Origin of the sequence: Vibrio sp. 10N.222.52.B12 (assembly GCF_002875385.1) — a bacterium.
In the GTDB taxonomy this organism is placed as follows: domain Bacteria; phylum Pseudomonadota; class Gammaproteobacteria; order Enterobacterales; family Vibrionaceae; genus Vibrio; species Vibrio jasicida.
Genome location: NZ_MDAW01000156.1, coordinates 10,211 through 67,881 on the forward strand (window position 1 = coordinate 10,211; position 57,671 = coordinate 67,881).

The following is a 57,671-nucleotide window of genomic DNA, read 5'->3' on the forward strand; positions in this document are numbered from 1 at the left end:
TTTTTAAAATGAGGCTAGGAGGGGTTCTTTGTTCTTAGAGCTCCCCCCTCGAACTCGCCCTTGACAGGGGGAGGATTAATGCGGAGTTCATAACTTGCTCCTCACTTTTTTAAGATGAGGCTAGGAGTGGTAGTTTGTTTTCGGAGCAGCCCCTGACTCCTTCTTGGAAAGATGGATGGACTAAAGCGGGTTAAGAACTTGTTCCTCCCCTTTTTAAGGGGAGGCTAGGAGGGGTTCTTTACGCACTCGAAACGCGTTATAACTCAGTAATCGCTTTACCTTTACGTAGCTTTCTTACCCACATACGGCTAGGGTGCAACTCAGTCAGTACATCAACAGGCAATGGTAATGGGTCGCTACAGATTTGTGATGCCAACACTTCGGCCATTAGAGGCGCAGAACTCAAGCCACGAGAACCTAAACCAAGGAAACAGAATAGGTTAGGGAACTGGTGAATCGCTTCAACGTCTTGTTCTTGTTGATTTTGCAGATCCGCATATTGCGTTTTGATGGTTTCAAAGTCGCCTACGTTACCGACAAATGGCAGGTGGTCACGGCTAACACAGCGAATACCTTGGCGTGATAAATTACCAGAGGTATCTACTTCTTTCGTCCAAGCTTGATTCGGCAGGCACTTCACCAATTTATCTGCATTGTCTTTTTGTGCTTCTTCGTCAAACTCGTAATCTAGATGGCTGCGGTCGTAGCTTGCACCGATGCATAAGTGCTGATTATTCGGGTTAACAGGTGTCATGTAACCGTCGTAACACAGTACCGTTTTCAGCTTAGACAAGGTTTCTGTCGCTGGTACGTGGCTAACTTGACCTTTTACCTGACCCATTGGTAGATCCGCGGTGTGGCTTAGTGTTTGGAATTCACTGCCGTTAGCAACCACTACAGTGGAGTGTTCAAAGCTTTGACTGTTTGCTTTCAATGTCCATAGTTGGCGCGCTTCACCCCAAGTTAGTGACTCGACTTGATGCTCGAACTTCACTTCAAAAAGTTCTGTTTTCTCCAGTTGAGCAATCAAACCACGGGTCAGTTCTGCAGGGCATAACCAACCGCCAAGAGGGTAATGAACCGATGCCATATCGATCGGCAAGCCAATTTTTTCAGCCGTCTCTTCAGCAGATAGTTTATGAATTAACTCTGGCGTGAAATTACCAGCAAGCATTTTTTCCAACTTGTCTGCAGATTTGTCATCCCACATGAGTTGCGTGATGCCGCACCAATCGTGATCGAATTGGATATTTAGCGCAGCCTGGTCAACAAACTGACGGGCAAACAAAAAGCCCGGAGCAAACACACGAGAAACTCCTTTGTGGGGACCATTTAATAATGGGTACACTGCGCCTTGGCGGTTGCCTGATGCGCCTTCTGCGGGTTGAGCGTCTTTGCAGTAGAGTGTGACATTTTGACCGCGGCGAACCAGCGTTTTAGCCAAAGCCGCGCTAGCGATGCCGCCACCAATAATCGCGATGGAATCATGATTGGTCGACGCAGTGCGGTTAAACCAAGGTAGATGGTTTGAATGCGCTTCACGCTGCTCCATCGAGCCCGCGATCATTTCGCGTTTGGTGCCGAAGCCTTTGACTTTCTTCATTGCAAAGCCCGCTTCGTTTAAGCCGCGACGCACAAAGCCCGCTGCCGTGAAGGTTGCTACCGTACAATCCTGTTTCGCCAATTTTGCCATGCCGTTGAATAGGTTTTGGTTCCACATTTCTGGGTTTTTGCTTGGTGCAAACCCGTCTAAGAACCAAGCATCAATCAAGCCTTGCTCCCCATAAGGAACAAGCGGCATGCAATCTTTTATATCGCCAAACCAAAGGTCGAGCGTGATGGCGCCGTCTTCTAAAATAATGCGATGACATTCAGGCACTGCGGCTGGGTAGTGCTGTTGCAGCTTTTCGGCAAATTCTGCCAACTCTGGCCAAGATTGATGTGCTTTTTCTAGATCAGCTTTGCTGAGTGGGTACTTCTCAAAACTAACGAAATGCAATTCTTTTAACGCTGCCTCTGGATATTCGCGACGAAATTCGGTAAACCATTGCCACACGGCTAAGAAGTTCAACCCCGTGCCAAATCCGGTTTCGCCAATAACAAAGCGTCTTTGGTCAAATTCCTGCCATCTTTCTGGTAGATGATTTTGTTTGAGGAACACGTAACGCGTCTCTTCGAGACCGTTTACGTTGGAGAAATAAACATCATCAAATTGGTCAGAAACCGGTGTACCAGCTTCGTTCCAACCAAGTTCTGCGTTTTTAATCGAAGTCATAATGGTGCAAATATGTGATTTGGCGCGGTTAGAATTCGGCAATTGTACGAATTTCTGGGAAAGCTGACCACTTTTGTTGACTATCTTAGTTATTATCTAGCGGATTTTTGAATTATAGGAATGTCATAATGAAACGAGTCGTAATCACCGGTATGGGTATTGTTTCAAGTATCGGTAACAACGTCGAAGAAGTTCTAGCGTCTCTTAAAGCGGGCAAATCTGGCATCACTGCGTCTGAGCAGTTTAAAGAAAACGGTCTGCGTTCGCAGGTATGGGGTGATCTGAAAATCAACCCAGCAGAATTTATTGACCGTAAGCAGATGCGCTTTATGGGTGATGCGGCTGCTTATGCATACCTATCAATGCAGCAGGCGATTGAAGACGCTGGTCTATCTGAAGAACAAGTTTCAAACGATCGTACAGGTATCGTTGCTGGTTCTGGTGGTGCTTCTGCATTAAACCAAACAGTGGCAACTGATACGATGCGTGCAAAAGGCGTAAAACGCGTAGGTCCATACATGGTGCCGCGTACTATGTCTTCAACAGTATCAGCGTGTCTTGCAACACCATTTAAGATTCGTGGTGTGAACTACTCAATGAGCTCAGCTTGTGCAACATCTGCACACTGTATCGGTCACGCGATGGAGCTTATTCAACTTGGCAAACAAGACATCGTATTTGCAGGTGGTGGTGAAGAGCTAGATTGGTCTCAAACGATGATGTTTGATGCAATGGGCGCACTATCTACCAAGTACAACGAAACACCAGAAAAAGCATCTCGTACTTACGATGCTGATCGTGATGGTTTCGTTATTTCTGGTGGCGGCGGCATGCTAGTTATCGAAGAACTAGAGCACGCATTAGCTCGTGGCGCGAAAATCTACGGTGAGATCGTAGGTTACGGTGCGACTTCTGATGGCTACGACATGGTAGCACCATCAGGTGAAGGCGCAATCCGTTGTATGAAGATGGCAATGCAAGACGTTGATAGCATCGATTACATCAACACGCACGGTACTTCTACTCCTGTAGGTGACGTGAAAGAGCTAGGCGCTATCCAAGAGCTATTCGGCAACAACAGCCCAGCAATCTCTGCGACAAAAGCGATGACTGGCCACGCACTAGGTGCAGCTGGTGTTCACGAAGCAATTTACTCAACGCTAATGCTAGACAATGGCTTCATTGCTCCAAGTGTGAATATCTCTAACTTGGATGAAGCAGCACAAGGTCTAGACATCGTAATGGAAGCTCGTGACGCTGAACTGACGACAGTTATGTCAAACAGCTTTGGTTTTGGTGGTACAAACGCGACATTGGTAATCAAAAAGTACCAAGCATAAGCGACCCAAAGCTAACTGAATTTGTTGGGCTGTGATTCTCTTCGTGGAGTGAACCGACCAACAAACCAGTTTCCAGAGCTTGATCAGGTTAACTGATCGAACAGACGCAGACTTTATCCCAAGGAGAGCGGGATAGGATCCTTTTGTTCTGGAACTTTGCCCGGCTAATTTAGCCGGGCTTTTTCTTTTCTGAAACCTGCTTTTGAAAGTCACTTAGGTATAGTTGTTGAGATTTTTCAAGAAAAGGGCACAATCGCTTTAGCTTCGCATCTTGCGAATAAACGAACTCATACAAATGGATGTTAAACGCTGGCGCTATGAAAATTATTGTTGATGAAAATATGCCGTACGCTGAAGAGCTATTCAGCCAACTCGGTGAAGTGATTCTAAAACCCGGTCGTACACTGACAGCCGATGATTTAGTGGATGTAGATGCGCTAATGATTCGCTCAGTCACCAAAGTAAACGCAGAACTGATCAGCAAAGCAAATAAGCTGAAGTTCGTTGGCACGGCGACGGCGGGCATGGATCATGTTGACCAAGCGCTTCTAAAAGAGAAAGGTATTTTCTTCACCGCAGCACCAGGCTGTAACAAAGTCGGCGTTGCTGAGTATGCGTTCAGCGTCATGATGGTACTTTCCCAACAGCAAGGCTTCTCTGTTTTCGATAAAACTGTTGGCATCATCGGTGCGGGTCAAGTGGGTAGCTACCTTGAGAAATGTTTGAAAGGCATGGGCATTAACGTGCTCATCAACGACCCATTCAAGCAAGAGGAGGGAGATTCTCGCAGTTTTACTCCGCTAGCAGAGTTGATCGAACGTTCTGACGTCATCACGCTGCACACACCTATTACCAAAGATGGCCTACACCCAACGCATCATTTGATTGATGATAAGGTGTTAAATGGTCTTCGTTGCGATCAAATTCTTATCAATGCGGCACGCGGTCCTGTTGTGGACAACCAAGCATTGAAGCAACGTTTAATGAAAAACGATGGCTTCACGGCGGCATTAGATGTATTTGAATTTGAACCAGAGGTTGATATGGAGCTTCTGCCTCTGCTAGCATTCGCAACCCCTCACGTTGCAGGCTATGGTCTGGAGGGGAAAGCTCGCGGTACGACGATGATTTTCAACAGCTACTGTGAGTTCTTAAATAACGAATTACGTGCGCATGCCAGCGATTTACTGCCGACCGCGCCTGTTCCTACAATGGTATTGGACAGAGCATGGGATGAAGCAACGCTGCACAACATCACGCAGTTAATCTATGATGTGCGTAAAGATGACGCTCTTTTCCGCCGCGAAATCAGTAAGCCAGGCTCTTTTGACCTGATGCGTAAAAACTACTGGGATCGCCGCGAATACAGCGCTGTCACGCTAGTGGGTAATGAAACATGCAATCTTGCACCATTAGCAGAACTAGGTTTTCAGGTTGAGGTAAGTCAATGAGCCAGCAATACAATGTTGCCGTATTAGGTGCGACCGGCGCGGTCGGTGAAACAATTTTGGAAGTGCTTCAAGAGCGCAAATTCCCAGTAGGCGAAATCTTCCTGTTGGCAAGTGAACGCAGTGAAGGTAAGACTTACCGCTTCAACGGTAAAACAATTCGCGTTCAAAACGTAGAAGAGTTTGATTGGTCTCAAGCGCATATTGCGTTGTTTTCAGCTGGTGGCGAGTTGTCTGCTAAATGGGCACCAGTTGCCGCAGACGAAGGCGTTATCGTGATCGACAACACGTCTCATTTCCGCTACGAATACGACATTCCTTTGGTGGTGCCAGAAGTTAACCCAGAAGCAATTGCTGAGTTCCGTAACCGTAACATCATTGCGAACCCGAACTGTTCAACCATCCAGATGCTAGTGGCACTAAAGCCTATTCACGATGCTGTTGGTATTGAGCGTATCAACGTTTCAACTTACCAATCCGTGTCTGGTGCGGGTAAAGCTGGTATTGATGAGCTTGCAGGTCAGACTGCGAAACTACTGAATGGTCTTCCTGCGGACAAGAAAGAATTTTCTCAACAGATCGCGTTTAACTGTATTCCACAAATCGACCAGATGATGGAAAACGGCTACACCAAAGAAGAAATGAAAATGGTGTGGGAGACGCAAAAGATCTTTAACGACCCATCAATCACTGTAAACCCAACGTGTGTACGCGTTCCGGTATTTTACGGTCATGCAGAAGCATTACATGTTGAAACTCGTTCACCAATCGATGCACAAGAAGTGGTTAACCTGCTTGAGCAAACGGATGGCATCGAAGTGTTCCACGGTGAAGATTTCCCAACACAAGTGCGTGATGCAGGCGGCAAAGACCACGTAATGGTTGGTCGTATTCGCAATGATATTAGTCATCACAGTGGTGTAAACCTATGGGTAGTTGCTGATAACGTACGCAAAGGTGCAGCGACAAACGCCGTACAAATTGCTGAAGTTTTGATTCGCGATTACTACTAAGCCACGCTGACGAATGAATCCAAAGCCTCGCACACTGCGAGGCTTTTTTGTTCGAACGGCGTAAATTTGTGTGAGATTAGTACGAATATGGTGAGAGCCACACATTTTTTGCCCTCAAAGCTATAGTTTTGCGTGTGTTATCCGATATATTTAACCGATCACCATTTCAAATTGTTTCTAGCACCAAACTGAGCCTTCTATGCGTCAAAATTATAAGCGTTTGTTAGCAGCCCTTGTGTTGATGAGCGCGACTCAGACATCGTCAGTGGTTCAAGCCGAAGGAATTCGACTTGTAGGACCCTCTGGTGAAGTGCAAACGTCTCCTAGCTACGCTGAGGAGATTGAGCGAGCGTTACCTGCTCCGCCTGAAAATAACCAACCGTCGCGCTTTTATGGTCCGACGAATAAAAACGAGACTTTGTGGTCGATTGCTTCTCAATTGCGACCTTCTCGTAATGTTTCTGTTCAACAGACGCTTCTCGCCATTTACCGAATCAACCCTCAAGCGTTTGATAACCAGAATATTCATGAATTGATCCCGGGCAGCCGACTTCGCGTGCCTTCATTAGAGCAAGTTCAGAGTGCTACCACGCCTCAGGCGATTGCCGTGATGAATGCTCATGAAGTTCGATTAGCTCAACAAAAACCAGCAAAAACATCGCCTGTTAAGCCAAAACCGGAAACACCAAAGCCTACGGCTGAAGTTACGAAACCTCAACCTAAGCCAGAAGTTGCTCAAATTGAGCCGTCTAAACCGGAATTGGCAAAGCCAGAACCAATCAAGACGGTTGAGTCTACGACCCCCGTACCTGAAGTCGTGACTTCACCGGAAGGTGAGAAACAAGTAACAGCACTTAAAGATAAACTGCAAGGCTCACAAAGTGAGTTGGACTCTCTCGAAGAGAAGAACCATCGTTTACGTTTGATGCTGTCTGAAGTGCAGAGCGAGGTCGCAACGCTTAAAACTTCGCTCAACGATGAAGAACGAATTCGCTCTGAAGTTGAAAAACTACTAGCGGAAGAACGTCAGCGTCTTGCAGAGCAGCAACGAATGCAGCCAAGTACGATGGACAAGGTTCTGTCTAACGGTTGGCTAGTAGGCCTTGCAGCACTTATTCCAGGTGCATTGATTGCCATGTTAATCGTCATGTTGCTTGGTCGTCGCTCTAAAGAGAAAGAGGAAGAAGCTGCTGCGCAAGAACAGCAAAGTGTTGATCCACTTGCTGCGCCAATCGGATTGGCAGCGGCAGACGAGTTGGATGAAGAATTAAGTCTAGACGACGATTTGTTTGGTGACGATGACGACACGGAACAACTATTCGGCCAAGAAGAAGCGCAGCCAGAAGAAGAGGATGTCTTTGCTAATCTGGATGACGACGATCTCGATTTCAACCTCGAAGGGGATGATGGCGAAGACCCATTCGCGGGGATTGGGGATGATGGCGATCTCGACGTTGGCTTCGATGAATTTGACTCTTCAAGCAATGGCATAAAAGTAAACGGCGAAGAAAAAGCGCTCGGTCTTGAAGAGATGGAGCGTGCACTTGATGATGTCTCTCCAGAGCTTGAAGTTTTGGATGATGACGATGAAGTCGGTTTCGATCTTTCAGATGAAGATAACGCTGATGTGATGTCGGATGATGCATTTGCCGAGTTACTCTCTGCTGACGACCCATCTGAAGAGTTACAAAGTGACGCGGTTGATCAAGCCATGCTTGATGACTTATTTGCTGACCTTGATGGTGACGACCTCAATCTTGATGTTGAGGACGAGAAGCCATCTCAAGTGTCAGAGAGTGCTTTCTCTGCTGGTGAAGCAACCGACGATGACATCGATAAACTGCTTGCTCAGTATGAACAGCCAGTAAGTGCGGATGCCGATGACCCACTACTTGATGAACTAGAATCATTGTCTGGTCTGTCTGATTCAGACTTAGAGCAGGATGATGCATCAGCACTCCTCGATGAGTTGATGGGTGACGACGAAGGTGAATCAATCAATGAGCGAGATCCTCTTGACGATCTAGAAGACATTGCAGGCTTGAGTGAAGAACCTTCCATTGATGAAGACAGCACAGATTTGCTTGACGAGTTGATTGGTTTTGATGATGAGGATGCATCTGACGATGATTTTGATCCACTTGATGAACTAGAGAAACTGTCTGGTTTTGAGGGCGATGACGCATTAGAAGATCTTGATGAAAACAGCGTCGATTTGTTGGATGAGCTACTTGATGACAGCGGCGATGAAACAATAGACGAACAAGAGCCTACGGACGTTGACCCATTCGATGATTTGATTCGTGAAGATGATGAGCCAGAAATCGCGAGTGCGCAGCAGAGTGACGATGACTTATTGGCCTCGTTAGGTTTTGATGATCTTGAGCCAGAAGCGACTCAACCTGCTGAAACTCAACAACAGGTTAAATCTGCTTCTGAATTGGAAGACGAAAAGGCGCTTGGTCTGGATTCAGGCTTAGATATCGATGCATTATTGAACGAGAACCAACCAGAGGTTGAGCCGAAAGTAGATGCTTTGAGCCGCGAATCAGAGGCTGAATCAGCACTAGAACAAACCGTTGAAGATTTTGACAAAGAGGATTTCTTTGGTGATTTAGAAGATTCAATCCCAGAGCACGATCCTTTGATGTCGGAATTGGATGAGTTGTTTGAATCTAATGAAGACGATCTAAAACAAGCAGAGCAAGAGCGCGCCGATTTCGCTGCGGAACTGGATGCGCTTATTAGTGAGCAAGCGACAGAAGAAGATGAGTTAGATTTTGAACCTGAGTTGATTCAAGAACCTTCTATCGAATCAGAACCGCAAGATGCGATCTTAGAAAAAGCGGACTCAGACGTTGAAACATCACTCAGCAAAACAGAAGAAGAGCCCGCGTTCACTCCGACGCCAAACACCGTCGAAAATGAATTTGGTATTCCGCAAGAAGAAGACTGGCTTGTTGATGACATAGAGCCCGAGACGAAGACGGAACAAGAACCCGTAGCGGCAAGTTCAACTGAGACAGCTACCGAAGACGAAGAATTCAACGTCGATGAGCTAGACCTTCCGGAGTTCAACGAAGAAGATGCACTAACGTCAATGGTGCAAGAGCCAGAGTTAGCTGAATCTGAAACCGCTGAACCAGAAACTGCGGCGAATGAGCCGACGGCCGAAGACGAAGAATTCAACGTCGATGAGCTAGACCTTCCAGAGTTCAACGAAGAAGATGCACTAACGTCAATGGTGCAAGAGCCAGAGTTAGCTGAATCTGAAACCGCTGAACCAGAAACTGCGGCGATTGAGCCAACGGCTAGAGAGGAAGAGTTCAATTTTGATGATCTAGAGCTTCCTGAGTTCAGCGAAGAAGATGCACTAACGTCAATGGCGCAAGAGCCAGAGTTAGCTGAATCTGAAACTACTGACCCAGAAACAGCGGCGAATGAGCCAACGGCTAAAGAGGAAGAGTTCAATTTTGATGATCTAGAGCTTCCTGAGTTCAGCGAAGAAGATGCACTAACGTCAATGGCGCAAGAGCCAGAGTTAGCTGAATCTGAAACTACTGACCCAGAAACAGCGGCGAATGAGCCAGTGGCTGAAGATGAAGAGTTCGACTTCGATGATCTGGATCTTCCGGAGTTCAGCGAAGAAGATGCTCTTGCATCAATGGCTGACGAGCCAAGATTGTCAGAGGCAGAAACTTCACAGCCAGCCGCCGGCATGGCGAGCGATGAGGAGTTCAACTTTGATGATCTGGACTTGCCAGAGTTCAATGAAGAAGATGCATTGGCTTCAATGGGCGATGCAGAACTAGAAACGCCTGTAAAGCACCCTGAAGCGTCTCAAACTGTTATTCAATCAGACAATGACCATGATGCTTTGTTTGATGTATTCGCGCAGCCAGAGGCTTTCAGTGTCGAGCCTGATCCCGTTCCCGAAGCACAAGTAGACTTAGAGTCTGAACTCAATGATTTTGAAGAATCTGCAATGGCGAACCTGTTGTCAGAAAACGCAGACTCAGAAGTGTTTGATGGAAAATTGGACAGTGACACCATCGCAAGTGCGGGTATGGATTTCGAAACCATGCTGGATGTGGGCGATGACTGGGATGGTTTTAAACTGTCATCAGACAGCGCGGCGTCAACAACGGAAGTCCCAGAAGATCAAAGAGACGTTTGGAGCTCGACAGAAGCACTTGCGCAACCAGAAATCGCTCAGGAAAACTGGGGTGAGCAGGATGACCTTACCGACTTCGACCCGAAGAAAAATCAATTCATGACGATTGATGAGTTGATGGCTCAAGTGGATAAAAATGGCGGTGACTTCGAAGAGCAAGAATTAAAGCTTGATGTTGGTTTGAATGAGTTCCCTGATGTGATTGGTGACATCGGTGATGTGGATGTAGACACCAACGCAGAAGCCGCAGGTAAGCTTGATTTAGCAAAAATCTATCTAGAAATGAACGATCCTCAAGGGGCGATCAAATTGCTAGAAGAGGCCATCGTCTACGGTGAAGATGATATTCGCCGTGAAGCGAAAGGGCTTATCGACGCCATTAACGGTCGATAAAGAAAAATGGGTAGCAAATGCTGCCCATTTTTGTATCTGGAAGGACTTACGTATATACTTCCCGCCCCATTTTAGAGTTCGAAGGTTAAAATGAGAATCGCATTAGGTATCGAGTATAACGGTACAAATTACTTTGGTTGGCAACGCCAAAGAGAAGTGAAAAGTGTCCAAGAAGCGCTGGAAAAAGCACTTTCTGTAGTAGCAAATCACCCTGTAGAAGTTCAGTGCGCTGGTCGTACCGATGCAGGTGTACACGGCACAGGACAAGTTGTTCACTTCGACACCAATGTAAATCGAAAAATGGTTGCTTGGACAATGGGCGCAAATGCGAACATGCCAAGTGATATCGCTGTCCGCTGGGCGGTAGAAGTACCTGATGACTTCCATGCACGATTCTCAGCGACGGCGCGTCGATACCGCTACATCATCTTCAATCACGCATTGCGTCCTGGCATCTTAAATTCTGGAGTGAGCCATTATCACGGTGACTTGGATGAAAAGAAAATGCACGAAGCAGGACAATACTTGCTTGGTGAGAATGACTTCAGTTCATTTCGTGCAGCACACTGCCAATCGTTGAGCCCTTGTCGAAATATGATGCACTTGAACGTGACTCGACATGGTGACTACGTCATTATCGATATTAAAGCGAACGCTTTTGTTCACCACATGGTGCGTAACATTACAGGCAGTTTGATTAAAGTGGGTCGTGGCGAAGAAAAGCCTGAATGGATCAAGTCACTTTTAGAAGCAAAAGACCGCAAATTAGCGGGTGCAACGGCTAAGGCTGAAGGTTTGTATTTGGTTGATGTGGACTACCCAGAAGCGTTTGGATTACCACAAGTGCCGATCGGTCCGCTATTTTTACCGGATAATTTGAACTAAATTTGCGAATTTGTTTCAAATTATCGGTAGTTTAGACTGGAAATGCGCAGAAACTATGCGTTATTAATGATATCAAAAATAGGTACAACCAGTTTTTTATCTACAGTCGCGGCAAGATATGTTTTAATCCATCCGCAATATTCCGAATTTATATCTTTCGCAATGAAGCGGAAGAATTGAGAGAAAAGGTCTTCCATGAGTTGGCTTGAAAAGATTTTAGAAAAAAGCAACCTAGTAAGTTCACGCAAAGCTTCTATCCCTGAAGGCGTGTGGACGAAATGTACCTCTTGTGAGCAGGTTCTTTACCATGCTGAACTTGAGCGTAACCTAGAAGTTTGTCCTAAGTGTAATCACCACATGCGAATGAAAGCGCGTCGTCGTCTAGAAACATTCTTAGATGAAGGTGAGCGTGTAGAGCTAGGCACAGAGCTTGAGCCACAGGACAAACTGAAATTTAAAGATTCTAAGCGCTACAAAGAGCGTATCTCTGCTGCTCAAAAGAACAGTGGCGAGAAAGACGCATTGGTGGTTATGCAGGGTGAACTGCTTGGTATGCCATTGGTAGCGTGTGCGTTTGAATTCTCTTTCATGGGTGGTTCAATGGGTTCCGTTGTTGGTGCTCGTTTCGTGAAAGCAGTTGACGCCGCAATTGAAAACAATTGTGCACTGGTGTGTTTCTCTGCAAGTGGTGGTGCGCGTATGCAAGAGGCGTTAATGTCTCTAATGCAAATGGCGAAAACCAGTGCGGCGCTTGAGCGTTTGTCAGAAAAAGGCCTACCATTCATTTCGGTACTGACTGACCCAACAATGGGTGGTGTATCGGCAAGTTTGGCGATGCTAGGTGACATCAACATTGGTGAACCTAAAGCATTGATCGGTTTCGCTGGCCGTCGTGTAATCGAGCAAACAGTACGCGAAGATCTTCCTGAAGGCTTCCAGCGTAGTGAGTTCCTGCTAGAGCACGGTGCGATTGACATGATCGTTGACCGTCGTGAAATGCGTCAACGTGTGGGTGGTCTGATCGCTAAGATGACTAACCACAAGTCTCCGATGGTGGTTTCCGTTAACGAATCTCCAAATGAAGAGCCATATTCTGTACCAGAAGTGGACGAAAAAGGGTAAAGTATCAACTAACATAAAAACCAAAGAAATTAATGGTTAAAGTTAGATGACACAAAACGCAATTCCTCAAGCCACATCCACTCTAACGATGTGGCTTGATTATTTAACAAATCTCCACACATCAGCTATCGACCTCGGCTTAGACCGCGTTCAAGCGGTAGCGAAAAAAGCCAACCTCACCAAACCAGCCCCTACTGTGATTACTGTTGCCGGCACCAATGGCAAGGGGTCGACGTGCGCGTTGATGGAAGCGATTCTATTAGATGCCGGCTACTCAGTCGGAGTTTACAGTTCACCTCACCTTATTCGCTACAACGAGCGTGTTCGTATTAACGGCGTAGATGCAGAAGATCGTACACACTGCGAAGCATTCGATTATATCGAGCAACAACGTGGTGATATTAGCCTAAGCTTGTTTGAATTCGGTACGTTGGCTGCACTTCGTATTTTCCAAGTTGAAAAAGTGGATGTGGTGTTGTTAGAAGTTGGCCTTGGTGGTCGATTAGATGCAACAAATGTCGTAGATCATGATGTCTCTGTTATTACCAGCTTGGCTATCGACCATGTGGATTGGCTAGGTGATGACATCAATGTAATTGGCTTTGAGAAAGCGGGTATCTACCGTACTGGTAAACCTGCGATTTGTGGCCAACCGACGCCGCCAGCAACCGTTGCTGCGCACGCTGATGACATTCAAGCTGAGTTCTTCCAAGTTGGCATCCAGTTCGATTACCAATTGACTGAGAAAGGTTGGAAGTGGACCAGTGGAGCGTTTGGCCTAGATGACCTTCCATTGCCTTCTCTGCCCTTACCGAATGCAGCAACTGCTCTGATGGCACTTGGCGCTTCAGAATTGCAAATCACTGACATTAATATCGTTAATGGCTTGAATAATGCTCGCCTAGCTGGCCGAATGCAGGTTTTGCAAACGGAACCAGACATTGTGCTTGATGTGGCGCACAATCCTCACTCTGCAGAATACTTGGTAGAGAAGGTGAAGCACCAATACGTGAATAAAAACATCCATGTCGTGGTGGCAATGCTGCACGATAAAGACATCAAGGCAACAATTGAAGTATTAGCGCCAATTGCAACCCAATGGTACCCAGCATCACTGACTGGCCCTCGCGCGGCAACTGCCGACGAGTTATGTCAATATTTACCCGAAGGGCAGATTCAGTTCCAAACTCCAGTAGAGGCATTTGAGAGCGCGAAAACTCATGCGGCTCATGATGATGTCATTTTGGTGGTGGGTTCATTCCACACAGTGGGTGAAGTGTTGGAGTATTGGCAATCAAATAATGAGTAATCAAAGGTAATTTGATGGCAAGTAAATTTCAAAGTCGTTTAGTCGGCACCATCATTCTAGTGGCGGTGGGGGTCATCGTGCTTCCAGACGTACTGGATGGTAAGAAACTGCACTATAAAGAAGAGTTTGCCAGTATTCCTATCAAACCTGAACTTGATAGCGATGTGGAGAACTTCGAAATACTTGAGCCTGTTGAAGACGACGTTTCATTACCGGAATCTCCGGTAACTGCAACAGTGAATGAATCTCAAGAGCCTCAAGTCGCGGTTTCTCAGCCAGAACCAGAGTCAGTTTCTCAGCCAGAAGAAGTCAAACAACCTGAACAGGTTGAAGTTGCCGTTCGTCCGGTTGAAGAAAAAAATCAATATGAAGATTCAGCCTGGATCATTCAGTTGATGGCACTAAAAAATCATGAAAATGCGGTTGCACTTGTAGAGGATCTTCAGAAGCGTGGCTACCAAGCTCATGTAAAAAAAGAGACAGCCTTTACTCGAGTAATTGTTGGTCCTGATGTGTCAAAAAGTAAACTTGAACGACAGGTCAAGGAATTACAAAAAATTACAGGCTCAAAAGGTCAATTGCTTAAATTTAAGCCATTAAATCCATAAGAAAACGTTTGCGTCAGCATTTTTTCTGTTAAAATGCGCGCCAACTTAAGATGAAGAAAACATGAATTGGTTAGATTTTGTCATTTTAGGTGTGATCGGATTTTCAGCTCTGATCAGTTTAGTTCGCGGTTTTGCTAAAGAAGCTTTGTCTTTGGTGATTTGGTTTGGAGCATTTTTTATCTCCAGTAATTACTACGCCAAATTGGCGGTGTATTTCACCAACATCGAAGATGAAATGTTTCGTAACGGAGCCGCAATAGCGGCGTTATTCGTCGCTACCTTAGTGGTTGGTGCAGTGGTGAATTACGTCATTGGTCAACTGGTACAAAAAACAGGGCTATCAGGAACCGATCGAATTCTCGGTGTGGTGTTTGGTGGTTTACGCGGAGTACTGATTGTTTCTGCGGTGCTGTTTTTTATGGATGCGTTTACTGCATTCCCAAGCTCAGATTGGTGGAAAGAGTCACAGTTGGTCCCAGAGTTCAGCCGTATCATCGCCCCATTCTTCGAGCACTTAAAAGCAACATCAAGTTTTCTGTCTGGCACTATCTAGTAGTGCCAGCTACTGTCGCAAATCGAGGATTAGGACATGTGTGGTATTGTTGGAATCGTGGGCACAACGCCTGTAAACCAGTCTATTTATGACGCGTTAACGGTGTTACAGCATCGTGGCCAAGATGCCGCTGGTATTTGTACCATAGAAAGCAATCGTTTTCGTCTGCGTAAGGCGAACGGTTTAGTGAAGGATGTGTTCGAAGCAAGACACATGCAACGCTTACAAGGTGAGGTTGGTATCGGTCATGTTCGTTACCCAACCGCAGGCAGTTCAAGTGCCTCTGAAGCTCAACCTTTCTACGTAAACTCTCCTTTCGGTATTACACTTGCCCACAATGGTAATTTGACTAACGCTCATGAAGTTCGTCAAAAACTGTTTGAAAAAGACCGCCGTCATATCAATACGACTTCAGATTCTGAAGTGCTTCTGAATGTACTCGCTCACGAAATCGATACAGTAAAAGGCAATGTGACAGCTGACGATGTCTTCCGTGCGGTTACGAATGTTCACCGTACAATCCGTGGTGCTTATGCTGTTGCTGCGATGATTATTGGCCACGGTATGATTGCGTTTCGCGACCCACATGGTATCCGCCCTTTGTGCTTAGGTAAGCGTGAAGTGAACGGAAGAACAGAATACATGGTGGCGTCAGAGTCAGTGGCGTTAGATGCTGTTGGTTTTGATTTTGTTCGCGATGTCGCTCCTGGTGAAGCGATTTACGCAACGTTTGATGGTGAACTATTTACGAAACAATGTGGCGATAATCCAAAACTGAATCCGTGTATCTTTGAATTCGTTTACTTTGCACGTCCGGACTCTTTCATCGACAAGATTTCTGTATACAGTGCTCGTGTTGAGATGGGTAAAAAGCTTGGCGAGCGTATTCGTGAAGATTATGCAGAATTGGATATCGACGTGGTTATTCCTATTCCTGAAACGTCTTGCGATATTGCTCTACAAATTGCCCAAGCTATTGATAAACCTTACCGTCAAGGCTTTGTGAAAAACCGTTACGTAGGTCGTACTTTCATTATGCCGGGTCAGCAACAGCGTAAGAAATCGGTGCGCCGCAAACTAAACGCGATTCGTTCTGAATTTAAAGGTAAGAATGTCCTGCTTGTGGATGACTCTATTGTTCGCGGTACAACATCAGAGCAGATCATTGAGATGGCTCGTGACTCTGGCGCAAACAAGGTGTTTATGGTCTCGGCGGCACCAGAAGTACGTTTCCCGAATGTTTACGGTATCGATATGCCAAGTGCAACAGAGTTGATTGCTCATGGCCGCGATAACGAAACCATCTGTAAGCAAATTGGTGCTGACGCGCTTATTTACCAACGCTTGGATGATTTGGTTGAAGCAGTTGGTTTAGGCAATCAAGACATCACTCAGTTCGATACATCAGTATTTAACGGTGAATATGTGACGGGTGATATTGACCAACAATACCTCGACTTCCTTGATGGTTTGCGCAACGATGATGCAAAGACACAAGCAGAAATTCAGCAAGATCTTGCTAATCTAGAACTGCATAACGAAGGCGCTTAATCTGCCCGGAAATCCAAGACATAAAAAAACCAGAGCTCGCGCTCTGGTTTTTTGTATCTGCTATCGAGTTTAGTGAATGTTGTAAGCGATCACGAAGTCGATAAAAAGACGCACTTTCTCAGGAAGATGGTCTTTGTGATTGTACAGCATGTAGATGTCGCGCGGGTTAGCGCTCCAATCTGGTAATACACGCAGTAGATCGCCACTTTCAATATACTCTTTGATCATCACGTCAGGCATTAATGTAATCCCCAACCCTTCAGAGCAAGAGCTACGCACGACATTCAGTGCATTGGCTTGAAAACGACCACGTTCTGCATTCACCACAGACTCTCCCTTGCTGTTGATTAGTGTCCACTTGATCAGTGGGTAGCCTTTCAGCAAAGAATGGTTAGAGAGCTCTTCAGCGTGGTTTGGTGCCGGATTTGCGGCGAGATAGTCAGGACTTGCGACCAGAATATCCTTCACTTCACCAATTTTACGGGCGATCAAGCTTGAGTCACGCTGTGGTCCAACGCGGAAAATCACGTCCCACTCAGTAGGATCAAGTTGATCGGCGTTGTTTTCTGTCGTCAGCTCGATGTTGATGTCAGGATACTGCTTCATGAACCCATTAAACATAGGCATCATCATGCGCTTAGTCAGGTTGTACGGTGCAGAAATCTTAATCTTGCCCGATGCGCCACGACAGTCATCCGTAATCTCCTCAGCTGTCGATGTTAGGCGTTGTAGCAGAGGTGAGCATTCATGGTAAAAGCGTTCTCCGGCCTCGGTCAGAGAAAGCTTACGCGCATGACGGTTCAGCAATCGAAGATTGACAGAGTCTTCTAGCGCTTGAATGCGTCGGGTGATGGTTGCCACCGGAATCATGGTTTTTCGCGAAGTTGCGGTATAGCTCCCATTTTCGACAACCAATCGAAACAGGTTTAGATCATCTAATTTCATATTTCCAGACACATTAAACTACCGTTTATGGCTAATTTATAATTAACTTTGTGATCAAAGTTTGCTTTAAGTCAACATGTTGCGTCATTTGAACACAGCAAGGCTCCCTGAGTAAATACTGATAGACCATGGAATATTTGTATAAACGTCAATTTCAGGCTACGGTTTATAACAAGGTGAAAGGGCCTGATGTCTTGCTGCATAACGTTTTGTAAGATGTGAATACAACAAAAATAACGACATATAAATTTGTTTTTTTGACTGAGCTTTGTGAGGTGCAAAGGTATGTTTAAGACTCACAGTCAAACGGCAATGGTCTCGGCGCAGGAAGTGGTCAATCATAAACTCATCATGTTAGTGGACGATGATCCGATATTTCGTAGCGTGACTAATGCCTATTTGGAAAGTCAGGGTTTTAAGGTGGTCGAAGCAGAAAACGGCCTAGAGGCGCTTCAACAACTAAGGGAATGCCAACCTGATTTGGTCTTATGTGATTTATCCATGCCCGTGTTGGACGGGATAGAATTTGTCGAGGAAGTTAGCTTAGAGTATCCGTCTATGCCACTTATTGTTGTGTCTGGAACGGATGAGATGTCTGACGTCGCGAAAGCGCTTCGTTTTGGTATTAAAGATTTCTTACCTAAACCAATAGGAAACTATCAACATTTATCTCAAGCGATCGACAACACGCTTGAGGAATCAGACTGTCACTACTCTGACCATCGAGATTTTTCGAGCCAATGGTTTAGGGTTGATGACGGTGGGGAAATGCCAGACGATCAAGAACTGCACTGGCACCTAGAATATCTACAACAACACCCAAATGCAGCAAGAGACTTGCTACACGCTTTATTGCCAGAAAAAGACGCATCACAAGGCGATTGGAAATGCTCTTATCGTTTATTGCAATCAACCGACGTTATGCCTTTAGTGTTTGATTACCGTTGGCTGATGAACGGGCAATTTGCCTTTTATCTCGTTGATTCAGCGTCATCAGAGCACGATGGTGTGGCAACAACGCTGCTGGTGCGTGCTTTGTTTGATGACTACTTACGTAACTTAAAGAGTTTTAGTGCAGACCTGAAAGACATGGTCGACATTATTGAAAAAGGTATTCAGTGCTCTGATAGTACCGGTGCCGTAAATGCCGTTTTCGGTGTCGCAGATCTTGCTTCGTCTTCTGTCTCTATACTACCAGCGGGTTTGGATAGTCAGTGGTCAGACGGCCATTCAAATCAGCACATAGCCGCTGGTAATCAATTAGGTGACGGCAGTATGAAAAACTTCATCACCCGAGATTTACCAATCAGCACTAACGGGCAGCTTTCAATTGGTTGTCTTGGGACATCCAGCTTTAGCCTCAATATGGTTCGTCTGAATCGATTGATATAACGAGCAGCAGGTAAAAACATAGATACATCAACAAAAGCAGCGTCCATTACGCTGCTTTTTTATTTCTAGCTGCTTGGCTTCGAACTAATGATACTTCGCTTTATAACCCTACTTTTTGTTGGTGTTTAGCGTTAATTGTTTAAGGTATAGTCATCGCTTAAAACAATAATGACCCATTTATGCAACGATAATTTAACGATGTAAGGTGGGGGAAGCGAAGTCAACTCAACTCTAGTGAGAAGAAACATCATGGCAGACAAAGATTTTAAAGAGCCTTATAATATTTTTTACTTTTTAGGTTTCATTGCAGTCCTTTTGATCCCAACTTTACCTGCAACGTTAACCTGGCTTCGTGTAATGAATGGTTACGCGGGCTTTTAATTTAGCGTTAGTTTATTGGAGTCCACCATTCGTATTAAGCGTTACCTTTTCAATATAGCTGGTGGACTCTGCATGCTGCTTGGCATTGCCGGCATCGTTCTTCCTCTTCTTCCTACCACACCCTTTATTCTTTTAGCGAGTGCCTGTTTCATGCGAGGCAGCCCTGCGTTTCATCGTTGGCTACATGAACATAAAACGTTTGGACCTTTACTCGAAAACTGGCATAAACACCGAGCAGTCACACGCAAGGTGAAACAACGTGGCGCGGTCTTCATCGTACTCAGTTTTACTTTCTCCATCATTGTCGCTCCAATGGTTTGGGTAAAAATTGCGCTTTTAGTGATGCTAATCGTTTTACTGAGTTGGTTTATGCGTCTCCCTGTGACTGAGTTGGTTGCTGACCGAGAAGAAAATCACTAAGATTGTAGAGAATAGTGTGCCCGCTCTTCGAGTGGGCGTTTGTATTTTCAGCGCTTGTGACTTTTACGAAAGTAAGCACATAGTGATGAAAACCTATTGTTTGTTGCCCTCATATATACTGCGATTAGAACAGAGGGTGATGAGCCAATCTAAGTAAATCGGTATTATGACTACAGAAACAATCTCACTGATCAAATCTAGCATCAAAAGCATCGAAGATTACCCGAAACCAGGCATTCTTTTCCGCGACGTAACCAGCCTTCTTGAGGACGCGAAAGCGTATCAAGCAACAATCAATCTTTTGGTTGAGCGCTACAAAGATATGGGTTTCACGAAAGTTGTGGGTACAGAAGCTCGTGGTTTCTTGTTTGGTGCACCACTAGCACTAGAACTGGGTGTTGGTTTTGTCCCTGTGCGTAAGCCAGGCAAACTGCCTCGTCCTACTGTGGCTCAATCCTACGAGCTTGAATATGGTGTTGATACGCTAGAAATCCATACTGATGCGATCGTAGAAGGCGATAAAGTATTGGTTGTAGATGATCTACTTGCTACGGGCGGTACGATCGAAGCAACAACAAAGCTTATCCGTCAACTAGGCGGTGAAGTAGAGCACGCTGCATTCGTTATCAACCTGCCAGAAATTGGTGGTGATAAGCGCCTAGAAGGTCTAGGTCTGAACGTATACAGTATTTGCGAGTTTGAAGGACACTAATACATTCAATGAGTTATTTAGCTTTAGCGCGAAAATGGCGTCCGAATAAGTTTGACCAAGTCGTAGGGCAAAGCCATGTCCTTACGGCTCTGGAAAACGCGTTGGCGCAAAATCGCTTACACCATGCGTATCTCTTCAGCGGTACGCGAGGCGTTGGTAAAACATCGATTGGCCGACTGTTTGCTAAGGGCCTGAACTGTGAAACAGGTATTACCGCTAACCCTTGTGGTGAGTGTGATACTTGTCGTGAGATTGATGAAGGTCGCTTTGTTGACCTACTAGAGATCGACGCGGCTTCCCGTACTAAAGTTGAAGACACTCGTGAACTATTAGATAACGTTCAATACAAGCCCGCTCGCGGACGTTTTAAAGTGTACCTCATTGATGAGGTACACATGCTTTCGCGTCACTCTTTCAATGCGCTGTTAAAAACGTTGGAAGAGCCGCCAGAGTATGTGAAGTTCTTGTTGGCGACGACGGATCCACAAAAACTGCCGGTAACGATTCTGTCGCGCTGTTTACAGTTCCACCTTAAGCCAATCAGTGTTGATGACATTCATCAGCAACTTGACCATATTCTGGAAAAAGAACAAGTCTTTGCAGAAGCAAGAGCACTTGGCATGATCTCGCATGCTGCAGATGGCAGTATGCGTGATGCACTGAGCTTAACTGACCAAGCTATCGCCCTAGGTAACGGCACGATTCAGACCGATATCGTTAGCCACATGCTTGGTACGATTGATACTGACCAAGCGATTCATTTGCTGGAATCGGTCAGCAGTAAGCAGCCGCAACAGGCGATGGACAAAATCCAACAACTTGCATCAAACGGTGTCGAGTGGGATGGATTGCTACAACAATTGGCATCCCAGCTTCACCGCGTCGCGATGTACCAAGCTCTGCCATCGACCTTAGATCAGACTCAACCTGATGCTGAAAAAATCGAATTATTGAGTAAAGCGCTAACACCACAAGATGTTCAGCTTTACTACCAAATTGCTTTAAAAGGCCGTGAAGACCTAACGTTGTCACCGAATGGTCGCGTTGGGATGGAAATGATCGTTTTGCGCATGATGGCATTCCGTCCATCTGCAAGTAACAGCGCCACCGTCATCTCAACCTCATCGCAGACACAAGGCTTGCCTGCGCAAAGTGCAGTGCAAACACAAGCAGTATCGGTGGCAAAACCGCAAGCGCCAGTTCAGCAAGCACCTGTACAGCAAACGCAAAGTCAGCCTAGACCAAGCCAGTTAGCGCCGAATATGGCGTCACAACCGCTGTCTCAGGCAGCACAGCAGCCGACGAATGAAGCACCATCATACCAACCTGAATATCAAGGTGGTTATGACATGGCACCACCAATGAGTGAGAATCCTGTGCCTACACAGCAGGTTCCTCAACAAGCTCAACCTATGCCAGAGAACGCGCCAGCGCCTGCTCGAGGTAATTTGAGTGGTCTTCGTCATCAATTGCGCTCGCAACGCCAGGGTCAGCAACAGGCGACGACGCAAAATGGTGGCCCAAAAAAGCCTAACGCGACATCTGCTCAAAAAGAGTCGGTCATTGACCGTCTAGCGCAATTGCATGGCAATTCCGCGCAGGTGTCGCCACCATCCTCTTCTCAAGCGGAACAACCTGTCATTGAGGATGAAGCATATCGTTGGCGTCCAACCAAGCAACCGGTTGAAACAAAAACGAATACGCAACTGACACCTACGCAGCTCAAGAAAGCTCTTGAGCACGAAAAGACGCCAGAAATGGCGCAAAAGCTTGTCGATGAATCATTGGAAAGCAGTGAGTGGGCAAAGCTGATCAGCTTAATGAATACACCCAAGCTGGTGGAGCAACTTGCACTAAACTCGCATTACAGCAAAGAAGGCTCGACAGTTTCGCTACAATTAAGAGACAGTCAGGCACACTTGAATACTGACAGAGCGCAAAGCGAGCTGTTGAACGCGTTAAATGGAGTGTTAGAACAAGAGTGCCATCTTAGTATTGATGTGGGCGAAAACGGTGAGACACCCCTTGAGCTTAGAGACAGGCTGTATCAAGAAAAATTGCAACAAGCTCTGAACAGTTTAGAAAACGATCCGCATGTTCAGTTCATCGAACGTCGTTTCGCTGCAGAGCTCGATAAAGATAGTGTAAGACCTATCTAAATTTTGAACGGAATGGGGTTGAAAACGTTCAGTGAAAACCCCATTAACAGATGCAACACCTAATTAAACCAGAGAGATAAACATGTTTGGTAAAGGCGGTATGGGCAACCTAATGAAGCAAGCCCAGCAAATGCAAGATCGCATGCAAAAGCTTCAAGAAGAAATCGCGAATATGGAAGTAACTGGCGAGTCTGGTGCTGGTCTAGTTAAAGTTACAATCACTGGTAGTCACAGTGTGCGTCGTGTTGATATTGACGAGAGTCTAATGGAAGACGACAAAGAGATGCTAGAAGATCTTATCGCTGCGGCATTCAACGATGCAGCACGTCGTGTTGAAGAAACTCAAAAAGAGAAAATGGCTTCAGTAACTGGCGGTATGCAATTACCACCAGGTATGAAAATGCCATTCTAATCTGCTGAATTCTAACTAAGCGGATTTTCAATGCGTACCAGTCATATGCTGGAACAATTGATGGAGGCCTTACGTTGTCTACCTGGGGTTGGCCCCAAGTCGGCGCAGCGTATGGCCTTTCATTTGTTACAGCGTGATAGAAAAGGCGGTCTGCAACTGGCAGATGCGCTGAGTCAGTCAATGACAGAAATTGGTCATTGCACCGAGTGCCGTACCTTCACTGAAGAAGACGTTTGCCATATTTGTACGAACCCAAAGCGCCAAGAAAATGGCCAAATTTGTGTAGTAGAAAGTCCAGCAGACATCGCGGCAGTAGAAGCGACAGGTCAATACTCGGGTCGATACTTTGTACTAATGGGGCACTTATCACCACTGGACGGAATTGGTCCAAGTGATATTGGTCTTGATGTACTGGATTACCGTCTGCGTCGCGGTGATGTTTCTGAAGTGATTCTTGCAACCAATCCAACGGTTGAAGGGGAAGCAACAGCGCATTACATCGCGGAGCTGTGTAAAGAACACCAAGTGGATGCAAGCCGTATCGCGCACGGTGTACCAGTGGGGGGCGAGCTTGAGCTCGTGGACGGGACAACCTTGTCTCACTCTCTTCTAGGTCGACACAAGATTTAATAAAAAAGCCGCTGAATTCAGCGGCTTTTTTGATCTTGAGGTTCGAGAATCGATTAATCGTTTGATTCTGTACCAAGAAGGTTCTTGTAGATAAGTGCACCTAGAATACCACCAACGATTGGTGCTACCCAGAATAGCCAAAGCTGAGAAACCGCCCAGTCGCCAACGAATACGGCAACACCAGTACTACGTGCTGGGTTAACCGATGTGTTAGTCACTGGAATACTGATTAGGTGGATAAGAGTCAAACATAAACCGATCGCGATAGGTGCAAAACCTTGTGGTGCGCGTTTGTCTGTGGCACCCATGATCACGATTAGGAACATCATTGTCATCACAACTTCAGTCACTAAAGCAGCAACCATAGAGTATTGGCCTGGAGAATGCGCGCCGTAACCGTTCGCGGCAAAGCCAGAACCAACAACGTCAAACCCTGCCTGACCGGTTGCGATTACGTAAAGTACACCACCCGCAATCACACCACCAATCACTTGCGCGATGATGTAAGGCACAACGTCTTTAGTCTCGAAACGACCACCGGCCCATAGACCGATAGTTACTGCTGGGTTTAGGTGACAACCTGAGATATGGCCAATAGCAAATGCCATTGTGAGTACGGTAAGACCGAACGCCAAAGAAACGCCCAACAAGCCAATGCCGACATCAGGGAAGCCAGCCGCTAACACTGCACTACCACAGCCACCAAGCACTAACCAAAAAGTACCAAAAACCTCTGCCATGTATTTATTCATATTGTTTCCTATTGCGGATTTAGATTACCCGCTGAACATAGTAGAGAATTGTCAGAAAAGTGTGAGCTGAAGCACGGAAATTAACCCAAATGCCAGATATGAGCGTTTCTGTCTCATACATGAAACGAAATGAGTAAGGAGAGGGTAGGTGGATGAGTTGAAAGGAAAACCTCGGCTATCGTTATAGAGTTTGATAACCGAGGCGAGAGGAAGCGTTAGCTAAAAGCAATAAATGGTGAGATACACAACAAGATGCCCGTCGCGATGATTAGGTATAGTGAAGCACCTTTGTATTTATGTAGAGAAGGCACTTGATACACCAAGTAAGCAGGAATCAAACAGCCAATCAAACCAAAGATAGGGCTACAAACCGAAGTGAAGCTCAAAACCGGTAGGTTGAGTACGATAGCGCCCCATGCCATCAAAATCGCGAATAGAATGATGCCTTTCGTCACGAGATCTTTGTTGATTTGCTCTTCAGGCATCACTTTTTTCAATGCCAACATCGCAAGGCCTTGGCAAGAATCACGGAAGCCAAGGTAAACACCAAAGAAGGCTGTCATTACAGAAAAGATGTTCAACATCAGGCTAAGCAGTTTAAGCGTCGTGCCGTCCATGCCTTGTGCTACCATCGCAAGCGCAGAGATGTTCTCGTTTGCTGCGCGGACTGCTTGTTCATGAGACATCGCCAACGTGAAAGAAATTGCGTAGAAAAACACGGTCACAAACAAAATGCCAAAAGCGATATTCATGGCACGCATCGCTTTAAAACGGGCAACTTCAATAGACTTCTCTTTCGAACGGTAAGAGATCACCATCGGACTCAAGCTTTGAATAAACAAAATAGAAGTGAGGGTGAACGGTAGCAGCTCAATCGCATCTTTTAGGCCAGCACCCGCTGTTGGGACGCTACCTACATTCGCCAGATCCCATTTTTCAATCATCATGAAGCCTAGCAGTGCTACGGTACAAAGTTTTACCAATACTAATCCGGTGCTGACCTTAAATAGGACCTTCTCACCACGCGAAGCGATTGCCACCAAAGCGCAAACCAATGCTAGACCATACAGCGGGTTTTCCGACAACAGCCCCTCAGTGATACCAAAGCTGTGTAGAAAAGAGGCTGAGTCATTATTGATTGCTGTCGAGTATACGAATACCCAAATCACCAACATGATGAAGTAGAGCACGCCTAACAATGCGCCCCATTTATTGCCAAGGTAGCCAGAGATAACCCCCGCATAGTCTTGACACTTCGGAGAGGTGGAAAGCGTGTTAATAAATAGGCGTTGGAACAAGTACATCGCTGGATAACCAATCACCGCGGAGGCAAGAAATACCCATATGCCAAGTACGCCCACCTTTACTGGAAGAAAAACAATACCAGCACCGATTGCCATGCCGATACTCATGATTACCCAGCCCCAGTCAGTGCTATCAAACTTAGTCGCCGCTTTCCATTCTGTGGCTGTCATTCCGGCTTTAACGTGAGGTGGTTCTTTAGTTATTGGAAGAGTTTGTGTAGGTACAGTAACGCTCATTGTCGTTTTCTCTTTGTTAGTATGAATTTTTCTCAAATCTATTTGAGAAAAAGATTAACAACAATTTTTTTGTGGAAAATTCAGATAAATTTGAGATCTCGACAAAATTACTCAATGAAATCTGAATTTAGATCGATTTGTGTGATCTGTAGTGGTTGTTTTGCTCACATATAGTTGAAAGAATAGCTTTGAAACGAAAGCAAAAGCTGAGTTTTACGACTAAAACTAAAAACTATGTGAGGATTAACATGAAAGAATTGATCACTTCAGAGCACGCTCCTGCCGCAATTGGCCCATATTCACACGGAACCACTTACGGGGATTTGATTTTTACGTCTGGCCAACTCCCAGTTGATAGCGCGACAGGTAAAGTAGTAGAGGGAGGGATTACTGCTCAAAGTCATCAATCTCTAACGAACTTAAAACATGTGCTTGAAGCGGGTAACGGCAGTTTAGATACGGTTCTAAAAACGACGTGTTACTTGGCAAACATCAGTGACTTTGCGGAATTCAACAAAGTGTATGCAGAGTTTTTCCAAAAGGATTGCCCAGCACGAAGCTGCTTTGCGGTGAAAGATCTTCCGCTAGGTGTTTTGATTGAAGTTGAAGCGATTGCTAGTAAAAAGTAATACGGAGAAGAAGCATGAATCAGCAATGGAACCAATATATCCAAATCATTAAGCAAGTTGTGAAACCTGCCCTCGGATGTACCGAACCCATTGCTGCTGCATATGCGGCAGCAGTTGCAAAGCGTGAGCTTGGATGCCAAACCCCGGACATGATTGAAGTACGTGTCTCAGATAACTTGTTTAAAAACTCAATGGGGGTTTACGTTCCCGGCACTGGGAAAATTGGCCTTAAGATCGCGGCGTCAGTTGGGGCATTAGCGGGAGACCCAAACGCAGAACTGGAAGTACTCGCTAAAATTAATCAAGACGATGTGACTGCAGCCCAGCAACTTATTGATGAAGAGCAAGTCAGTGTTGCTCGCATTGATACACAAGAATTTATCTTTTGCAGTGTCACCATGAGCGTTGGAGAAGACACCGTCTCGGTGACTATCAGCGGTGGACACACTAATATTATCCAGATCACTCGCAATGGAGCGGTGACGTTCGATGCCCCTTTGCAGCAGCGAGTCGCGACAGGATCAGTATGTGAAGGGGTGGATATCTCTATTAAGCAGATTTACGACTTTGCCCTTCAAGCGCCATTTGATGACATCAAATTCATTCTGCAAGCGGCTGAACTCAACTCTTCCTTAGCGCAAGAGGGTATCGACCGAGGTTACGGCTTAGAAATCGGCCGGACATTAAAAGGCAATATCGAACAGGGGTTGCTTGGTAATGATCTGATGAGCAGAATCCAAATGATGACCTCTGCAGCATCCGATGCTCGAATGGGCGGTGCGACGCTGCCAGCGATGAGTAACTTTGGCAGCGGTAACCAAGGTATTGCCGCGACGATTCCGGTTGTTATCGCAGCAGAAGCGTTTCAAAGTAACGAAGAACAACTCGCTCGCGCACTAATCATGAGTCATTTAGGCGCGATCTACATTAAGTCATACTACCCACCTTTATCTGCATTCTGTGGTAACACCGTCACTAGTGCTGCCGCATCCATGGCACTAGTGTATCTAGCAGGCGGCTCGTTTGAGCAATCTTGCTCTGCAATTCAAAACGTCATTAGTGACAGTTCAGGCATGGTGTGTGATGGCGCGAAGTCATCTTGTGCAATGAAAGTTTGCACCTCATCAACGACGGCAGTTCGCTCATATTTGATGGCGATGGGTAACCACAGTGTGAAGAATCAAGGTATAGTAGGCGACGAAGTCGAACAAACTATAAGAAACGTAGGCTCTATGGTTAGACTTGGTATGCCGTATACTGACAAATCTATTATCGACATCATGTCGGCCTAGCCTCAAAGTTTTTGCTAAGGGAAGTAAATTGCAGCTTAAGAAACTCACCAAAAGTGATTTAGATATTTTGAATTCGATGAAGAACGTCGTCGATGGCATTGCTCGTATGTACGGTGAACATACTGAAGTCGTTCTTCACAGTCTTGATGCAGAAGCTCCGGAAATCATCAAAATTGCCAATGGCCATGTTACTGAGCGTGGAGAAGGTGCACCGATTACCAACTTAGCAAGAATGAAGCTGCTTGAAGGTAACGACGTTTCAGATTCGTATGTGACGAAAACCGTAAGCGGTAAAACCTTGCATTCCATCACGACCATTGTCCGTAACCCAAAGAACAAACCTATTGGGTTATTGTGTATCAACGTCGACATGGATGTACCGATGCAAGATTTTTTGAGATCGATTATGCCAACTCAACAAAATGACTGCTGTGCGGGCGCACGTTCACCAGAAACCTTCGCTCGTAACATCGATGAAACCATCATTAGTACCATTGAGACCGTACAAGCAGAAGTGTGGTCGAACGAAGCGATTTCCCCTTCAAAACGCAACCGTGAACTGGTCACGCGTTTACAAGGTTTGGGGATTTTTAAATACAAAGATGCGGTATTGATGGTGGCAAATCATCTCGGTATTTCACGCGATACTATTTACCTTTACTTGAGAGAGTTGGGTAGTAACGACTAGGTCAGTTGTTCAAGTTCGGTGATATTATTTATCGCTTCTTGATTCGTTTTGCCGCACACAACTGGGCAAGGTTTGAAGTCGTGGCAAACTTTTGGGCGTTCAGGCATTCCGAAAAGCTTACATAAGTTGTCGTCATTTAATTGAATGCAGCGCTCTCCAGCAGGTTTGCCTTTTGGCATGCCCGGAATCGGAGAAGAGATACTTGGTGAGATACAACACGCCCCACAACCTAATCGACAATCCATCTAAAAGCCCTCGTAAAAATGAAGGGGGCATTATGGCCATTTCTCGTCAGATTGGAAGAGGCGTGCGTGAATTCACGCCAACAAAGTTAGCCCTTTCTACTCGTCATTAAGTCCTTTTTACTCATCATTAAGTAAAGCAGCGACTTCAAAATTCTGATCGCGTTTAGCCTGTTGGATATAACGGTTGCACTCTTGCATGCTTAAACCCCAGGTTCCAGCCTCGGTGCGAGAGGACATTTCCGTTAGGAACGTTGCTTGACCTTCTTGAACATTAGACGCTAGATCCTTGCCGTATTGTTGACAAAGTTCTGCATCGGTACTTGCCGCAGCTCCGAACGAAACAAGAGAGATAATGGTGATCATTGCGAGCTTCATAATATTGATTCCTTTATTCACACTATGAGCTAAAACCATAGGATAGGAATCACTATTAGTAAAAATATCAATGTTGATCGCCCTTGCTAGTGAAATAGAACAAGCGTTGATAATAGTTCGTATTACGGGGCGAAATTCGGCAAAACTTGAACTTTTGTTGTCAGAGGGGTATAAAACGCACCCAATTCATTCCCATTCGAGAAATAAGTAGTAAGCGTATGAGCACTCCATTTTGGCAAAGTAAATCGTTAGAGAACATGACAGAAGAAGAATGGGAATCTCTCTGTGATGGGTGTGGCAAATGTTGTCTGCACAAGCTAATGGATGAAGATACGGACGAAATCTACTACACCAACGTGGCGTGTAGTTGGCTGAACAGCAAAACATGTTCGTGCAAAGACTACCCGAACCGTTTTACTTCAGGCGAAGAGTGCACCAAGCTGACGCGTGAAGATATTGATGATTTTACGTGGCTGCCACACACTTGTGCATACCGCTTGTTGGCAGAAAGCCAGCCACTGCCAGAATGGCACCCATTAATCACTGGCTCTAAGTCTGCAATGCACGCAGCAGGGGAAAGTGTACGAAATAAAGTGGTGTATGAAATCGATGTGGTGGACTGGGAAGACCACATTTTAAATCACCCAAATCGCCCATAGCCGAATGTAAAACAAGCCTTTCATTGAAAGGCTTGTTTATTTTGGGGTGAGGCAAAAGTACCTAACCTTTTAAGAAACGGTTATAGACAAACAATATAACGAAAGCACCTAAAGTCGCAGTGACGATACTGCCGATGTTTACACCGTCTGCACCGCCTAGGCCAACAAAACTGCCTAAAAAACCGCCAACAAAAGCACCAACGATACCTAGCACCATAGTGGCAATCCAGCCACCGCCATCGTTACCAGGCATCAGCCACTTAGCCAATGCTCCTGCAATCAAACCTAGAATAATCCAAGATAGAAAGCCCATAATTTCTCCTTACTCATTATTGTGTTAGGTACGTGTCGTTACGCATTCATGGTTACGTTTCAATCATAGACCATTCATCCAAAAGCGTAGATTTAACTAACTGATGACCATCGCGATGTAACCTAATATCAGGACTAAAACTGAAGTTAATGCGTATGGCACGGGGTAGCCAATCGCTGGCATGTCACTGTGGCTTGCATCTTGGGCTCCTTTCATTGCAGGGGTACTGTTTCTCCCTCCGGCACAGGCTCCCGCTAAAATAGCAGGGTTCATTTTGCGGAAGTACAATCCGTATAACCAAGCTAGCAGAGGTGGTACGAGTGCTGCAGTCACACCTAGTAAAGCTATCTTGATGACAATGATGCCTTGGAATGACGCTAAGATTTTCGGCCCCACGGTTGCCGCTAATACCGCGACAAATAGGTTTAGGCCGATGTCTTGTAGAAAGCTTCTTGCCCCTTCACTCATTGGGCCGCCAAAGCTAGGGTTACGAGTTCGTAGGAATGAGAAAACGATCCCGGTTAACATGCAACCCGCCGATGTGCCAAGGGCAAAAGGGATACCTGCAACGGTGACACTCAAATGTCCAAAGACATAGCCAATAAGAAGGGAGAGGGCGAGGTAGAAGGTTTCAGTGACCGTACTCTCTACAATCGGAACGCTATTGAGTTTGGATGCGGTTTGTTCTACGCACCATTGGGAGCCTGCAATACGCACAACATCGCCCACTTCGACCTTAGTTTGTGGCAATAAAGGTTGCTGGTGGCCTTGTCGAAATATCGCTTTGAAATAAACACCAAAGCCGACTTCGGCATGCAATTGTGCGACAGTTTTCCCTGCATGCTCAGATTTACCAACGTGAATATCAGCCACTTCAATGTCGACATTTCTTGCGCGTGGCTCATCGACTTCATTTCCGATATCGGCTTCACCTTCCGCAATCAAGACGCGATATTCTCCGCGAATGCCAATAACATCATTTAACTCAAGCATTGGATTATCAGAAGCATCAATGACTTGCTCACCTCGAACCACTTTAAGCACGGCCGCATCAGGGAACTTCTGATACAACTCTTGCACTGAACGGCCAACTAACTCTTGGTGTGTGACTTTATAGGCACGAACATCAATCGGTAGGACGCCCACGTCTGAAAACCCAAAGGTGCTTGGGAGTTTCTCGTTGTCATCGCCAGTTGAGAATTCCGCTTCTGCCTCTTTACCTGCTTTGACGGGGTCAATACCAAAGAGAGAAGGGAGGTACTTAATGAACAAGATGATGAGGACGGTCGAAAGGACATAACTTATCGCGTAGCCCGCCGCAATATTGGCACTGACGTGATCAATGCTCATCCCTTCAGGTGGCGTAAATGCGCCTGAACTAATTGCTGACTGCGCTACGCCCATTACGGCGGTCACTGTGTAACTGCCAGAAATGATGCCAGCGGCGTAGCCGGGCTCCAGACCCATTAGCTTGGCGCCGATGACAACAATCGCAAAATTGCTGAACACGACAATCAAACCAATGACGACGAAGTCGATCCCTCCTCTAGCAAGACCGGAGAAAAATTGTGGCCCAACTTTCATCCCAATCGCGTACATGAACATCATTAAGAAGATATCTGAGACCAGACCCGGCTCTTCAATTTTTAGCCCATAAACCGAAAAGGAGGTAAGAGCTAAAGCAACACCAACAACTAAAGTGCCAGCTGTTGTTCCTAGGCTCACTCCTTTGAATGTAAGTCGACCAAGCGGGTATCCAATAGCGAGAGATAGAAAGAGAAAAACGAACGGATTTTCTGACAAGTAACTAAATAGAAAGGACATAGTGTCACCTGTGAACTTGTTGATATAAGAGCAAGGAACCATGAGAGTTCCTTGCTTTAAGTGGAAGGGGACAATTAGCCGTGGTTAAAGTTACTCGACTCATCAGCGTCGCTACCGTTGACGACAGGATGCTTGTCGAAGAAGTCCACGCAGTGTTGTAAATCGGAAATCAAAAGATCCGCCATGTCTCGGCTAAATCCATGTCGAACCAAAATACGCATGATCACTAGATCTTCGCGTTCGGCAGGCATAGCGTAAGCCGCAATTTGCCAGCCACGAGATCGAATGCGATCAGAAAGATCGTAAAGATTGAAGCCTGGGTTTGCGCCATCTTTTATTGACCAACTCAGTGCAGGGATACCACCATGTCCATCATAGATGATGTGGAACATACCCATTTTTTCGACTTCTTTGGCAAGGTAACGAGCTGTGTCATAACAAGCATCGTGGATCTTACGATAGCCCTCTTTGCCAAGACGCAGGAAGTTATAATATTGAGCAACGATTTGACCACCAGGGCGAGAGAAATTGAGTGCAAAGGTGGGCATGTTGCCACCGAGGTAGTTGACGTTAAAGATCAAGTCTTCATGTAGAGCATCGGCATCTCGCCAAACAACCCAACCAACGCCAAGTGGGGAAAGGCCAAACTTATGTCCAGAGGCATTGATGGACTTTACTCTTGGTAAACGGAAGTCCCACACTAAATCTGGATCGCAAAATGGGGCAAGAAAGGCACCACTCGCACCATCAACGTGAATCGGAATATCTAGCCCGGTATCTTCTTGTAGCTTATCTAACGCTTCGTGCACCGCTTGTACTGGCTCGTATTGGCAAGTAAAGGTCACGCCTAACGTTGGGACAACACCAATCGTATTTTCGTCACAACGTTTGATTACTTCCTCTGGGGTCATGATAAGACGGTCGCCTTGCATTGGGATTTCGCGAAGTTCAATGTCCCAGTAGCGCGCAAACTTATGCCAACAAACTTGAACTGGGCCACAGATAAGATTCGGGCGATCAGTTGGTTTGCCTTGCTTCTTCATTTTTTCGCGCCAAGCCCATTTTAGCGCCATGCCGCCTAGCATTGCCGCTTCACTTGAGCCTGTTGTTGAACATCCCATAGGGTTTTCAGCATCCGGTGCATGCCAAAGGTCGGCAAGCATATGCACACATCGAGATTCGATTTCCGCCGTTTGAGGGTATTCATCTTTGTCGATCATGTTTTTGTCGATGCACTCGTCCATCAATTTGTGGACTTCGTCTTCGACCCATGTTTGACAGAATGTCGCAAGGTTCTGACGCGAATTGCCATCAAGCATGAGCTCATCATGGACAACTTGGTAAGCATGATCGGGAGCATGCTCATGCTCTGGAATACGGTACTTGGGCATAACAATGGAAAGATCTTTAGACGAATACACATCGTCTAGGATTGAGCCACGAACGGTTGATTTTTTATGAAGAGGCATGGTGAATCCCTTATCTTATTGAATTAATTCCACTTATTGCTATTTTTTGTAGGGTTAATAGCAATGACGGCAGCAAAAATAAACATAGCAGGGTTTTCTATAATGTCAGGAAAAATAAGCATTTTGTTGCTTATTTCACGTTGTTTTATTTTATTTTGTGCTCGATTAGGCAAATATCAGAGACGTACACCATGTGGCACATGAATTGAGTTGTCATAAGAGGAGAATTGTGAATTTAGTACGCACTTTTTATTAGTGCTCGTTTTCTATTTCGTGGTGTAAACTTACAGCATCTACTTTCAAGGATTTATATCCCGGCGCTTGACCATCCCGTTCAAGTTCGTCCCTTACGAGGTAAAAATGACGTTACTATCCCCCCTAACAGTGCGTTTTACACCATTCAAGGTGTTGTTTATGGCGTTTGCTTTGACGATGAGTTCCTTCATTGTTAATGCAACAGAAAGCACAGAAAAGGTCGTAGAAGTGCCAGAGGTTTCTGCCGCTGAAAAGGCCATCGATAATATCAATCAAGATATCATTGATTTGTCGGAAAGCTTAAAGCAGGCCCGTGGTGATGAACGCGATGCTTTGCAATTGCAACTGTTCCAGAAAAATGAAGAACTGAGAAGCCGCCTTTCAACAGCGATCAGCAATAAATCGATTCCTCACGAGACGTTGATTGAGCTGGTAAAAACTCAAGAGATGTACTCCGAAGGCGCTGTCGCTTATCTGGATGATAAAATCATAGCGCTAAATGAAGAACTCAATAAAGCCAAAGATGAAGACAAACTGTCGCTCGTTAATCAATATCGCGAATTGCAACAATATTTAGATGTAAGCTACGAGTCGAGTTGGCAAAACCTAAAATGGTTAAAGAGCCTTGATATTCAAGACAAGGATGCTGACTCAGAATTTAAAGATAGTGTCGATAAGCGCATGCGCTTATTGTCTGCTTCGATTGAGTACTTGAACCAGCAGAGTGAGATCATTGGTTCGCAAGTCTCTTCTAGCCCAGAGTCGGAAAAAGCATCACTTCAGTTGAACCAATTGATTCTCAAGCAGCGATTGAACGTGGCGACAGAGAGTTTGCGTACTCTGATTACGATTGGTGACAACCTTGGTTTAGAAACCTCTGAATATAAACGTCAGATTTTTGAAGTAACAGGCAGCATTACTCACGACTTGCTGAACACCAAAGTAATTCTGTCTATCTTGAGCCATTGGTCGAACTCAATGGTTGATTGGTTTGCTGAGAACGCACCACAGCACATCTTCCAGTTGTTTGTGTTTGCTCTGATCCTGCTGATTGCCCGCGCACTGGCGAAGCTAACGCGTAAAGTGGTTAGCAAGACGGTGGCATCGAAGAACTTGAAGCTGTCACACTTGATGCAAGACTTCTTTATCTCGATGTCAGGCAAAGCCGTGTGGATCATCGGTATCATGGTTGGTCTATCTCAAATCGGCCTTAACCTTGCTCCAATCCTGACCGGTTTCGGTATTGCTGGTGTGATCATCGGTTTCGCATTACAAGATACGCTCTCAAACTTCGCTGCGGGTATGATGCTACTGATCTACCGTCCGTTCGATGTTGGTGACTTTGTTTACGCAGGTGGTGTAGACGGTAAGGTAAGCCACATGAGCTTGGTGAACACAACAATCCGTACTTTCGATAACCAAATCATCATCGTGCCAAACAGCAAGATTTGGGGTGACGTGATTAAGAACGTGACACATGAGCGCATTCGCCGTGTCGATATGGTTTTTGGTATCGGTTACTCAGATGACGTACTAAAAGCAGAAGAAGTATTGGCAGATATCGTGACGTCTCACCCTTCAGTACTTCGTTCTCCAGAGCCAATGATCAAGCTTCATACACTGAACACTTCTTCAGTTGACTTCATTGTTCGTCCTTGGGTTAAAACGGATGACTACTGGGATGTTTACTGGGATGTAACCCGAGAAGTGAAACTGCGCTTCGACCGTGAAGGCATTTCGATTCCATTCCCACAACAAGATGTGCATTTGCACATGGTGGAAAAGAAAGAAGCATAAATTTCTTTTACTTGAATCCAAAATCAACAAAAAGGCGCTCAATTAGAGCGCCTTTTTTATCGGTTTAGCAGTAAAGATTACAGCTCATCCAAGAACGTGATTTTTGGCTCACTGGCAAGTAAACCATCAATCTCACTCAATAGAGTCTGGAAATGCGTTGTTTTGCAGTGTTCGTCAAACGCGGCTTGGTCTGCAAACTGCTCTTGGAATAAGAATTGGCTTGGGTCATTTTTGTCTTGGAACAAGTGATAACGCACGCAGCCCGTCTCATTTCGAGTCGGCTCTAGCATCGCTTCTAATGCTTGTTTTAGTTGAGATACGCAGTCAGGTTTTGCGTGAAATGCAGCAGTTAAATGAATCATAGTTGTGTTTGCTTCTTTGTTTTTATTAAAGGGGGATAGTGGCAGTTTCTGTTAGGACAGAACTTACTATCAGAGATAGCGACCTTGACGCTGCAAGAACTCAATTTTGTAGCCGTCTGGGTCGGTAATGAAGAAAAATGTCGCTAAGTGTTTTTCCTGATGGTCAAAGACTTTGATGTCGCTCGCTTCGATATCTAGCGAGTTCAAGCGTCGATAAGTTGCCGCAATGTCTTCTACGCTTACCGCAAGGTGCCCGTAAGCCGTACCATGTGTGTATGGCTCACTTTGGTCGTGATTGTGAGTGAGTTCTAACTCGAATCCCGTTTCAGGGTTTGCTAAGTAGGTAAGAGAAAAGCCGTCGAATACGTATTGGTCTTTGATTTCTAGCTCAAGTGCGTCGCGATAAAACTTAAGAGAACGCTCCAGATCGCTTACGCGAATCATGGTATGAATCATTTTTGTCATGAGTACTCCTTAATACTGCGCCTAGACTAGTCAGTTTTAGCGCGAGTTTGGTAGTACTCAGGTACGACAATAACGTGAGTGGTTAGTTTTGCTCACTTAGTGCTTGATCTAGCGTCGCTTGTGGTTGTCGAGCGTAGGTAAGGCAGGCGCAGCGAAGCAGAGAGGCGAAGTTATTGACCTCCCCGTTGTGTTCTAACGCTTCTTGGTAAACGGTCGTGATGAACTTAGGTACGGTCATGTCTTGGGCAGAGGCAATTTCTTCTAGAATCAACCAAAAACTCGATTCCAACTTTACGCTGGTGGCATGGCCATCAATGCGGATGGAGCGGGTAACAAACTGATAGTTTTCTTGTGGTTGTTTAGCAAATATTTCGCACATAAGGTTATTCGTTTTTATAAAAGAGCCGCAATTATTGAAGGGAGGGAGTAAGCCGTCAACCGTTTCTATCACAAAAAAACGCTCCCAGAAGAGAGCGTTTGAGTATCACCACGAAAGTGGCGTGAGTGTGGTTATACGTTGACGAGTTAGTTAATTTGCTTGATGAGGTATTGACCTAGCTCAGAGTGATGCATGATCTTGGAGATAGGTAAAATCGTGCCAGCTGGCCCCCAAGCAAATACGTTTACAGGGGTGTGCGTATGTGTGCCAGCTCCCCAAACTGTATTCTGTTTCGTCCCTTGTTCGCGAGCGAGTAGGTTACCTCTATCGTTGTAAGGAAAAAACGCATCAAAATCGTTAATTGCTGGGACGTTTTCTTCACTTAAATATTTGTGGCTTGCTAAGCGATAAGGGTTTGGTTTACTTGCTAAGACGCGCTCTGCCTGTTCTGGTGTGATAGAAAAGTCACTATTTTCGTTTACGATTTCGGCCAATTTGGCTGGTGTTTGTTTTGTTTTATCAAGCTTTTGAAACTCGCTGATCATGCCGTAGTAGCTTTGTTTTTGATTATAAAGTCCATCAAGAATATCGAACTTGCCGAAGTTAAAGTTGGGAGCATAATCGCGGTTCGTAAAAGCCTCACCATTGCGCTTTTGTGGTTTGGGTAAATCAGCGGAAGAATAACTGAAGCCAAATGAACCGGTTTCATGATCGGCAGTGACTATCACCAACGTGTCTTCACGGCCTTTTGCCCATTCGTATACAGAGTTCACTGCTTCATCAAACTTAATCAGTTCGTGCAACATGGTTCCGGCGTCATTGCTGTGACCCGCCCAGTCAATTTGACCTCCTTCGACCATTAAGAAGAAGCCATCTTTATCCTTAGATAGGATATCGAGCGCTTTTACGGTCATTTCTTCTAGTGACGGTTGAGTCCGTTTCGGATCATTTTTGTTTTTGCTGTAAGCGATGCCATCATCCATGCCTGAATAGGCAAATAACCCCAGTAGCTTATCGCCGTTGGAGGTCTCAAGCATATTGCGGTTAAACGCCAAACTGTAACCTTGCTGCTGCGCTTCCGTCAGAAGGTTTCGCTCGTCTTTGCGTTTCGATTTTAGGTAAACGTCACCCTGGGTCAGCTTCTCAAGTTGTTTGTATGTGTCGCCTTTCTCGTTGGTTGATTTAGGAATCCAATGACGAAGGCCGCCAGAAAGCATCACATCCACGCCGGTCTCTAGCATATCAACTGCGATACTATTTTCGAGAGAGCGATGCGGTTGATGAGAAGCAAAAGCTGCTGGTGTAGCGTGTGTCATTCGTGTATCCGACACCAAGCCTGTTGCTTTGCCTTTCGCTTTGGCTTTTTCCAAAATGGTTTCCACGTGATTACCTTGGCTATCAATACCGATCACTTCTGATGCCGTCGGGGTGCCAGTAGCGAGCATTGTGGCCGAGCAAGCAGAATCGACGACAATCGCATCTTCAGGGTTGGTCAAGGATGAACCAATTACCCCTTCCTGTGCGAGCTTGTAAATGGCGGTCGTTTCGCCTTTGTAAATCGAGTTTGGTGCGTGATTCGCGTAAGTCTCTAACAAGCCTACTTGCTGAGGGCCCATGCCATCACCAATCATTAGGATAACGTTTTTGATTTCTGCTGATAGAGCATTGAAAGAGAGCGTGGACGCCGCTACTGCGGTCACAATTGGGGTCACTAAGTGCTTCATTGTATATTCCTTATTTATAAAAGCGTGCAAATTAAAACAAGGATTTATGACAAAATTGCTACCGTCACAAAAGGTTCATGTGTACTTCATTTCTTTTTACTAGTGCAGAAATAAGAAAGCCCACAGAAGTGGGCTTGAATTAGGTTTAGGAGTGGAAAGTCATGAGCTAAAGCTACACCGCGTAAGCAGGGCTTTGGGCCACGATTTGATTAAACTCGACTCTTGATTGCTGGGCCGCATCAGATAGCTCGAGTTTTCTCTCTTTTGCTTTCATGACATTATCCAATAGGGTCTGCAGCTCATCCTGCATCTCCTGAGGTAAGTGATGATCAGCAAAATCATTGTCGTCGCTATGCTCCAGAGCAAAAGCGCGAATTCGTTTACGTAGTTTCATGAGCTCGGCTAACGCTTCACGCTCTTCTTCTGCCGCATCTTGAGCTGCATCACGCGCACGTTCAAACTTCGCCATTGCCATGCCTTCTGTTGACCACGGATCAAATTCTGGTAGCTCTTCAATGTTGATGGTTGGTTCGATGTAATCTTCTTGATGACGAATATCCAGCGTGGTTGCACGTACCGCAGAAACCATCAGCATGATTGAGATACCCAACAAAGGTAAACCACCCACGATAGCCGCGGTCTGTAGTGTGCTTAACCCACCCATAAACATCAGAACCGTTGGAAGAAAGGATAAGGTGAATGCCCAGAACATTCGGTTCCAACGCATTGGTTCTTCCGTGACGTTGTTTTGTACAACAGACGCAAGAATGTAGGAAATCGAGTCAAAGGTCGTGGCAGTGAAAATAATGCAAAGCACAGTAAACACGGCGATGACTAACGTACTCATTGGCAGTGCATCTAACATCGAGAAGATCGCCGCGGTTGCGCCTTCTGCATTTAGGATAGCAACAACGTCTAGTTCTCCTGATAACTGTAGCGACAAGCCATAGTTACCTAGAATCATAAAGAATAAGAAACAGCCTAGAGAACCAAAGAAAATCGAGCCAGATACCATTTGTTTGATAGTACGACCACGAGAGATACGCGCCACAAACAAGCCCATGCTAGGTGCAAATACTAGCCACCATGCCCAATAGAAAATGGTCCAATCTTGTGGGAAGTGGGTGTTATCAAACGTACCGTAACCGCCGAACGGTTCCGCCCATGTTGCCATTACAAAGAAATTAGACAGCATTCGGCCAATCGAGTCTAAACCCGTTTCCAGCATGAAGATGGTAGGTCCAACCGCTAAGATGAACGCCAGTAAGCCCATCGCACCCCAGAAGTTAATGTTGCTTAAAACTTTAATGCCTTTCTCCATACCTGCGTAAGAGGAGTAAGCAAAAATGGCCGTACAGATCAGCAGTACTAACACTTGGCTATATGTGTTTTTAGGCATACCGAAAAGATAATGCAGACCTTCGCCGATCAACGGAGCGGCTAAACCTAAGCTCGTTGCGGCACCGCCAAGCAGGCCGAAGATAAACAGTACATCAACGATTTTACCGGCGGCGCCTTTACTACGTTCTTCGCCAAGCACTGGCATCAATGCACTGGATACTTTCAAAACGGGTTGTTTACGTACGTAGAAGAAGTACGCAATTGGCAGAGCAGGGATAAGGTAGATAGACCATGCGATTGGGCCCCAGTGGAAGAGGCCATAGGTCGCCGCCCAACGCACCGCTTCTTCACTGCCTGGTTCTAGTTGAAAAGGTGGTGATTGGTAGTAATACGCCCATTCGATGCAACCCCAGTAAAGAATGCTGGCACCGATGCCGCCACAGAACAGCATCGCCGCCCATGACGCAGTAGTAAATTCTGGTTTCTCGTCAGGGTCACCGAGTTTGATTTGTCCCATGTCGCTGAAGACAACGTAAATCATGAAAATAAAGGCAGCAAGGCCGAGTGCAAGGTACAAGAACCCCAATTTATCCGTCATGAAGGTTTTTGCGATCGCAATCCATTCTGCACCCTCAGTCGGGAACATAATTAATGGAAAGACAATAGAAAGTAACAGCGCGATAGCGCCAAAGAAGGTTGGTTTGTCTATGAGAGAAAATGCATTTTTCACAGTTCATCGTCCGTTAATGAATAGTTATCCATTATGGACTTGGGTAAAAACAGTGTTCAAATGAGGATGGTTGTCGTAACGGAAAAAACTCTTTTTTAACCAATAATTTAAGGCGATATTTTAAACAAGAGCGAGAATAATACCACCAACGGTCAATGCCGCAGACAAATATTGACCAGCAGAGTATGAGCCATCATCCTCTTCTTCAATCGTATCTGGGTGATCCATCCCGAGTGCGCCATGAGCGAAAGATTCGACTTTGTCACCAACGGTCTTATTTTCGGCTTCCACCTTTTTGCTCTCGTGATCTATCTGTTGTAATGCGACGAGTAAGGCTTTCCCTTCAGAGGACAGCGTGACCGTATTTTGGTCGACCTTTAATGGTGCGGCATTGGCACTTTGTTCAGCCACTTTCGCTTGGTCTCGGTTATTTTGCTGTGCTGCATTACTATAAACCGATTGACGGTTGACTGAATTGCTTCCTACTGGATTCATCTGTTACCCCTTCGAACAACGACACTCTTTCATGAGTGCAGGTATACCCAAGTGACTTCAAGATGCAGGATTCAGAGCGTTGTCATTGATTCGAGGTCAAGGAAAACAACGCAGCGTAATAGCTGGCTCTTTCCAAGTTGTTTGACGCAGAAATTGGGTCAATGACACGCTCCCGAAGGGCGAGTTGACTTGGCTTGTATACTTTGTTGTCGATTCTTGATTTGGATCCACCAAACCTTTAAATCGCCGCCGCGTCTACAAACCAAGTCATTCTCGCTGAACCTAGCATCTCGAGGTTACTTGGGTATAAAAAGCAGTTATCCCTATATCGACGGCAAAGGCTATTTCTTGAATCAATCAAATACAAAAATAGGTCTGTTTTTGCCGCTTTCTATGTATATCTAGAATAGCTAGCAAAAAGCAGACCTATTTATCTTAAGTCGTGGTCGGATTTTTCCAATTACTTACATTGAAGATCGCTGTTGCGCTTAGCTAGATGCTTGTACGCGGCCATGCGGTTTGCGTTTTGTACATAACGCACAGGTGGCGCAAGGACTTCTAATTGGTAATCCGAACCGTCTGAAGTAATGTCTGCAGTAGGGGTAATGACGACGACGTTTAAATCTGGGTTGCGATTCAAGATAGAAGCCGCTGTCCCTAAACCGCCTTCAGTATGGAATTTGCCCGCGACGTGAACCACTTGAGTACTTGGGTGTTGCTCTAGGTATTTGACGATAGACTCTGCCATGGTCTCATCCCATGTTACCTGAGCTGCGTATTGCTTTTCGGTCTGCTCTGGCTTGCCGTGGTGCATGGATGCCATGAACTTCTCTTTGTATGGGCTGTTTGCTGTGTTGACTTCGTCCGCGACAAAACTGCGCTCATCACTGTCGAGCTTCTCTAAGTAATCGATGCCTTGGCGGCCAATGCAACGCACAATATTTTTCGGCGCATTTGCGGCAATCACGGGAATATCAGCTTGCTTGGCAAACTCAACCAGCGGGCGGTAATCACTTTCGTAGTTTGGCCAAGCATTACTTTGCTTCATAAAGTATTGCTCACCAATTTCGCCGTTTAAGTATGAATCTAAGATTGCTTGCTTGTCGCGTGTGACTTGCTCCATTGAAAGAGCAAGAGGACGACTAGTAGAAGACAACTGCTTTAGCATGTCAGTCTGAAAACGGTGAATACCTGCGTGTGTGTGCCATTCGCCAATCAAAATTACATCGGCTTGTTGTAGGGCTGGGGTTAGCTGATTGACTGAGATGGCTTCACCGGAAGGGGCATGAAGCTGGTAGTCGTAGAAACTGGTTACGTCGTCAGTTACGGCGTTGGGAGCGGTCGGTGCATTTGAAGCACAGCCAGTAAGCAAGCCTGCAAAAATCAGACTTAGTGTAGAAAAGCGCATTAAAAAGCCTCCAAAAATGTCCGAATGATATTAATGGAGGCTGATAAATGAATCAATGGTAATGAGAATAATTAGCGTTACATTTTATGCTTCATTCTCAGATTGAATCGATTTCTTACGGTAAACACGCAACATAAAGTCAGCCTCACATTGGAAAAGTGTAGATGACTTTAGCTCTTCGCGAAGCTCGTCGCTGGCTTTCCATGCGAATGGTGTCATTTGCAGTAGGTCGAATGCGACGCCTTCTTTTAGGTCCATGGTGTAGTTGAGCTTTTGTTGATGCTCAAGTTCGAACCCTTCAATGTTCTCTGGTTCTTCGTTGTGCAAGCGTATCTCTTGGTAGATACGTTCACGGAACTGGTACAAGTGACGGCCTGCTGGCGTGACTGTGATAACGACACCGTTGTCTTTAATCACACGTTGTAGCTCTTCTGCTTTACACGGAGCGTAGATACGTAGAATCGCATCTAGAGATTGCTCTGCAAACGGCAAGCGATGGCTTGATGCCACGCTGAAATCGCAATTTGGGTAGCGCTTAGACGCGAAACGAATGGCGACTTTAGAAATATCCAGACCATACACCGTCGCTTCTTCATTTTGTGAATGCAGAGACTGCTGAACTTGGTCTGTGTAGTAGCCTTCGCCGCAACCAATATCCAACAATTGATGGCTTGTGCCTTCGGTGTATTTGGCACATAGGCTTGCGACTTCTTGGCGCATCGGATCGTAATGATTGCCTTCTAAAAAGCGACGACGTGCTTGCATCATCTCTTTGTTATCACCTGGATCTTTTGAGCGTTTGTGGTGCGCTGGCATCAAGTTGACGTAGCCTTCTTTTGCTAAATCAAACTGATGGTTGTTTTCACACTTAAACGTCTTTGCTGTTAGCTCAAGAGGTTGGTGACATAGAGGACATTGATAGTTCATGACGATCTCTGGACAGGAAGTAGGGCGGCAAATTCTATCAAAAAGGGATGCTGCAAGCGAAACAAAAAAGAGCCGAATTATCGGCTCTTTTATCGGTTTTATTGGAGGGTTAGTGGAAGAAATCCACTTGCTGTTTTAAGTTGTGTGCTTGGTGCTGTAGCTCGGTTGCGCTTTGCGATGTTTTAGCGCTGGTATCACGGCTTTCGCGGTTCAATTCGCTAATAGAGTGCGCGTTTGCGGCAATCTCTTGAGAAACTTGAGCTTGTTCTTCTGAGGTTGCAGCAATAGCATCGGCTTGAGAAGCAATGGACTGAACTTGTCCTGCAATAGCTTCCAGCGCGGTGCCTGCTTCTTGTGCTTTATCCAATACCTTATTCGCGTTTTGCTGGCTTTCCGTCATCATGCTTACGGCATTGCTGGTGGAGCCTTTAAGCTTCTCGATGATCTCTACGACATCTTTCACGGAGGTCTGAGTACGATGAGCAAGCGTTCGCACTTCGTCAGCCACTACAGCAAAGCCACGGCCTTGTTCACCGGCACGTGCAGCCTCAATTGCTGCGTTAAGCGCAAGTAGGTTGGTTTGCTCTGCGATCTCATCAATCATTTTCGTCACGGTTTGGATGCTTTCGCTGTCACGGTTCACTTGCTCGATAGCTGCCGCAGATTGGTCGATTTGGTCGTTTAGCTGAGCCACATCAATACAAACGCCTTCAACGACTTCGAGACCTGATTGGCTATCAGTGTTTGCAGAGCGCACATTTTCGGCAATTTGCTCAACTTGCTGAGCGACAGATTGAGCAGACGAAGCCATCTCTTCAATTGCAGTCACCACTTGCTCTACCTGTTCTTGTTGAAGATCCGATTGCATGAGGTTGCGGTTTGCATCATCCACAACGCTGGTCGAGTTACTTTCAACTTGGTCGCTAGTCGAGCGAATTTGACCAACCAACTCGTTCAGTTGTCCCGCCATATTGGCAACGCCGTTGTTCAAGTTAACGATTTCGTTTTTCGATGCTTTACCTGAAGCCGGAATATCAATACTCACTTCACCTTTTGCTAAACGGTTCATGTAGCCATTCAAAACGGTGAGTGGATTTAGCGTTCGGTTAAGAACAAGCGTAAGCACCACAAAAGTTGCCACTGCCACAATTAGAGAAATCGTCGCAATCAGTTGAAGTAAAGCTTGGCTGCCTTTGGTGACTTCATTGATGAAAGTGCCACCTAAGAGTTTCCAGTTCCAACCTGGTACTTGAGTGTAAACCAAGTACTTTTCACCCACGGTGCCTTGGTACTCAAATGGGTAGCGAATTAAGCCACTTTCTTGTTCGAAAAGTTGGTAGAAAGGCTTGTTGCCGTTGTAGTCAGACACTTCTTGAATCGGTGGATCGCTCTCTTCGTGTTTTGGGTGAAGAAGGTAGTGACCTTGGTTGTCTTTTTCGTTATCCAGAATAATGGTGTAACCAGTGTCACCCCATTTTACGCTTTGTAGCGAGCTGAATAGATCTTGGGTTGCGCGCTCAACAGGTAAACCAATGAATGAGATACCGTTGACCTTACCATTCGCGTCTTTTAAAGGTGCGTAGTAGGTGATGTAGCGCTCACCATAAAGTTTGATTTGCGCATAGTAAGGTTGGCCGTTTTTAAGCTTTTGGTAACCCGGGTGGTTAAGCCCCAATGTAGTACCAAGTGCTCTTTTACCTTGAGGATCTTTTAGTGAAGTAGCGACGCGAATGAAGTCGTTGCCCATTGGAGCAAACAGGGTCGCAACAGCGCCAGTGTCACGAGTGAAGCTATCAACTAACTTAGTGTCACCAATCAAGCTTTCGCTGTATTGGGTGATGTTTGGTACTTGGTGACCTTGAAAGTCGACGTTGTAACTCTCTACATAGACGCCCGCCAAATAGCCATTACGGAAGGTTGATTCCAAAACTTCTGCCGTGTGCAGATAAGCATTGAACTGGCCTGCAATGGTTTTCGCCATCGATTCCACTTTAGATTGATGTTCTTTCAGCGTGTTTTCTAAAAGTACGTTTGAAGCGTTTTGATAAACAAGCGCAGCAATGCTTGAAAATGCAATAAGCAGACACAGTGTGATGACCAGCTTGAGCTGAAAACCGACACTTTGATTCCGATATTTGTCTAGCATGTAGTGTCTTTCCTGATTATTGATAGATGTTATAAATGTTGTATCGGCATGCTAGCGATTTATATGACGAGTTTTTTTGATATTTATTAAGTTAATTGTCAAAAAATAAGAGCAACCAATAGCTTAGATAACAAATGACCGCTGGCTGGGTGATTTTATTGCAGAAATGGAATGACCAAATAAGGTTGAGTAAGTTGAGCCACCAATGAATTTGATACTAGTGGGCGAAAATTTCATCTATTTGGTTGAAGCAATAGTAAGGAGCAGCGACTAAAAGAAAGCTCATACCTTCGGCTTTGGTCACGTTTATCCTTGTTTTTTATAGGTATTGTTGGGGCTTTCCAAGCGTTTAATAGAAGCTGATATGACAAAGAAAATCATCCTAGACACAGATCCTGGCATCGATGATGCGATGGCCATTCTTTTTGCTGAAGCCCATCCTGATATCGACCTTATGGCCATTACAACCGTTTATGGCAATGCAACGATAGACAACGCGACGCAAAACGCCCTTTACCTAAAACAGAAGTTTGGTATGAAAGCCTTGGTTGCGAAAGGTGCGGATAAGCCTTTAGTAAAAGCACCGGTTGGAGCAACGGTTGTCGTGCACGGTGAAGCAGGTTTTGGTGATGTAAAAGCGCCGAGCGCACTGGATGTAAGTGCCATTGATACGCCTGCCTATCAGTTCATCATCGACAGCGTTAGAGCAGAACCGGGAGAAATCACCTTGGTGGCCGTGGGCCCTTTAACTAACCTTGCGCTCGCTTTGGAAGCAGATCCAGAAATCGTTAACTTGGTTAAGGAAGTGGTTGTAATGGGCGGTGCTTTTGGTGAGAACGATCATCGAGGCAATGTTACGCCATTTACGGAAGCAAACATTCATGACGACCCTCATGCCGCAGATAAGGTATTCACGGCTTCGTGGCCAGTCGTCATCATCGGTTTAGATGTTACGGAAGAGAGCTTCTTTACGGGGCAATACCTAGACCAGCTGCGTGAGGATGCGGGAGAAGTAGGGCAGTTTATTTGGGATGTGAGCCGCTACTATTTGAAGTTTTACTCCGAGAAGGTTGGAATGGATGGTTGCCATGTCCATGATCCTTCTGCAATTGCGTATGTCATTGATCCTAAGCTGTTTACTTTGCGCAGTGGTGCCGTCCGAGTGGTGACTGATGGACCTGCCGAAGGGATGACGATTCAGAAAACGGATCAACGCAAATACATGCACGATGAGTGGAGCGCTTTCTCCGCACAAAACGTTGGGGTCGGTGTGAAAAGCGATACACTACTTTCACTGTATCGAGAATCGATTATTCGTTATTCAAAGCGATAACGGAGTGGAGTTATCTGTAATAGTCGATGACTTGCACAGATATTCTCTCGTTGTCTGATTTTACAGGAAGAGTAAAAACATTCGACGTAGGATATTGATTTTGATTGTCGTAGGTCAGCCCCTCAATCTTCTTGAACGGTTTATTTTCGGAATAGAACATCTCAATGCTTACTGCCGTTTTCTGGTTCGCAGAAACTTGGAAGTGGCAGATTCCGGTGGGGCAATAGACTTGATATCGTGTTGACGACAACTGCTTGTATTCGGCGACGTTCTTTTCGGCTTGTAACGAGACCTCAGTGTTGGCACAGCCAAACAATAAGCCCGTAAGAAGCGATATTGAATAAATGCGGTATTTCATCGTTACACCATTATCTCGACTCGTTTTGGTTGGACTTAGTATGGCATGAGTGATTCTTGTGTTGTGCTTTGGAAATGTAAAAAAAGGCCGGGAGAACCGGCCTTTAAACTGTATTACTGCGCTGAAATCACAGTGATAAGTTCATGTGTCTCACCTGGCTGTAACATCTTGCCTTGCTCGATACTTGGCGCATGCACTGTCGATTCAACACACATCATGGTTTCGTAGCCGTTGTCTGCCATGTCACTCATGCCTTGTGCGCCTTGTGCCCAAGGATTCCACAATACTGCTGAGTTATGGCCTTGGTTTTCAACGCTCAACGTGCGATCTAACACTGGGTCTTTCACCAAGATTTTCGCTTCTGGCTGAGTGTAAACACGGTCGATAGTATCAGTTAGTTGAAGGACATCACCACCTTGGCAGATTTCACCTTCTTTTAAGCTGTCGATGTACTCAGGTCCCATACCTGTTGTTTGTGCTTGTTTGATATCACCAACGTTTAGATATGTGTGTAGTGCACCTGAGAATGTCCACTCTTCATCATCAATGTTGGTGACTTTCAGTGTCACCTTTAGCTCGTCGCTGATTTCAACAACAAGACGAGCATCAAACATATGTGGCCAGATGTCGTGAGTTTCTTCGGTTGGGAAGAGAGCAAGTTCGACGATCACGCCGTTGTCGTTCTCACGATGTTCAACCAATTCCCATTCTGCTGTGCGCGCAAAACCATGAGCTGGCGCTGCGATGCGGCCAAACCAAGGCCAACAAACAGGAATACCACCACGAAGTGCCGCTTTGCCATCAAAGATTGCTTTTTCGCTCATCCAGATTAGGTCTTCTTGGCCTGCTGGTGTAAACGAAACGACATGACCACCGTGTAGTGCGATACCTGCCGTTGCTTTCTCATGAATAACGCGAACGACTTTAACCTGATCAACTTCGACAATAGTGACGTTATCAGATAGCACGGTTAGAGCTGGGAGAGTTTTTAAATCCATGTGTTGCTTCCTATCGCTGGGAGGGAGAGCGTTTTAGACGCACTTCGCACATTGAGTGCAACGTCGAGTCTTCATTCTCTCAAATTCCAGATACAAAAAAGGCGACTCTAGAGCCGCCTTTTATTCAAATCTTATGTTTCAAACACAAGCTTCGCTAATTGCTTTTCAGCTAAGTAATAATTACTTAGAGATGTGAGCGATTAGGTCTAGAACTTTGTTTGAGTAACCGATTTCGTTGTCGTACCAAGATACAACTTTAACGAAGTTATCAGTTAGAGCGATACCAGCTTTAGCATCGAATACTGAAGTTTGAACTTCACCGATGAAGTCTTGAGAAACAACTTGGTCTTCAGTGTAGCCTAGAACGCCTTTTAGTTCGCCTTCAGAAGCTTCTTTCATTGCTGCACAGATAGCTTCGTAAGATGCGCCTTTCTCTAGGTTAACTGTTAGGTCAACTACAGAAACGTTAGCTGTTGGTACGCGGAAAGCCATACCAGTTAGTTTGCCGTTTAGTTCTGGAAGAACAACGCCTACAGCTTTAGCAGCACCAGTTGAAGATGGGATGATGTTCTGAGAAGCACCACGACCACCGCGCCAGTCTTTAGCAGAAGGACCGTCTACAGTTTTTTGAGTAGCTGTAGTAGCGTGAACTGTAGTCATAAGACCAGATACGATACCGAACTTGTCGTTAAGAACTTTAGCGATAGGCGCTAGACAGTTAGTAGTACAAGAAGCGTTAGAAACGATGTCTTGACCTGCGTAAGTTGAATCGTTTACGCCCATAACGAACATTGGAGTTGCGTCTTTAGAAGGACCAGTTAGAACAACTTTCTTCGCACCAGCAGTGATGTGCTTACGTGCAGTCTCGTCAGTTAGGAAAAGACCAGTTGCTTCAGCTACTACGTCAACGTCGATAGCATCCCATTTTAGATCTTCAGGGTTGCGCTCTGCAGTTACACGTACAGTTTTACCGTTAACGATTAGGTTACCGCCTTCAACTTCAACAGTACCGTTGAAACGGCCGTGAGTTGAGTCGTACTTAAGCATGTATGCCATGTAATCTACGTCGATAAGGTCGTTAATACCTACAACTTCGATGTCGTTGCGCTCTTGCGCTGCACGGAATACGAAACGACCGATACGGCCAAAACCGTTAATACCTACTTTGATAGTCATTATAGTTGCTCCACAACTTAATTTCTGATTAAAGATAACTGGTAGTAAAATTACAGAATCCAGTAAACATCTGCAACAGATAATCGGACTTAACTTGTTTAAAGTCAAAAAAAAGCGACGCTTTTTTTAACAATTCTTCGCAAATGCTCGTTTTTTAAACTTTTAACTGGTTATTCTACATCCCAGTTGGCGTAATATAACTTCCGAGATAAGTACTCGTATCAAATTAATTACACATGGTGTTCTGGTGAGAAAGTATGTGCTACAACTGTTACGAGAAGCAAGTTTTTTGCTAAAAAAGTCATTGCCAAAAATAAGAAATAAGGAACAGGAATTGGTGGAACAAAGCGGAAGAAAAGTAACGAAGTCCGATGAACAGTGGCGTGAGCAGCTCTCTGAGGAAGAGTTTCGCGTCTGTCGCGAGCAAGGAACAGAAGCTCCGTTCTCCGGTAAACTGCTTCACAACAAAGAGACAGGCGTCTATGCCTGTACGTGTTGTGATGCCCCTCTATTTGTCTCTGATAATAAGTACGACTCAGGGTGTGGCTGGCCAAGTTTTGATGCGCCAATTAATGACACCGCGGTCCGTTATTTAGAAGATCTGAGTCACGGAATGGTTCGTACAGAGATTCGATGTGGCGCTTGTGACAGTCATTTAGGTCATGTTTTTGAAGATGGGCCGCAAACAACAGGCGAACGCTATTGTGTAAACTCGGTGTCGTTAATTTTCAACAAATCTGACCAATAAGCCGGATAATGCTTGAAAGAATGTTTCATCCTTTCAATTAATAAAATAGTAATTGCCCACTCAAGATAAGCCGAGAGACAAATAAAAAACTCCCAATATGAATGGGAGTTTTTTATTTTATAAATTGCTTGGGATCATCCTTGGCGAATAATTCCCTTTCTCTATCGACTTCGAAATAGATTTAGCCAAATCGTCTAGTTGTTCATATTTCTCTGTCTTTGAAAAATTGAACATACGCTTTAATTGTTGCTCATTGGCGAGCGGAACATTAAAGCGTTTGGCTACCATCGCCCATAAATAGGCCTGCTCTTTGTTACCTAACCCTTGATTGATGCTCGCGAGCGACTTGAGGATGGCTGGATTGAGGTTGTTCTCGTTAGACATTGAAAGCGAATTATGAAGTAATGTTAACGTTTTTTGCTGGTCTCTATTGGTATAGAAGGTCGCTAAGGCATATTGCATCTCAGCATTGTTAAGTTGAGGGGATCCTTCCATTTGCAAGAATTGACGCCTCGCTTGATCGTCTCCCGTCTGAGACCATAAAAAGTATAGGGTCGCAGGATCGTCAGAACCTTTTAGTGTCGCGACGATACGTTCTAATTCGTCAATGCTATGCACTAATGCATCGAAACGTTTTCTTTTTAACGCGCTTTGATCGATAGGGGTAATTTGAGAGGCAAGCTCAAGGCATTTCCTGTACTCAGCAACCAAAGCGTATTCGGTGATCTGGTTCGCTTCTGTTGGGCTTTTGAGTAACTCAAATCGATGCCAGACTAAATTCGTTCTAGGAATCCGGCACTGTCCATCGTCCATGTTGAGTTGCTCGCAACGCAGTTTGGGATTGTTTTGGCACAATTCTTCCGTTGTTACGTTGCCTTCAAAGCAGCCTGTTAAAGTCAAAGAGGCAAGGCTTGCTAGTAGCCAGTATGTTCGTTTCATGGTTTTGCTTGTGATCCGTTACACCAATTCATTTTTGGATTCTTGACTCTGTTTACTAACCCGTTATGTTCTGTGAATAGAATGTAATAAGAAGGTACATTATGGACGCAGAACAATTATTAAATGCGATAACGCCAGAAGTCTATGATCGATTGGTTTACGCAGTAGAAACAGGAAGATGGCCTGAGGGTACAACACTTTCGAAAGAGCAGCGAGACTCATGTATGCAAGCTGTGATGTTGTATCAATCAAAACACAACACTGATGCGCAGCACATGACCGTGGCTGCTGGTGGAGAAATCAGTTTTAAATCGAAGCAAGAATTGAAGAAACAGTTCAACGAAGAAGAGCAAGATATTGTTCGAGTAAACCCGAATCACAGCTGATAGTCCTTATTCTTACTCTCCTTGCAGTAGGCAGAACAGTCAATATTGAAAAGCCCAATTTTGAATTGGGCTTTGTTGTTTAAGATACGAACAGTAGGTTTACCGAACTACAGGCTCATTTCACCACGCAGTACTTCTTGCATCTTCGTTTTGATCTCTTCATAAGACAGGTTCTGGCTTAGAAGGTAGTGCAGTTTTGCTAGCGCTGCTTCTGGCGTCATATCAAAACCACTGATTACGCCAGAATCTGCAAGTGCGCAACCAGTTGCATAGCCGCCCATGTTGACTTTACCCGCCAAACATTGCGTTAAGTTCACGACAATGACGCCACGCTCAGATGCTTCTTTTAGATGACCTAGTAACTCAGGATTTTGCGGGGCATTGCCCACACCAAATGTCAGCAAGATCATCGCATTGACTGGTTGACGAAGTGTATTGCGGATTACTTCGTGTGAAATGCCAGGGTACATGGTGATCACGCCGATAGGTTGTGGCGTGATGTTGTGTACTTTGAAGTCACCCTCTGGCTTTGTGCCTACTGAAACATTGTTGCTGATCTGGATATTGATACCTGCCTCCAACAGAGGTGGCAAGTTTGGCGATGTAAACGCGTTAAAGCCATCAGCATGAGACTTGGTGCTGCGGTTGCCGCGCATCAACTGATTGTTGAAGAACAATGTTACTTCGTTGATAGGGTAGTTTGCCGCAATATGCAGAGCATTCAGTAGGTTTGCTTGGCCGTCTGAGCGTAGTTCTGCCAGAGGAATTTGTGAGCCGGTCACGATGACAGGTTTACCTAGGTTCTCCAACATGAAAGACAATGCAGAAGCGGTGTACGCCATGGTGTCGGTACCATGCAAAATCACAAATCCATCGTATTTATCGTAGTTGTCACGGATATCGTCAGCGATTTGTTGCCAGTCAGCAGGAGTCATATCCGAAGAATCGATCAGTGGCTCGTATTCGTGGATAGTGTATTCCGGCATTTCTGGACGGTGAAACTCGGGCATGCTGGCGAGTTGTTTTTCCATAAAGCCAGCGACAGGGACGTAGCCGTGATCGGATTTTTGCATACCGATGGTGCCACCGGTGTAAGCGATGTAGATGTGTTTTCTAGTCATCGTTCTACTTTACTTTCATGTAGGGGAACAGTGGCGGGGATTATAGCGAAATGAAACCTAATAAAAAGGGGCATCTCGCACAGAGACGCCCCTTTTTTGGCTAAGCTAGGATAGCTATTGCACTTGGCAATTTAAGCAGAACGCGTATTGACCTTTTGGATCATTAAAACTTTGTAGCATGCTAGCGTCTTGTTCAAATTGCTGAGCCACTGGTTGAAGGCTCTTAGGTAAGAAGCTCGTTGCGTCAATACCGAGTGATACTTTGACTTGGTTCATGAACTCTTGAACAAATTGCTCTGTCGGTGAAAGTGGTTCTTCAACCCAGTAGATTTCGTAGTTCTCTACCTCAGCCAGTTTCGCCGCCAGTTTAACGGCATCATCGAAATCACCCATTTGATCGACTAGACCGAATGACAACGCGTCTTGACCCGTCCACACGCGGCCTTGTGCTACTTTGTCCACTTCTTCAAGTGACATATCTCGGTTTGAGCCAACCAAAGAAATAAAACGTTTGTAACCGTGCTCAATACCCAATTGGAACGCCTCAGAAGCGCCAGCAGAAAGACCCGTCGTGATGCCATCACCAGAGAATGGAGAGGTCCCCACACCATCAGTGCTAATACCAAGTTTGTTAAAGCCCTTCTCAAAGGTCGTAATTACGCTGAAGATACCGATTGAGCCTGTCAGTGTCGTCGGTTGAGCTACGATTTTGTCTGCGCTCATTGAAATCCAGTAACCACCTGAAGCCGCAAGGCTAGACATCGAAACCACAACGGGTTTACCTACTTCTTTTAAGGCTTCTACTTCATTACGAATCACTTCAGAGGCAAAAGCACTGCCGCCAGGGCTATCAACACGAAGTACAACAGCTTTCACTTTATCGTCGTTGCGAGCTTGACGAAGTAGGCTTGCGACTGTGTCACCACCGACCGTACCACGTGGTTGTTGACCATCCATAATGGCACCGCTTGCAACAACAACAGCAATGTCGTTTTCAGCAAGGTTTAGTTTAGGACGCATGGTCGCTAGGTAGTCGTAGTAACCAATCGCGTTGTAGCTGTCTTTACCATCGCTACCAAACTCTTTAGCGAACAGCTTACGCACGTCTTGGCGAGTAGCCAGTTCATCAACCAATCCCATTTTTACTGCAAGCTGAGCGATGTCGCCGTCAACCGACTTCATCTCTGCTAGCAACTCTTCCATGGTTGGATTTAACGCTTTTGCATCAATGTTACGGTTCGTTGCTACGTCATCAACAAACGCGCTCCATAGTTGTGTGATCCAACGAGTCGCTGATTCTTTTGCTGCGTCTGACATGTCATCGCGGATGAATGGTTCAATCGCGGATTTGTAAGTACCTACTCGGAATACGTGCGTTGAAACATCGAGTTTCTCTAACAAGGTTTTGTAGTACATGGAGTAAGAGCTATAACCCTTAATCAATACGCCACCATCGGGTGCTAGAAAAACTTTATCAGCGTAACTTGCAAGGTAGTATTGGCTTTGATTATAGAAATCACCCACCGCGTATACTGGTTTGCCTGATGCTTTAAACTCGTTCAGCGCTTTTGCAATGTAACGAAGCTTAGTTAGGTTAGTTTCTGGCATATCACGCAGAGCAAGTACAAGGCCCGAGACTTTAGGGTCGTCTTTTGCGTATCGGATGGTATCGACAATGTCGAATAACACGTTTTCTTTCGGAATTTCGTTACCTAAAACCGAACCAGCAATGGAATCCATTGGGTTAACGTAACGACGTTGCTCAACGATCGGCCCCGACAAGTTCATAACCAAAGCCGATTCTTTATCAATGACAGGTTGACCTTCTCCAGTGTAGGTAAAGGCAAAGTAGAAGACAGCAATCATCACTAAAAAGATCAGGTTCACTAGCGCAAGTCTGACGAAGGTGATGGCTTTCCATATCCCCTTGAATATCAGACCAATAAATTTGAAGAGTTTTTTCATCTTGTCTCCATAACGAGATAGTCTTTCCCTAATCTTACAAAGTATGGGTTCTTATCTCTAAGATCTCAAAAGATAACAATTTTTTTAGCTTATCACGCTCATTCACAATTGGCATAGTTTAACGTGAGATTGACGCGTGTTGCAAAATTGTAAACGCTTGTTTGATTTTTTGGTTTTTGCGGCGTACTGTGGTCAGACCACAACAATAAAAATGGATGTTTAGTGATGTCTGCCATGTACCCAAATTTGTTAAAGCCATTGGACTTAGGTTTTACACAGCTACGAAACCGCGTCCTGATGGGATCAATGCATACTGGTTTAGAAGAGCACAAAGAAGGTCTTCAAAAGCTGGCTGCGTTTTATGAAGAGCGTGCCAAAGGCGGTGTTGGCTTAATCGTAACTGGTGGTTTTTCTCCAAATTTACGTGGCCGATTGCATCCGTTAAGCGCTGAATTTAGTAAGCCCAAGCACGCCAAAGCACATAAGGTTGTGACGGAAGCGGTTCACAAGCACGGCAGTAAAATTGCCCTACAAATTCTCCATGCAGGGCGTTATGCGATGCATCCATTCGCGCAAAGTGCATCGGGTATGAAAGCGCCTATCGCCAAATTTGCACCAAGCGAAATGAGCGAGCGACAAATCAAAAAGACCATCGAAGCTTTTGCTAATAGTGCTGAGCTGGCTCAGCTAGCGGGCTATGATGGTGTCGAGCTAATGGGCTCTGAAGGTTATTTGATTAACCAATTCTTATGTAAACGCACCAACATGCGCTACGACGAGTGGGGCGGCAGCTACAAAAAACGTATGCGTTTCCCTATCGAAATCGTTAAAGCAGTGCGTAAAGCCGTGGGCGAAAAGTTTATTATAATCTTCCGTCTCTCGATGTTGGACTTGGTCGAGCAAGGCAGCACGTTTGAAGATGTTATTGAATTGGCAAAAGCACTTGAAGAAGCCGGTGTGACAATAATTAATACGGGTATCGGCTGGCACGAAGCGCGTATTCCTACCATTGCCACTCAAGTACCCCGCGGAGCATTTACTTGGGTGACTGAAAAGGTGAAGCCGCACGTTTCTGTTCCAATCATCACCTGTAACCGAATAAATACCCCGGATGAGGCCGAGCGAATTCTTTCTTCTGGACATGCTGACATGGTTTCTATGGCGCGTCCTTTCCTAGCTGATCCTTACTTTGTTGCTAAAGCCGAGCAAGAAAAGTCACAGCTCATCAATACGTGTATTGGTTGTAACCAAGCGTGCTTAGACAATGTATTTAAAGGCAAGCGAGCAAGTTGTTTGGTTAACCCATTAGCTTGCTACGAAACTGAAATCGTGGTCGAGGATGCGTTTAAGAAGAAAAATATTGCAGTCGTCGGCGCAGGACCTGCTGGCCTCGCTTGTGCGACAACGCTGGCAGAACGTGGCCACAAAGTAGATTTGTTTGAGAAGAACGATCGCATTGGTGGTCAGTTCCGTTTAGCCATGCAAATTCCAGGTAAAGAAGAGTTTCGTGAGACCATCCGTTACTTTGCGAACCGCATTGAAGAAACTGGCGTTAACTTACATCTAGAAACTGAGGCGAATTACGATCTGCTGACTGAATATGATGAAGTGGTCATGGCATCTGGCGTTGAGCCGCGTAAAGTGAAAATTGATGGGATAGAAAACCCAGAAAAAGTGATCGACTATCAAACGCTGATTCGTGATAAAACGCCAGTAGGTGAGAAAGTTGCCATTGTTGGCGCAGGCGGGATTGGTGTTGATGTGGCAACGATGCTTACTGAGCCCGTGGGACAAACACTTGATGATTGGCTGCATGAATGGGGAATCGACAAAGAAATGTCTCAACCGGGGGGATTGTACCCTTATCCTGACGCCGTTGCTGATAAAGAAGTGTGGGTACTTCAACGTCGTAAAGGTCGCGTTGGAAAAGGACCGGGTAAAACCACAGGTTGGATTCATAAACGTACGCTTGAAAAGCGCGGTGTTCACTTAGTCGGTGGTGTGTCATACGACAAGATTGATGATGGTGGCCTACATATTCAAGTGAGCGGCAAGGCGCAATTGTTAGAAGCTGACAAAGTGGTTATTTGTGCGGGGCAAGAGTCGGTTCGTCCGTTTGAAGACAAATGGCATGAGCTGGGCGAGAAATTACATATCATTGGTGGTGCAGACCATGCTGGGGAATTGGATGCGGTTCGCGCCATCCGCCAGGGTGTGAAACTGGCTGTCAAACTGTAAGTATCATTCTTTCTTAACTATTTTGCTGCGCCAAGTGCGCAGCTTTTTTTTGCCTACTTAACGCCTAGAAATCTAAAATTGGCTATCTAAATCCCCAGAAAACAGGTTGTTATTCGAAAGTTTGGATTATGCTAAAGTGAGCTGCGTAAAAATAATAATTCAATCAAATAAGGACTTGTTCATGGAAGCTCTCGATCTCTTGCTCAACCGTCGTTCTATCGCCAAGTTGTCTGAGCCTGCGCCAGAAGGTAAAGCGTTGGAGAATATTATTCGTGCAGGTTTGCGCGCGCCTGATCATGCAGGTTTAACCCCTTGGCGTTTTGCTATTGCTCAAGGCGATGGTTTAAAGAAACTGTCGGACATTCTTGTTAAAGCTGCTGAAGCGGAAAACAGTGAAGATGCGGTCGTTGAAAAAGTAAAAAATGCCCCGTTTCGTGCACCAATGGTCATCACGGTGATTGCGAAGGTGACGGAACATGAAAAAGTCCCTGCATTCGAGCAGTATTTGTCAGCAGGCTGCGCGGCACAAGCGATGCAAATGGCGGCGGTAGCACAAGGTTTCCAAGGTTTCTGGCGCTCAGGTAAGTGGATGTTCCACCCAGAAGTTCATCAAGCTTTTGGCCTTGAAGGCGAAGATCAAATCGTAGGATTCTTATATCTTGGCACACCAGGTTGCACCCCAATGAAAGTGCCAGAGCGTGACCTGTCTCAGTTTGTTGAGTTTCAGTAACCTAGAAAGTGACGCTATAACTGTTCATCTGTACAGTTTTCCTTGATTTGTTAGGGCTACATTAGATAATGTGGCCCTAATTATTATCATTTCCAAAACCTTATGTCTCGTCTGTTTATTGCTGAAAAACCAAGTCTAGGT

Annotated in this window: 52 protein-coding genes (1 of these 52 cut by a window edge); 28 read left to right on the plus strand and 24 right to left on the minus strand. The window is 45.5% G+C overall.

Going from position 1 to position 57,671, the window contains the following annotated elements; genetic code table 11:
- Positions 1–256: 256 nt before the first annotated feature.
- Positions 257–2,275, minus strand: a complete 2,019-nt coding sequence (mnmC, locus tag BCT11_RS24490; protein ID WP_102389514.1) for a bifunctional tRNA (5-methylaminomethyl-2-thiouridine)(34)-methyltransferase MnmD/FAD-dependent 5-carboxymethylaminomethyl-2-thiouridine(34) oxidoreductase MnmC — start codon at positions 2,273–2,275, stop codon at positions 257–259.
- A 128-nt stretch (positions 2,276–2,403) separates the two neighbouring features.
- Between mnmC and fabB the strand changes: the two genes are divergently transcribed.
- The 10 genes from fabB to purF all read left to right on the plus strand — a co-directional run bounded on the left by fabB (position 2,404) and on the right by purF (position 16,671).
- A complete protein-coding gene (fabB, locus tag BCT11_RS24495) occupies positions 2,404–3,615 on the plus strand; it encodes a beta-ketoacyl-ACP synthase I (RefSeq protein WP_038878775.1) in 1,212 nt (403 codons plus the stop codon).
- 317 nt (positions 3,616–3,932) lie between these two features.
- A complete protein-coding gene (locus tag BCT11_RS24505; RefSeq protein WP_038878786.1) occupies positions 3,933–5,066 on the plus strand; it encodes a 4-phosphoerythronate dehydrogenase in 1,134 nt (377 codons plus the stop codon).
- Positions 5,063–6,076 (plus strand): aspartate-semialdehyde dehydrogenase, encoded by a 1,014-nt coding sequence (locus BCT11_RS24510; protein ID WP_038878778.1) that lies wholly within the window; start codon positions 5,063–5,065, stop codon positions 6,074–6,076. The genes BCT11_RS24505 and BCT11_RS24510 overlap by 4 nt, the downstream gene beginning before the upstream one ends.
- Before the next feature lie 199 nt (positions 6,077–6,275).
- Positions 6,276–10,643, plus strand: a complete 4,368-nt coding sequence (locus tag BCT11_RS24515; RefSeq protein WP_102389515.1) for a FimV/HubP family polar landmark protein — start codon at positions 6,276–6,278, stop codon at positions 10,641–10,643.
- A gap of 90 nt (positions 10,644–10,733) precedes the next feature.
- On the plus strand, positions 10,734–11,528 hold the full coding sequence (gene truA / locus BCT11_RS24520; protein WP_038871331.1) for a tRNA pseudouridine(38-40) synthase TruA: 795 nt from the start codon (positions 10,734–10,736) through the stop codon (positions 11,526–11,528).
- Positions 11,529–11,723: 195 nt separating this feature from the next.
- Positions 11,724–12,650: an acetyl-CoA carboxylase, carboxyltransferase subunit beta gene (gene accD / locus BCT11_RS24525; protein WP_045397886.1), complete on the plus strand. Its 927-nt coding sequence runs from the start codon at positions 11,724–11,726 to the stop codon at positions 12,648–12,650.
- A 46-nt stretch (positions 12,651–12,696) separates the two neighbouring features.
- On the plus strand, positions 12,697–13,959 hold the full coding sequence (gene folC, locus BCT11_RS24530) for a bifunctional tetrahydrofolate synthase/dihydrofolate synthase (RefSeq protein WP_038871327.1): 1,263 nt from the start codon (positions 12,697–12,699) through the stop codon (positions 13,957–13,959).
- A 14-nt stretch (positions 13,960–13,973) separates the two neighbouring features.
- Positions 13,974–14,567: an SPOR domain-containing protein gene (locus BCT11_RS24535; RefSeq protein WP_038871324.1), complete on the plus strand. Its 594-nt coding sequence runs from the start codon at positions 13,974–13,976 to the stop codon at positions 14,565–14,567.
- A 61-nt stretch (positions 14,568–14,628) separates the two neighbouring features.
- On the plus strand, positions 14,629–15,120 hold the full coding sequence (locus BCT11_RS24540; RefSeq protein WP_005432921.1) for a CvpA family protein: 492 nt from the start codon (positions 14,629–14,631) through the stop codon (positions 15,118–15,120).
- 36 nt (positions 15,121–15,156) lie between these two features.
- Positions 15,157–16,671 (plus strand): amidophosphoribosyltransferase, encoded by a 1,515-nt coding sequence (purF, locus tag BCT11_RS24545; RefSeq protein ID WP_038871321.1) that lies wholly within the window; start codon positions 15,157–15,159, stop codon positions 16,669–16,671.
- Between the two features lie 69 nt (positions 16,672–16,740).
- Here purF and BCT11_RS24550 read toward each other — a convergent pair whose 3' ends face one another.
- Positions 16,741–17,616: a LysR family transcriptional regulator gene (locus BCT11_RS24550; RefSeq protein ID WP_038871318.1), complete on the minus strand. Its 876-nt coding sequence runs from the start codon at positions 17,614–17,616 to the stop codon at positions 16,741–16,743.
- Positions 17,617–17,901: 285 nt separating this feature from the next.
- On the opposite strand from BCT11_RS24550, the gene BCT11_RS24555 reads away from it, so the two are divergent.
- From BCT11_RS24555 to recR, 7 genes are all read left to right on the plus strand, one after another.
- On the plus strand, positions 17,902–19,008 hold the full coding sequence (locus tag BCT11_RS24555; RefSeq protein ID WP_102389516.1) for a response regulator: 1,107 nt from the start codon (positions 17,902–17,904) through the stop codon (positions 19,006–19,008).
- 249 nt (positions 19,009–19,257) lie between these two features.
- Positions 19,258–19,389: a hypothetical protein gene (locus BCT11_RS28560; protein ID WP_005380608.1), complete on the plus strand. Its 132-nt coding sequence runs from the start codon at positions 19,258–19,260 to the stop codon at positions 19,387–19,389.
- Between the two features lie 15 nt (positions 19,390–19,404).
- Positions 19,405–19,809: a YbaN family protein gene (locus BCT11_RS24565; RefSeq protein ID WP_038871313.1), complete on the plus strand. Its 405-nt coding sequence runs from the start codon at positions 19,405–19,407 to the stop codon at positions 19,807–19,809.
- A 166-nt stretch (positions 19,810–19,975) separates the two neighbouring features.
- Complete coding sequence (apt, locus tag BCT11_RS24570) at positions 19,976–20,521, plus strand: adenine phosphoribosyltransferase (RefSeq protein ID WP_038871311.1); 546 nt, start codon at positions 19,976–19,978, stop codon at positions 20,519–20,521.
- Between the two features lie 8 nt (positions 20,522–20,529).
- Complete coding sequence (gene dnaX / locus BCT11_RS24575; protein ID WP_102389517.1) at positions 20,530–22,680, plus strand: DNA polymerase III subunit gamma/tau; 2,151 nt, start codon at positions 20,530–20,532, stop codon at positions 22,678–22,680.
- Positions 22,681–22,762: 82 nt separating this feature from the next.
- Positions 22,763–23,092, plus strand: coding sequence for a YbaB/EbfC family nucleoid-associated protein (locus BCT11_RS24580; RefSeq protein ID WP_005380618.1), 330 nt, complete (start codon positions 22,763–22,765; stop codon positions 23,090–23,092).
- Positions 23,093–23,122: 30 nt separating this feature from the next.
- The gene (gene recR / locus BCT11_RS24585; RefSeq protein ID WP_038871307.1) at positions 23,123–23,722 is read left to right on the plus strand and encodes a recombination mediator RecR; all 600 of its coding nucleotides are present in this window, start codon (positions 23,123–23,125) and stop codon (positions 23,720–23,722) included.
- Positions 23,723–23,775: 53 nt separating this feature from the next.
- Here the strand turns inward: recR and aqpZ are convergent, their stop codons facing one another.
- Complete coding sequence (gene aqpZ / locus BCT11_RS24590) at positions 23,776–24,474, minus strand: aquaporin Z (protein ID WP_009707332.1); 699 nt, start codon at positions 24,472–24,474, stop codon at positions 23,776–23,778.
- A gap of 215 nt (positions 24,475–24,689) precedes the next feature.
- Positions 24,690–25,949 carry an amino acid permease gene (locus BCT11_RS24595; RefSeq protein ID WP_038871389.1) on the minus strand — a complete coding sequence of 420 codons (1,260 nt, stop codon included), beginning with the start codon at positions 25,947–25,949 and terminating at the stop codon, positions 24,690–24,692.
- A gap of 314 nt (positions 25,950–26,263) precedes the next feature.
- Here BCT11_RS24595 and BCT11_RS24600 point away from each other — a divergent pair, with 314 nt between their 5' ends.
- From BCT11_RS24600 to BCT11_RS24610, 3 genes are read left to right on the plus strand one after another with little or no spacing between them, the layout of a single operon-like run.
- On the plus strand, positions 26,264–26,644 hold the full coding sequence (locus BCT11_RS24600) for a RidA family protein (RefSeq protein ID WP_038881906.1): 381 nt from the start codon (positions 26,264–26,266) through the stop codon (positions 26,642–26,644).
- Between the two features lie 14 nt (positions 26,645–26,658).
- The gene (locus BCT11_RS24605; protein ID WP_102389518.1) at positions 26,659–27,936 is read left to right on the plus strand and encodes an L-serine ammonia-lyase, iron-sulfur-dependent, subunit alpha; all 1,278 of its coding nucleotides are present in this window, start codon (positions 26,659–26,661) and stop codon (positions 27,934–27,936) included.
- Between the two features lie 28 nt (positions 27,937–27,964).
- Positions 27,965–28,624 (plus strand): PAS domain-containing protein, encoded by a 660-nt coding sequence (locus BCT11_RS24610; protein WP_045405696.1) that lies wholly within the window; start codon positions 27,965–27,967, stop codon positions 28,622–28,624.
- On the opposite strand, the gene BCT11_RS24615 is transcribed toward BCT11_RS24610, so the two are convergent.
- On the minus strand, positions 28,621–28,869 hold the full coding sequence (locus tag BCT11_RS24615) for a YkgJ family cysteine cluster protein (RefSeq protein WP_038871300.1): 249 nt from the start codon (positions 28,867–28,869) through the stop codon (positions 28,621–28,623). The two genes, BCT11_RS24610 and BCT11_RS24615, sit on opposite strands and share 4 nt — an antisense overlap.
- A gap of 117 nt (positions 28,870–28,986) precedes the next feature.
- On the minus strand, positions 28,987–29,244 hold the full coding sequence (locus tag BCT11_RS24620; protein ID WP_038881903.1) for a hypothetical protein: 258 nt from the start codon (positions 29,242–29,244) through the stop codon (positions 28,987–28,989).
- A 218-nt stretch (positions 29,245–29,462) separates the two neighbouring features.
- Between BCT11_RS24620 and BCT11_RS24625 the strand changes: the two genes are divergently transcribed.
- Complete coding sequence (locus BCT11_RS24625) at positions 29,463–29,903, plus strand: YcgN family cysteine cluster protein (protein WP_038871294.1); 441 nt, start codon at positions 29,463–29,465, stop codon at positions 29,901–29,903.
- A gap of 61 nt (positions 29,904–29,964) precedes the next feature.
- On the opposite strand, the gene BCT11_RS24630 is transcribed toward BCT11_RS24625, so the two are convergent.
- From BCT11_RS24630 to BCT11_RS24640, 3 genes are all read right to left on the minus strand, one after another.
- A complete protein-coding gene (locus BCT11_RS24630; protein ID WP_005439775.1) occupies positions 29,965–30,216 on the minus strand; it encodes a GlsB/YeaQ/YmgE family stress response membrane protein in 252 nt (83 codons plus the stop codon).
- 96 nt (positions 30,217–30,312) lie between these two features.
- Positions 30,313–32,040, minus strand: coding sequence for a hypothetical protein (locus tag BCT11_RS24635; protein ID WP_038871386.1), 1,728 nt, complete (start codon positions 32,038–32,040; stop codon positions 30,313–30,315).
- Positions 32,041–32,114: 74 nt separating this feature from the next.
- Positions 32,115–33,509: a glutamate decarboxylase gene (locus tag BCT11_RS24640; RefSeq protein WP_038881900.1), complete on the minus strand. Its 1,395-nt coding sequence runs from the start codon at positions 33,507–33,509 to the stop codon at positions 32,115–32,117.
- Positions 33,510–33,869: 360 nt separating this feature from the next.
- Between BCT11_RS24640 and BCT11_RS24645 the strand changes: the two genes are divergently transcribed.
- Entirely contained in the window at positions 33,870–35,561 is a 1,692-nt protein-coding gene (locus tag BCT11_RS24645; RefSeq protein ID WP_038871288.1) for a mechanosensitive ion channel domain-containing protein, read from the plus strand.
- Between the two features lie 77 nt (positions 35,562–35,638).
- Here BCT11_RS24645 and BCT11_RS24650 read toward each other — a convergent pair whose 3' ends face one another.
- From BCT11_RS24650 to BCT11_RS24690, 9 genes are all read right to left on the minus strand, one after another.
- Complete coding sequence (locus BCT11_RS24650) at positions 35,639–35,923, minus strand: putative quinol monooxygenase (protein ID WP_020195700.1); 285 nt, start codon at positions 35,921–35,923, stop codon at positions 35,639–35,641.
- 69 nt (positions 35,924–35,992) lie between these two features.
- A complete protein-coding gene (locus BCT11_RS24655; protein WP_038871282.1) occupies positions 35,993–36,388 on the minus strand; it encodes a VOC family protein in 396 nt (131 codons plus the stop codon).
- Between the two features lie 82 nt (positions 36,389–36,470).
- Positions 36,471–36,767: a ribbon-helix-helix domain-containing protein gene (locus tag BCT11_RS24660; RefSeq protein ID WP_038871280.1), complete on the minus strand. Its 297-nt coding sequence runs from the start codon at positions 36,765–36,767 to the stop codon at positions 36,471–36,473.
- Between the two features lie 146 nt (positions 36,768–36,913).
- Positions 36,914–38,491, minus strand: coding sequence for an alkaline phosphatase (locus tag BCT11_RS24665; protein ID WP_102389519.1), 1,578 nt, complete (start codon positions 38,489–38,491; stop codon positions 36,914–36,916).
- A 172-nt stretch (positions 38,492–38,663) separates the two neighbouring features.
- On the minus strand, positions 38,664–40,562 hold the full coding sequence (locus BCT11_RS24670) for a BCCT family transporter (protein WP_038871275.1): 1,899 nt from the start codon (positions 40,560–40,562) through the stop codon (positions 38,664–38,666).
- Positions 40,563–40,682: 120 nt separating this feature from the next.
- The gene (locus BCT11_RS24675; RefSeq protein ID WP_038881897.1) at positions 40,683–41,057 is read right to left on the minus strand and encodes a hypothetical protein; all 375 of its coding nucleotides are present in this window, start codon (positions 41,055–41,057) and stop codon (positions 40,683–40,685) included.
- A 460-nt stretch (positions 41,058–41,517) separates the two neighbouring features.
- Positions 41,518–42,465, minus strand: a complete 948-nt coding sequence (locus BCT11_RS24680) for a ChaN family lipoprotein (protein WP_102389520.1) — start codon at positions 42,463–42,465, stop codon at positions 41,518–41,520.
- 84 nt (positions 42,466–42,549) lie between these two features.
- Positions 42,550–43,392, minus strand: a complete 843-nt coding sequence (gene rlmA / locus BCT11_RS24685; protein WP_102389521.1) for a 23S rRNA (guanine(745)-N(1))-methyltransferase — start codon at positions 43,390–43,392, stop codon at positions 42,550–42,552.
- 109 nt (positions 43,393–43,501) lie between these two features.
- Entirely contained in the window at positions 43,502–45,538 is a 2,037-nt protein-coding gene (locus BCT11_RS24690; protein ID WP_102389522.1) for a Cache 3/Cache 2 fusion domain-containing protein, read from the minus strand.
- Positions 45,539–45,902: 364 nt separating this feature from the next.
- On the opposite strand from BCT11_RS24690, the gene BCT11_RS24695 reads away from it, so the two are divergent.
- Entirely contained in the window at positions 45,903–46,871 is a 969-nt protein-coding gene (locus tag BCT11_RS24695; RefSeq protein ID WP_102389523.1) for a nucleoside hydrolase, read from the plus strand.
- Between the two features lie 10 nt (positions 46,872–46,881).
- Here BCT11_RS24695 and BCT11_RS24700 read toward each other — a convergent pair whose 3' ends face one another.
- The 3 genes from BCT11_RS24700 to gap all read right to left on the minus strand — a co-directional run bounded on the left by BCT11_RS24700 (position 46,882) and on the right by gap (position 49,403).
- Entirely contained in the window at positions 46,882–47,229 is a 348-nt protein-coding gene (locus BCT11_RS24700) for a spore gernimation protein (protein ID WP_102389524.1), read from the minus strand.
- 113 nt (positions 47,230–47,342) lie between these two features.
- Complete coding sequence (locus BCT11_RS24705; RefSeq protein ID WP_102389525.1) at positions 47,343–48,227, minus strand: D-hexose-6-phosphate mutarotase; 885 nt, start codon at positions 48,225–48,227, stop codon at positions 47,343–47,345.
- 180 nt (positions 48,228–48,407) lie between these two features.
- The gene (gap, locus tag BCT11_RS24710) at positions 48,408–49,403 is read right to left on the minus strand and encodes a type I glyceraldehyde-3-phosphate dehydrogenase (protein ID WP_038871258.1); all 996 of its coding nucleotides are present in this window, start codon (positions 49,401–49,403) and stop codon (positions 48,408–48,410) included.
- A 334-nt stretch (positions 49,404–49,737) separates the two neighbouring features.
- Here gap and msrB point away from each other — a divergent pair, with 334 nt between their 5' ends.
- A complete protein-coding gene (gene msrB / locus BCT11_RS24715) occupies positions 49,738–50,151 on the plus strand; it encodes a peptide-methionine (R)-S-oxide reductase MsrB (RefSeq protein ID WP_080774313.1) in 414 nt (137 codons plus the stop codon).
- Positions 50,152–50,268: 117 nt separating this feature from the next.
- Here the strand turns inward: msrB and BCT11_RS24720 are convergent, their stop codons facing one another.
- Positions 50,269–51,090, minus strand: a complete 822-nt coding sequence (locus tag BCT11_RS24720; RefSeq protein ID WP_102389526.1) for a DUF2989 domain-containing protein — start codon at positions 51,088–51,090, stop codon at positions 50,269–50,271.
- Positions 51,091–51,191: 101 nt separating this feature from the next.
- Between BCT11_RS24720 and BCT11_RS24725 the strand changes: the two genes are divergently transcribed.
- A complete protein-coding gene (locus tag BCT11_RS24725; protein WP_038871251.1) occupies positions 51,192–51,476 on the plus strand; it encodes a DUF1315 family protein in 285 nt (94 codons plus the stop codon).
- A 107-nt stretch (positions 51,477–51,583) separates the two neighbouring features.
- Here the strand turns inward: BCT11_RS24725 and ansA are convergent, their stop codons facing one another.
- Together ansA and sppA are read right to left on the minus strand one after the other, a co-directional pair.
- Positions 51,584–52,597 (minus strand): asparaginase, encoded by a 1,014-nt coding sequence (gene ansA / locus BCT11_RS24730; protein WP_038881890.1) that lies wholly within the window; start codon positions 52,595–52,597, stop codon positions 51,584–51,586.
- A gap of 114 nt (positions 52,598–52,711) precedes the next feature.
- Entirely contained in the window at positions 52,712–54,562 is a 1,851-nt protein-coding gene (sppA, locus tag BCT11_RS24735) for a signal peptide peptidase SppA (protein WP_038871246.1), read from the minus strand.
- Between the two features lie 225 nt (positions 54,563–54,787).
- On the opposite strand from sppA, the gene BCT11_RS24740 reads away from it, so the two are divergent.
- From BCT11_RS24740 to BCT11_RS24750, 3 genes are all read left to right on the plus strand, one after another.
- A complete protein-coding gene (locus BCT11_RS24740; protein ID WP_198593997.1) occupies positions 54,788–56,800 on the plus strand; it encodes an NADPH-dependent 2,4-dienoyl-CoA reductase in 2,013 nt (670 codons plus the stop codon).
- Between the two features lie 181 nt (positions 56,801–56,981).
- The gene (locus BCT11_RS24745; protein WP_102389527.1) at positions 56,982–57,530 is read left to right on the plus strand and encodes an NAD(P)H nitroreductase; all 549 of its coding nucleotides are present in this window, start codon (positions 56,982–56,984) and stop codon (positions 57,528–57,530) included.
- A 102-nt stretch (positions 57,531–57,632) separates the two neighbouring features.
- A protein-coding gene (locus BCT11_RS24750) for a DNA topoisomerase III (RefSeq protein WP_102389528.1) crosses the window boundary here: on the plus strand, positions 57,633–57,671 show its 5' end (the start). Its footprint extends 1,929 nt past the window's final position; the window shows 39 of its 1,968 coding nt (coding positions 1–39); its start codon is at positions 57,633–57,635; its stop codon lies beyond the right edge, outside the window.

Bases quoted from the DNA above. Each gene is read 5' to 3' on its own strand.
- mnmC (WP_102389514.1), bottom strand. From the start codon at position 2,275: ATGACTTCGATTAAAAACGCAGAACTTGGTTGGAACGAAGCTGGTACA.
- fabB (WP_038878775.1), top strand. From the start codon at position 2,404: ATGAAACGAGTCGTAATCACCGGTATGGGTATTGTTTCAAGTATCGGT.
- BCT11_RS24505 (WP_038878786.1), top strand. From the start codon at position 3,933: ATGAAAATTATTGTTGATGAAAATATGCCGTACGCTGAAGAGCTATTC.
- BCT11_RS24510 (WP_038878778.1), top strand. From the start codon at position 5,063: ATGAGCCAGCAATACAATGTTGCCGTATTAGGTGCGACCGGCGCGGTC.
- BCT11_RS24515 (WP_102389515.1), top strand. From the start codon at position 6,276: ATGCGTCAAAATTATAAGCGTTTGTTAGCAGCCCTTGTGTTGATGAGC.
- truA (WP_038871331.1), top strand. From the start codon at position 10,734: ATGAGAATCGCATTAGGTATCGAGTATAACGGTACAAATTACTTTGGT.
- accD (WP_045397886.1), top strand. From the start codon at position 11,724: ATGAGTTGGCTTGAAAAGATTTTAGAAAAAAGCAACCTAGTAAGTTCA.
- folC (WP_038871327.1), top strand. From the start codon at position 12,697: ATGACACAAAACGCAATTCCTCAAGCCACATCCACTCTAACGATGTGG.
- BCT11_RS24535 (WP_038871324.1), top strand. From the start codon at position 13,974: ATGGCAAGTAAATTTCAAAGTCGTTTAGTCGGCACCATCATTCTAGTG.
- BCT11_RS24540 (WP_005432921.1), top strand. From the start codon at position 14,629: ATGAATTGGTTAGATTTTGTCATTTTAGGTGTGATCGGATTTTCAGCT.
- purF (WP_038871321.1), top strand. From the start codon at position 15,157: ATGTGTGGTATTGTTGGAATCGTGGGCACAACGCCTGTAAACCAGTCT.
- BCT11_RS24550 (WP_038871318.1), bottom strand. From the start codon at position 17,616: ATGAAATTAGATGATCTAAACCTGTTTCGATTGGTTGTCGAAAATGGG.
- BCT11_RS24555 (WP_102389516.1), top strand. From the start codon at position 17,902: ATGTTTAAGACTCACAGTCAAACGGCAATGGTCTCGGCGCAGGAAGTG.
- BCT11_RS28560 (WP_005380608.1), top strand. From the start codon at position 19,258: ATGGCAGACAAAGATTTTAAAGAGCCTTATAATATTTTTTACTTTTTA.
- apt (WP_038871311.1), top strand. From the start codon at position 19,976: ATGACTACAGAAACAATCTCACTGATCAAATCTAGCATCAAAAGCATC.
- dnaX (WP_102389517.1), top strand. From the start codon at position 20,530: ATGAGTTATTTAGCTTTAGCGCGAAAATGGCGTCCGAATAAGTTTGAC.
- BCT11_RS24580 (WP_005380618.1), top strand. From the start codon at position 22,763: ATGTTTGGTAAAGGCGGTATGGGCAACCTAATGAAGCAAGCCCAGCAA.
- recR (WP_038871307.1), top strand. From the start codon at position 23,123: ATGCGTACCAGTCATATGCTGGAACAATTGATGGAGGCCTTACGTTGT.
- aqpZ (WP_009707332.1), bottom strand. From the start codon at position 24,474: ATGAATAAATACATGGCAGAGGTTTTTGGTACTTTTTGGTTAGTGCTT.
- BCT11_RS24595 (WP_038871389.1), bottom strand. From the start codon at position 25,949: ATGACAGCCACAGAATGGAAAGCGGCGACTAAGTTTGATAGCACTGAC.
- BCT11_RS24600 (WP_038881906.1), top strand. From the start codon at position 26,264: ATGAAAGAATTGATCACTTCAGAGCACGCTCCTGCCGCAATTGGCCCA.
- BCT11_RS24605 (WP_102389518.1), top strand. From the start codon at position 26,659: ATGAATCAGCAATGGAACCAATATATCCAAATCATTAAGCAAGTTGTG.
- BCT11_RS24615 (WP_038871300.1), bottom strand. From the start codon at position 28,869: ATGGATTGTCGATTAGGTTGTGGGGCGTGTTGTATCTCACCAAGTATC.
- BCT11_RS24620 (WP_038881903.1), bottom strand. From the start codon at position 29,244: ATGAAGCTCGCAATGATCACCATTATCTCTCTTGTTTCGTTCGGAGCT.
- BCT11_RS24625 (WP_038871294.1), top strand. From the start codon at position 29,463: ATGAGCACTCCATTTTGGCAAAGTAAATCGTTAGAGAACATGACAGAA.
- BCT11_RS24630 (WP_005439775.1), bottom strand. From the start codon at position 30,216: ATGGGCTTTCTATCTTGGATTATTCTAGGTTTGATTGCAGGAGCATTG.
- BCT11_RS24635 (WP_038871386.1), bottom strand. From the start codon at position 32,040: ATGTCCTTTCTATTTAGTTACTTGTCAGAAAATCCGTTCGTTTTTCTC.
- BCT11_RS24640 (WP_038881900.1), bottom strand. From the start codon at position 33,509: ATGCCTCTTCATAAAAAATCAACCGTTCGTGGCTCAATCCTAGACGAT.
- BCT11_RS24645 (WP_038871288.1), top strand. From the start codon at position 33,870: ATGACGTTACTATCCCCCCTAACAGTGCGTTTTACACCATTCAAGGTG.
- BCT11_RS24650 (WP_020195700.1), bottom strand. From the start codon at position 35,923: ATGATTCATTTAACTGCTGCATTTCACGCAAAACCTGACTGCGTATCT.
- BCT11_RS24655 (WP_038871282.1), bottom strand. From the start codon at position 36,388: ATGACAAAAATGATTCATACCATGATTCGCGTAAGCGATCTGGAGCGT.
- BCT11_RS24660 (WP_038871280.1), bottom strand. From the start codon at position 36,767: ATGTGCGAAATATTTGCTAAACAACCACAAGAAAACTATCAGTTTGTT.
- BCT11_RS24665 (WP_102389519.1), bottom strand. From the start codon at position 38,491: ATGAAGCACTTAGTGACCCCAATTGTGACCGCAGTAGCGGCGTCCACG.
- BCT11_RS24675 (WP_038881897.1), bottom strand. From the start codon at position 41,057: ATGAATCCAGTAGGAAGCAATTCAGTCAACCGTCAATCGGTTTATAGT.
- BCT11_RS24680 (WP_102389520.1), bottom strand. From the start codon at position 42,465: ATGCGCTTTTCTACACTAAGTCTGATTTTTGCAGGCTTGCTTACTGGC.
- rlmA (WP_102389521.1), bottom strand. From the start codon at position 43,392: ATGAACTATCAATGTCCTCTATGTCACCAACCTCTTGAGCTAACAGCA.
- BCT11_RS24690 (WP_102389522.1), bottom strand. From the start codon at position 45,538: ATGCTAGACAAATATCGGAATCAAAGTGTCGGTTTTCAGCTCAAGCTG.
- BCT11_RS24695 (WP_102389523.1), top strand. From the start codon at position 45,903: ATGACAAAGAAAATCATCCTAGACACAGATCCTGGCATCGATGATGCG.
- BCT11_RS24700 (WP_102389524.1), bottom strand. From the start codon at position 47,229: ATGAAATACCGCATTTATTCAATATCGCTTCTTACGGGCTTATTGTTT.
- BCT11_RS24705 (WP_102389525.1), bottom strand. From the start codon at position 48,227: ATGGATTTAAAAACTCTCCCAGCTCTAACCGTGCTATCTGATAACGTC.
- gap (WP_038871258.1), bottom strand. From the start codon at position 49,403: ATGACTATCAAAGTAGGTATTAACGGTTTTGGCCGTATCGGTCGTTTC.
- BCT11_RS24720 (WP_102389526.1), bottom strand. From the start codon at position 51,090: ATGAAACGAACATACTGGCTACTAGCAAGCCTTGCCTCTTTGACTTTA.
- BCT11_RS24725 (WP_038871251.1), top strand. From the start codon at position 51,192: ATGGACGCAGAACAATTATTAAATGCGATAACGCCAGAAGTCTATGAT.
- ansA (WP_038881890.1), bottom strand. From the start codon at position 52,597: ATGACTAGAAAACACATCTACATCGCTTACACCGGTGGCACCATCGGT.
- sppA (WP_038871246.1), bottom strand. From the start codon at position 54,562: ATGAAAAAACTCTTCAAATTTATTGGTCTGATATTCAAGGGGATATGG.
- BCT11_RS24740 (WP_198593997.1), top strand. From the start codon at position 54,788: ATGTCTGCCATGTACCCAAATTTGTTAAAGCCATTGGACTTAGGTTTT.
- BCT11_RS24745 (WP_102389527.1), top strand. From the start codon at position 56,982: ATGGAAGCTCTCGATCTCTTGCTCAACCGTCGTTCTATCGCCAAGTTG.